We start from the raw sequence: 55979 nt of genomic DNA, 5'->3' as shown, positions 1-55979 counted from the left end.
CAGTGTGCCGTCGTCCAGGAATGTGCCTTCGGGGATGGCATTTTCGGGCCAAGCCACCATCCGGACATCTTCCGTGGTGATCTCTTCACCGTATTTGAGTGCGCGATCTGCGACATACACGTCTACGGTGGGAACAATCTTTGCACGGGCTGCGCGTTCGCGCGCCAGCTCGTTCTGGTATGCTCCGATATAGTTTTTGGCCATGTAAACAGCCCCACCTGCGAGTGCGACACCCACCAGAAGAACAAGCCCAAATACCATACGCATTTTATCACCTCATATAACTGTCAGGGCGTTTGGTGCCCTCGGTTTTTTTTTGTCCCTTTTATCAATGCCACGCAATTGTGGTTGAAATAGGGTAGGGCCGTGACGGTTGTGCGACGTCTCTTGTGTCCGCAGTTGATACGCAAACACGTGCAACACTGGGGCCTAACAGCCAAAAGATAGGGGGCCAAACGGCCAAAAAGCGCCAACGAACGAACGTGGCGCAATCAAAGCATTTTGTGTGGAGGCCTTAAGGTTTCCATTCGGCCAGAAACGCCACGATCTGAGCGGCAAGAGCCAGAACAGCGTCTATTAAAAACCCGGTCAGGAGCAGGCCGCCACCGGCAATCACAGCAGTCAAAACGAGCCAGTCAACGGTGATGGCACCGTCCTCGTCTTTCAAAAATGATTTAAAAAATTTTAACATTTTTTGACCCTCGCCGGTTCAAATACTTTTGTGTGGTGAGAAGCAAAAGGCCGCATCCAGCATCCTGGATGCGGCCTCGCACTCGTTCAAATTGGGCTAACCTTACAGGTTAGGGTCTTGCTTGCCCAAGAATGTGTCTGTGTCTGCTGTCAGCTCAGACGCGCCGCCTTCGATGGAAGAGTAAGCTGCAACGGCCAGGCCAACAACGGCGGCTGTCAAAACAACCCAGTCAACTGTTACGGCGCCGTTTTCGTCTTTACGGAAGTTTTTGATAAATTTCATCATGGTAGTGTCCCTCCAAAGGATCAGTGTGTTTTTTTCAGTTTCAACCTTGTCGTCCGTAGCGGCTCGTTCTCTCATTTGAACCTGTCCGACTTGGTATGAACATGTTTTGCACTTTGAATGGGGCATGAATTTGGCGGCAAATATGGCTTTTGCATTTTCTACCGAGGGACTTGGTGATTTTCTTGTAACTTGCTGATAAGTAATGGGAAAAATAATGAATTAAATTCCATTAATCGATTTACAGCTCGTTAACACCTTCAAATGTGGCGGTTTCGCCATGATCTTGTCCCGATTGGCTGGTTTTTGGGCCGATTTTCTGAGATACTTTGTCTAGAAATATAAAAAATCGGTGTCGAGCAGGCATGAAAAACTCAAAAATTGCCATTTCAGCGTTGGCCTTGGCCTGTGTTGCGTCGTTTTGCGTGGCGGATACCCCGAAACCCTTTCCCGAATTCTCTGCAAAACGTGTAAAACCACCAAAATCGGGTGCAAAGCGGATAACGATTCAAATCGATCCCGCGGCTCAAGCCCCCAAGGCCCCTGCAGCATCGGCGACGGTCACACCGTCTGGTGCGGTTTCTGTACCCACAGGGTCTTATGCATGGTTCTGGGACAAAGTATCACCAGATGCCGCAAAAACCGGCCCGGGGCGTCTGGACGTTGCAATGCGCACTTTGGCTGCAAATGGCACGGTGCCCAGTCCACGGTTGCAGCAGATGCAGACCATCGCGCAGGCGCGCGGCGTTGATATTTTGAAATCCACCATAGACACAGACGTGTCGCCTGCTTTGGTTCTTGCTGTCATGACGGTTGAATCAGCGGGTGACCCAGACGCCGAAAGCGGGGCAGGGGCGCAGGGTTTGATGCAATTGATGCCGGACACGGCCGCGCGGTTCGGGGTCACGGACAGCTTTCAACCCGGCGCCAATATTCTGGGTGGTGTAAAATACCTGAACTGGTTGATGCAGGAATTCGAACGGGACCCTATTCTTGTGCTTGCGGGATATAATGCGGGCGAAGGCAATGTACGCAAACACGGTGGTGTTCCGCCATTTGCGGAAACCCGCGATTACGTTCCCAAAGTGCTTGCAGCCTTTCAGGTGGCGCGGGGCTTGTGTTTGACGCCACCGGAACTGGTTACGGATGGATGCGTCTTTGCAGCACTAAACGCCAAGTAATCGGCAGCCATCAGATATTAGGACAGGCATTGATCCGACATGTCGCCACCTGCTGGCACATCTATCGTAACAAAGCTGCCCGCCGCGCCGCGTCCCAAATGCAAGGTGCCTTCCAAGCCTTCGATCAGACCGTTTACGATGCGACCACCAACATTCGCAGGATCTGGCCATGCCATGTCGGTGGGAATGCCAACACCATCATCAGAGATCGTCAGTCGCACCCCGCCACCCGACAGGCTGGACATGCGCACTTCGATCATACCTTGATCCAGGCGCTCAAATGCGTGTTGAAAGGCATTGGTCAGCAGCTCGGACACCACAAGACCCACCCGTGCTGCGGTTTCAATCGGCAGAACAAGAGATTCCAGCTGCATGTTCATGCGCACACCTGGCCGCCCTTGAACATGGGCGATGGCGACGATGAGGCGCGACAAAAAGTTTCCAAGCTGAATGCCATCACGGTTGGAATTGGCATCGGCCAGCTTCATTTCACCATACAGTACTTGCAACGTCTCAACACGGCGTGACAGGGCCGCGAAATCTTCAGGAACAGAGCTGTCTTGGGAGGATTGTTGCCGGATCATGTTGATGATCATCGACAGATCGGACCGAACGCGGTTCTGGATTTCCACCAGCCGATCGTCGGTTTCGTTGGCTGAGGACGACACGTCTTGTGGGCTTAGTTCTTTCTGGATGCCCATAAAAAACTGCACGCGTCCCTGTGCATCATGGATGGGGGCCACAACCAATCGGTTCGTAAAAGGTTCGCCGTTTGAGCGGTAATTGAGGATATCAACAGAAACGCTTGTGTTTGTTTCGATGCATTGTCGCAATTGGTCCACGTCGCTTTTGCGGGTGTTTTCACCCTGCAGAAAACGACAGTTCTGACCGATTATTGCGCTGCGCTTGTATCCGGTCATGGCGGTAAACGCCTGATTTACATACACAATCGGGTTATCATCTAGGTTGGGATTCGTGATGATCATAGCCACTTGCGCACCCGCAAAACTATGAAACAGCTCATCTTCGGTAAAGTGGGTTTCAATGGTGTCATGCATAGCGGTGTTTTCCCCGTGTCATTAAACCATGGAACGCGCGCAAGAAAAACGGATGGGCACAGCAAGCAACCTCAGCGCTAAACGCTTTGATTTCTAAAGCCTTGGATGCAAACCCATAGCCCGTTCTCATACTGTTTCCTTGGCTTCCATTACGCATTGGCTGATGCGTATAGTTCGTGATGTTTCTTTTGGGGGTAGGGCTGGCCACAACTTCCCCGGGTATTCTAACCAGCTAATATATGTATGCCGTTGCACACGAATTCTGTCAATTTACATGTCCAGAATTGTGTCACCTGGTTGAGAAACGAGGGGAAAAGGCCGTTTTTCTGCTAAAAACGGCGGATTTTCGCACATGGGCGCATGCGTTATAGTGCAAGCGCCCATGGCAGGATCAGATCAATCCTTTTTCGCGGCTGGCTTCTTTTTGGCGGCGGGCTTTTTCTTGGCAGCTGGCTTTTTGGCTGTGGTTTTCTTGGCGGCCGCTGCTTTTGTTGGCTTTTTCGCCGCTGTTTTCCGGCGTCCGGTGCCTTTTTTGGCAGCCTTTTCATCCAAAAGTTGCACAGCTTGATCCATGCTTAGGTCTTCGGGTTCGATTTCCTTGGGGATCGTGGCGTTGATCTTTTCCCACTTCACATAAGGCCCGTATTTACCGCTCATGATGGCGACGTTGCCGCCCTGATCGGGGTGTTCGCCCATTTCGCGGATCGGTTTTGCGGCCACGCCGCGCCCACCACGGGATGCTACTTTTTCGGCCAAAAGCTGGACGGCGCGGTTCATACCAACTGTCCAGACTTCGTCTATGCCTTCCAAGTTGGCGTTTGTGCCACCGCGTTCCGATGTGCTGGCAGCGTGTTTCAGATAGGGACCATAACGTCCGATATTGGCCCAAACCATCACGCCGTCTTCCGGATGCGGTCCGATTTCGCGGGGCAGTGACAGCAACATCAGCGCTTGGCTTAGGTCCACATCGGCAGGCGGCCAATCTTTTGGGATCGACTGACGGGGCGGTTTCTTATTGTCGTCCGTGACTTCGCCGCGCTGTACATAAGGCCCGAAGCGTCCTTTGAAAGCATAAATCTTGTCGCCGTCGTCGTCGCCCAGATGTTTGCCTTCAGGCGGGATGCCACCGGTGTCTTCAGCGCCGGGAGGGCCGAAGGCGCGGGTATATCGGCATTCCGGATAGTTGGAACAGCCAATGAAAGCACCGCCAGAGCGGGCGGTGCGCATGCTGAGGCGGCCTTTTTCACAGTTGGGGCACAAACGCGGATCGCCGCCCTCTTCGGTGACAGGAAACAAATGCGGTTCAAGCACTTCGTTGATCTTTTCGAGCACTTCGGTGATGCGCAATTCGCTGGTTTCGGCGATGGCCGCAGAAAAATCGCGCCAGAATGAGCCTAAAACGTCTTTGTAATTGCGATCGCCCGCGCTGACGTCATCCAGTTCTTCTTCCAACGACGCGGTAAAGTCATATCCCACATAGCGACGGAAGTAGTTTTCGAGGAAGGCAATCACCAAACGGCCTTTGTCCTCGGGGATCAGGCGGTTCTTTTCTTTGCGCACATAATCGCGGTCCTGAATCGTCGTCACAACGCTGGCGTAGGTCGATGGGCGACCGATGCCCAGTTCTTCCATCCGCTTGACCAGCGTCGCTTCGGTGTAGCGAGGCGGAGGCTGGGTAAAGTGTTGTTCCGGTGTGATCGACTTTTTATCGGCTTTGTCGTTCTGGTTAAGTTGCGGCAGGCGTTTGTCGTCGTCATCGACCACAACGTCATCACGGCCTTCCTCATAGACTTTCAGAAAACCGTCAAACAGCATAACCTGGCCTGTGGCACGCAGGCCGACTTGGCCGTCAGCGCTGCCGATTTCGACTGTGGTGCGTTCCAGACGGGCCGATTCCATCTGGCATGCCAATGTTCGCTTCCAGATCAGGTCATATAGTTTGCGCTGGTCTGCATCCATGATCTTCAAAGACGCCGCATCATTGGTCATATCCGTCGGGCGGATACATTCGTGGGCTTCTTGCGCGTTCTTGGCTTTGTTTTTGTACATGCGCGGCTGGGCAGGCACGTATTCACCGCCAAAGCGGTCCTTGATTGCGTCACGGGCCATCGTGACGGCCTCGGGGGCCATGTCGATGCCATCGGTCCGCATGTAGGTGATGTGGCCCGCTTCATACAGACGTTGGGCGCTGCTCATGCATTGGCGCGCGCCCATGCCGAACTTGCGGCTGGCTTCTTGTTGCAATGTCGATGTCATGAACGGGGCAGACGGGTTGCGCGTCGCGGGTTTGGCTTCGACGGATTGAATGGTCAGATCGCGGCTGGTGATTGCAGCTTCGGCCATTTCGGCCTGTTGCTGGTTTTCGATGTCGTATTTGTCCAGCTTTTTACCGGCAAGCGTCGTCAGGCGGGCTTCGTATTCTTGACCCGTGGGGGACGACAAGATCGCTTTGACCGACCAGTATTCACGGTTACGGAATGCCTCGATCTCCATTTCGCGTTCTGTGATGATGCGCAGGCACACCGATTGAACGCGGCCAGCGGACCGGCTGCCGGGCAGTTTGCGCCACAGAACGGGCGACAGCTTGAACCCCACAAGATAGTCAAGTGCACGACGGGCCAGATAGGCCTCAACCAAAGGCATGTCCACTTCGCGCGGATTTTGCATGGCTTCGGTGACAGCGGCCTTGGTGATTGCGTTGAACACCACGCGGCTGACAGGTGTGTCCTTCTTGATGGATTTGCGCTTTGTCAGCGCCTCTTGCAGGTGCCAGCTGATGGCTTCGCCTTCGCGGTCAGGGTCAGTTGCAAGGATCAGTTCGTTGTCGTCTTTCAGCGCATCGGCAATTGCTTTGACGTGTTTTTTGCTGTCGCTGCCGATCTCCCAAAGCATGTCGAATTCATTGTCTGTGTCGACAGATCCGTCTTTCGGGGGCAGGTCGCGCACATGCCCGTAAGAGGCTAAAACAGTATAGTTGTCACCCAAATACTTGTTGATTGTCTTGGCTTTAGCTGGCGATTCAACAACAACAACTGGCATGTATTAAGGCACCTTTTAGGCTAGATTTCAGGGCGTCTATGGCTGCGCAAGATGTGGGGTGCAAGCTTTTATTGTCAACCAAGCCGCGCGATGCTGATGATGTCGCAGGTGGATTTGCCCCGATTTGCCCCAAGAAATTGCTGTGATCCTACGCTTTGGTCAGAAGGCCACCTTGGCGTCGTTGGATTTGCCCGTCCAGTTCAAGCGACACCAAAACCGGCGTGATTTGAGACGCAGGGACTGCAATGTCGCGGATCAATTGGTCTTCGGCCATGGGGGCAGGGCCAAGGCGGTCCAGAATCTGCATATGCAAGGCGGATGTATCCCGCAGGCCGGGTTGTTTGGGCGGCGTTTCTTCGGCGGCAAGGGGCAATTCGGCTTGTCGTGAGGGCGATTGGCACAAAGGCGCCAATGCGGCCAGCACATCATCGGCCCCGCGCACCAATGTGGCCCCATCGCGGATCAGCATGTTGCAACCCGACGCGCGGGCGTCAAAAGGATGCCCCGGCACCGCCAGCACGTCGCGCCCTTGGTCCAAAGCGTCACGAGCCGTAATCAAACTGCCTGATTTTGCGGCGGCTTCCACCACGATCGTGGCCTGCGCCAGTCCCGAAATGATCCTGTTGCGCATTGGAAAATGCCGCGCCATCGGTTGTTGTCCCATCGGCATTTCGCTTACACGCAAGCCCTGTTGGGCGATGCCCAAGGCCAGTTCGGTGTTTTCGGCGGGATACATCACATCGACCCCACCCGCTTGCACGGCGACTGTGCCAGTCGGCAATGCGGCCAAATGCGCGGCTGCATCAACGCCGCGGGCAAGTCCTGACACCACAACATATCCGACTTCGCCCAGGTCGGCGGCCAGCTTTTTGGCCATGCGGGTGCCAAGCGACGACGCATTGCGTGCTCCGACCATTGCAATCATGGGCTTTTGCAAAATGGATACGTCGCCCAGCGTCCACAAAAAGGGGGGCGCGTCATCCAATTCGGCCAGTGAAGACGGGTAGGCGGGATGCCGATGATCCACCAGAACCGCGCCAAAATCGCGTGCCGCGCGCATTTCTGCGTGGATCACGCCTTCGGGGCATAGTTGATAGCCGGAAACGCCGGCGGCACGCGCTACCTCGGGCAGCGCGGCCAGCGCGTTTTGCGCAGTGCCGTGTTCAATCAGCAGGCGTTTGTATGTAGAGATGCCGACCCGGCGGGATCGCAACAGACGGAGACGATGAAACTGGTCAACTTCCGAGGTGGGTGGGAGTGGGGGGTGAGTGGAAGAAGGAGTAAATCCTTGGTCAGTCATCCGTAGCTCCGTCCGTTGCTGTACCTTGTATAGCGATAGGGTGGTTAACAGCAGGTGAACGAAATCCTCACTATTTATGGGGATACTGTCTTTTTTGTTGGTTCAATCTCTGATTGTTGCTTGGGTCATGAGCGGAAAACCTAAAACCACGTAAAACTAAAACCACACCCCAAAACAGATCAAATACATCGGTCAGCGCCATTGCGCAGGAAACGGGTCGCTTCGAAATCTTGGCAAGCCTATGCATCACCAAAAACTGCAGGAGCAATTTTGGTGACGACACTTCATCGCTTATCTGGGGCTGCCTATGGCACTCATTTTTCTGATCAAATCGCAAACGTTTCTGTCCCGCTTATCGCGGCTTTGGCGTTCGGGGCTTCATCACAAATGATCGGAGTTTTGGTTGCATGCCAATCCATGGCCCATCTGCTGGGATCAATTCCGTTTGGGATCCTGATCGACCAGAAAGATCTTCGTACGTTGGCGGCGCTGTCTGCAATGACGTCTTTTGCAGGCTTTGCCGGGGCGGTATTTGCCATTTTGTCCGGATCGGTTGTCTGGTTCGGGGTGGCGATAACTGTCGCGGGATTCGGCGTGGTTCTGTTCGGTTTGACGGCATTGTCGATATTGCCGCGTGCCGTTGGGGCAGGGAACCTTGCGCGTGCGAATGCCGCTGTCGAAATCCCGCGTGCCTTGTGTTCTTTTGCCGTACCCCTCGTCGTCGGGCTGGTCGTCAGCGAAGCGCCTGCTTGGGTGATGTTTGCCGCCGCGTGCTTTGGGTCGCTGTGCGCGTTCGGTTTGTCGATAACCTTGCCCCGGTTTGATGTCATTCCAAAGCAACAAGGTTCAGTTTTGTCGCAGATATTCGATGGGGGCCGTTATGCGTTGCGCCATCGGCTTTTGCTGCCGATTTCACTATGTGCAATTTTCTGGAATTTGGCTTTTGCAGCCCTTCTTGTCACATTGGTTCCGGTGATCCGTGACATCTACGGGTTCGCGCCGGGGGCATTCGGGTTTGCGTTATCGGCGTTGGGGCTGGCCGCGGTCTTTGGATCATGGCTGGCGGGGCGCATTCTGGACCGGATTGCCCCGTCTATTATTTTGCTTTTTGGGCCGGGAAGTTCAGTTCTTGCGGCCCTTGGTCTGACCATGATCGGGCCCGCGACGTCCGATATCTGGCTGTACGCTTGTTTTCTGTTGCTTGGGTTCGGGCCATCTATGTGGCTGATCGCCCAAAACTCTGTGCGCCAGAGTGTGACACCACCTGCGATGCTTGGGCGGGTCAATGCGGTCATTCAGACAGCGATTTATGGCGTTAGACCCCTTGGCGCACTTGCAGGGGGGATGGTCGCGGGCGGTTTCGGGGCCAAGGCAGGCCTGTTTGTGGTGGTTGCCGCTTTTGCCGCGTCTTTTCTGGTGTCGGTGTTCAGCGGCCTACGCAGTGTCAAAAGCTACAGATCACTTAAAGCGCATTAAAGCTTTACGTGCGCCACCCCAGCAATCGCCGCTCGAACACGCCAATCACGGCACTGATCAAAACCCCAAGCAAGGACAAGATCACAACCCCTGCAAACAACCGTTCAAGATCGTACAGCGATCCCGCCTCAAGGATATAGGCCCCGATGCCGTATTCAGCCCCAAGCATTTCGGCTGCAACCAACAGGATAATGGCAATCGCCAAGCTGATCCTGAGACCGGACAGAATGCCCGGCATGGCCCCGGGCAGAACGATCTTGCGCACAATCGACCACCAAGACAGCCCAAAGCTTTGGCCCATGCGGATCAAGGTGCGGTCTACATTATCAACCGCGCCATAGGTTGCGACCACGGTAGGGGTGAAGGTGCCAAAGGCGATCAAAGCGTATTTTGACCCTTCTCCAATGCCAAACCAGATCACAAACAGCGGCAAAAGTGCGATCTTGGGGATCGGAAAAATGGCCGCGACCAAAGGCACAAGACCTGAGCGCACATAAGAAAACAGACCGATCAGGATGCCGACACTGATGCCGACGCTGGCGCCGATCAACGCGCCGACAAACAGACGTGACAGGCTGGGGAACAGGTGCTTGAACAGCAAACCGCTGTCATAAAGTTGGTGAAATGTGTCCAGAACATCCGACGGGCGGGGCAAGGACAGCGACGAAATCCAGCCTGCGCGTGTGCCCCATTCCGTCAAAAGGATCAGCGCCACAAAGACCGCAACACCCACCCAACGGCGCGATTGCGGTGCGAAACCACCGCCCCGAAACGCAACTGATTTTCCGGCATTATCCATGCAGCAGCTCCTGATCGGCAGCGCGCGCTTCGTCGCGCATCAACTGCCAAAGTTGTTTTTGGGCGCGGTCTAGATCGGCATCGCCGAATTCACGCTGGGACAGGGGTTTGTCGATGTCCACGATTTCGCGGATTTGTCCCGGACGGCGTGACAGGACCACGACTTTGTGGCCTAGGCGCACGGCTTCGGCCAAATTGTGTGTGACATAGACGGCTGTAAACGGCTGGCGGGTCCAAAGTTCAACCAGATCGTCCATCAGCAGTTCGCGGGTCTGGCTGTCTAATGCCGACAGCGGTTCGTCCATCAGCATCACGGCCGGGTTCACTGCAAGTGCGCGGGCAATGGCCACGCGTTGCTTCATTCCGCCTGACAGTTGCTTGGGCAGCGCCCCTGCGAAATCCGTCAATTTGGTACGCGCCAAGACATCTGCGATAATTGTTTTGGCCGCAGCCCCTTTGATCCCGTGATCCTCAAGCACCAAAGAAATATTGCCCGCCACCGACCGCCACGGCAGCAGGGCGAAATCCTGAAAGATATAGGTCAATGGGTTCAGGCATCCCTGCGGTGCGTCCCCCACCTGCAGGACACGGCCCTTTTGGGGGCGCTCCAGCCCACCAATAAAGCGCAACAAGGTCGATTTTCCGCAACCGGACGGGCCAACGATACACACGATCTGACCGCTTGGAATGTCCAGCGAGATGTCTCGCATAACTTCGAAATCATCATAGAAATGGCCAATGCCGTCCAACCGAATGTCCATTTGGGACCCTTCACAAGTGAAACCGGGGCCCGCGTGATGCAGGCCCCAGTGGTGATATGGTGATCAAGCGCCAATCATGTCCACGTAGGACGGGTCAACCAGCTGTTCGATGGAAATATCCGCGTCCACCAGACCCTCGGACTGGAACCAAGCAAGCTGGTCCTTGATCGATGCGATGTTCAGCGCTGCGCCTTTGTTGATCCGCATCGTGCCATTGACGATGGACGGTGCAGCTTTTGCCCGTTCGCGGTCCGTGTAGACATATTTGTGGATCAGATCGATCATGGCATTCTGATCCGCCGTGCCATCGATCATCGCCGCGGCGTAATCATCAACACCCTTGGAAAAGCCCGCAAGGAAGCTTTCGGTCATGCCGCGTTCATCTGCGGCATTCTTGGCCGAGGTGAAAACGGTCGTGACCTGATAGTCTGGTATATAGTCCGAAACATTGCCAACCATATGCCATGCGCCCGCCTTGGCCAGTGGCTTGGCGATATGCGGAACGATGGACCATGCGTCCACTTGGCCGGACTTCATCGCGCCAATGATCGCGCCGACCTTTTGCAAGGGGGTAAAGCGCAGATCAATGCCTTCTGCGGCAGCCATCTTAGATCCCATGTAATGGAAGGATGACCCGGCTTGGGTCACCGCGTAGGCCTTGCCATCCAGATCTTTCAGCGATGTGATACCCGCCTGATAGGACGCATCGGAAATCAGGTATTTTTGCCCGTCGATGCCCGCCTCTTCGCTTAAAGCGCCGCCAATCACCTTAATGGCACCTTTTTCGGCCAAATTGATCAGACCGCCGGACACAGCCGTGACCGCATAATCCACATCCCCTGACGCAATGGCCACGGCCATGGGTTGGGCCGCTTGGAAAAATTCGAATTCAACATCCAGACCGGCTTCGGCGAAATAGCCGCGCTCGTAGCCTACAAAATTGCCGGAGTGGGATGTAAAGCGCAATGCACCCACTTTGATCTTTTTGTTCGCGGCCAAAGCAGGGGCCGCCAGCCCCGAAGCCGCAACTGTGCCGCCCATCAGGGCCAGTGCCTTTCGGCGATTGAATAGTGTCATGTTATCCTCCCAGATTGATCACTTGTTTTGCGTTTTGATTAATGTCGCAGCTCTGCCTCGACATCGTCTTGTAAAAGGCGCAGCGCATCCGTTTCATTGCGCGACAACACTGCATCCAGCAGCCCTTTTTGGCGCAGCCTGCGGGCCGTCCAGTCTAGTCGCCCTTCGCGCATTTGGGCCAACCGGAACCGCCGGCTTTGGTCAAAGAATTTACGGTGCAAATCAATAAGGCGCGGGCTGTCGCAGGCTTGTAACAGCGCATAGGAAAACGCACGGCAGGCTTCGTCCCATTCCAAGGCCACCAGATCATCGGGATCGGTTGCAGCCATGCTTTCGGCTTTTTGCAATGCGTGATGCGCTGCCATAACGCGCCCCTCCCAGGCCACGTCGCCCAAAGCGATGGCGCGGGCCAAAGCCACTTTTTCGACCTCGACCCGGACCAGTTGAATATCGCGTACATCGTCTTCGGTGGCTGAGGTGACACGAAAACCGCGTTGCGCCGTGGCTTCTACCAGACCCTCGGTCGATAAAATGCGCAGCGTTTCCCGCATGGAATGGTTTGATCCGCCATAGCGGGTGCGCAATTCGTTAATTTTTAGCTTTTGGTCCGGCAACAGCGTCCCAAATGCAATGTCGCGCCGCAAGGATGACGCCAGCAGATCAACGATGGTGCTGTCGTCGGATTTCTTGCTGGTGAAGATCATTTATGTACCGCAAATCTAAAAATGTTGGATATTTTTAGATTTGGTTACACACTTCTGTCAACCTTCGCGGTGCGGCCTGCGCTAAGACAGTTGGGGCTTAGGGTCAGGACCCTAAGCTGCTGACCCTCCGACCGTGAGCCCGCCAATCATCAAAGTAGGCTGGCCGACGCCCACTGGCACCCATTGCCCTGCTTTGCCGCAGTTGCCCATGCCGGGATCAAGCGCCATGTCGTTGCCGATCGCGCGGATATGTTTCAGGGCGGTGGCCCCATCCCCGATCAGCGTCGCGCCATTCACAGCCTCGCCCACAACGCCGTTCCGCACGCGGTAAGCTTCCGTGCAGCTGAAAACAAACTTGCCGTTGGTGATGTCAACCTGACCGCCACCAAAGCCAACGGCATAAATGCCGTCTTTCAGGTCTGCTACGATGTCACCGGGGGCCACATCACCCCCCAGCATGTAGGTGTTGGTCATGCGCGGCATCGGGGCATGGGCGTAGCTTTCGCGGCGCCCGTTTCCGGTGGCTTTGACACCCATCAGGCGGGCGTTTTGACGGTCTTGCATATAGCCGACCAATATTCCGTCCTCGATCAGTGTGTTCTTGGCGGAAGGCGTACCTTCATCGTCCACAGTGATTGATCCGCGACGGTCGGGAATCGTGCCGTCGTCCAAAACGGTGACGCCGGGGGCCGCGATCCGTTGACCCATCAGCCCTGCAAACGCAGAGGTGCCTTTGCGGTTGAAGTCCCCTTCAAGCCCGTGCCCGATGGCTTCGTGCAGCAGAATGCCCGGCCAGCCCGGGCCAAGCACCACGTCCATGATGCCTGCAGGGGCAGGGACCGCGTCCAAGTTCACAACAGCCACGCGCAACGCTTCGCGGATTTTGCCTTGCCAGTCGGTGGGGTCCAGCAAGCCGTCCAACCCCACACGACCACCGCCGCCCGCTGACCCGGATTCGCGGCGACCGTTTTGTTCCACGATGATCGACACATTCACGCGGGTCATCGGGCGCACGTCGCGCACCGATGTGCCTTCGGGGCGCAGAATCTCGACCTCTTGCAGGGAGGCGGCAATGCTGGCCGTGACCTGAACCACGCGCGAATCAAGATCGCGGGCGAAGGCATCCATGTCGCGCAGCGTGTCGAGTTTTACGGGGAACGCAGCACCCGCGATGGGGTCTTCATCGGTATAAAGCCGTTCATTCGTGGCCTGGGGTGCGTCTGCCCATGTGCCACCGCCAGCGCCCACAGCCAGACGCGCGGTTTCGGTTGCGCGTTTTAGTGCAGATTCGGAGATCTCCGTTGAATGGGCATAGCCTGCGACATCGCCGCGCACCGCACGCAGTCCGAAGCCTTCGGATGCGTCGTAGCTGGCGGTTTTCAAACGGCCATCGTCGAACACCATAGCTTCCGATCTGCGGCGTTCCAAAAACAGCTCTCCGTCGTCTGCGCCCGCTGTTGCACTGCGCAAATGGGTCAAGGCGGCGTCACGGTCCAGATCGGATTCGAACGGAGAAAAGGGGGCATCGGCCATAATTGTGTTCCTGTTTTTGGCGGCTTTCCTTCGCTTTATACAAAAAGCGTCCGTTTGCCGCGCCTCAAAAGACTTTATCTTGAGTTAAGAATATGATTGTAAGCGACGATAATACAACGGGAGGCGAAAGCGGTGCGCGCGATTGACCTTTCACCCGAACCCAAAGCGATCACAAGATCAGGACGACACATGAAAAACCTATTCTCATTCTCTGGCCTTTTTGCGGCCTTCGCGGCGGCACCTGCGTTTGCACAAGACGCTTTGGGCGATCTGGAAATCATCGGGGCACCGGTCGACGGCAAGATGGGCTTCCAGCCTGCTGCGACGGAACTGGCAGAAGACCTGCAATGGTTGGATGGCATGTTGTTGGTGGTTTGCACCGTCATCACGTTGTTCGTCACAGGTCTGCTGTTGTGGGCGGCGTATCGCTATAACCGCAAGCGCAACCCGGAAGCGGCCTCTTTCACGCACCACTCACCTGTCGAGGTTGCCTGGACCGTCATTCCTATTGTTATCTTGGTCTTTATCGGCGCGTTTTCCTTGCCGATCTTGTTCAAGCAGCAAGAGATTCCCGAAGCTGACATCACGATCAAGGTCACAGGTTACCAATGGTATTGGGGCTATGAATATGTCGATCACGATTTCGCATTCGACAGCTTCATTTTGGAACGCGAAGATCTGGAAGCGGCCGGTTATTCGCAGCGTGAATACCTGCTGGCCACTGATACATCCGTGGTTGTGCCCGTGGGGAAAACTGTCGTGATGCAAGTGACAGGCGCGGACGTGATCCACGCATGGACCATCCCGGCCTTCGGTGTGAAGCAAGACGCCGTTCCGGGCCGTCTGGCAGAGCTATGGTTCGCTGCCGACAAAGAAGGTATCTATTTTGGGCAATGTTCAGAGCTTTGCGGCAAAGACCACGCCTACATGCCGATCACCGTCAAAGTTGTCAGCCAAGAAGCGTATGATGCATGGCTGAAGGGCGCTATCGACGAATACGCAGAGGCGCCAGCTGCGATTCAGGTCGCATCCAACTAAGCGCTGGGCGGGGTATTAACCCTGCCTATTCGCATCGCATTCATTGAGGACAGCCAGCCCATGACTGACGTTAGCTATACCCCCCAATCCCAAGAGGCAGAGCCCTCTTTGCGTGACTACTACGAGCTGATGAAGCCTCGGGTCATGCAATTGGTGGTGTTCACGGCCGTAGTTGGCCTGCTTGCGGCGCCGGTTTCTGTGCATCCGGTCATCGGGTTTGCGTCGATCTTGTTCATCGCCATCGGGGCAGGGGCTTCGGGGTCGCTGAACATGTGGTGGGATGCAGACATTGATCAGGTGATGAAGCGCACCGCAAAGCGCCCCATTCCCGCAGGCAAGGTCCAGCCGGGCGAAGCGCTGAACCTTGGTGTGGCACTGTCCGGCCTTGCGGTTATGATGCTGGCACTGTCAGCCAATTTGCTTGCGGCCGGTCTTTTGGCTTTCACCATCTTTTTCTATGTGGTCGTTTATTCCATGTGGCTGAAACGCGCGACGCCGCAGAACATCGTTATCGGCGGCGCGGCTGGGGCCTTTCCGCCGGTGATCGGATGGGTTGTGGCAACCGGGGCTATGGCCGTTGAACCTTGGCTGATGTTTGCGTTGATCTTTATGTGGACGCCGCCACACTTCTGGGCATTGGCACTGTTCATGCGGTCCGACTACGATGATGCGGGCGTGCCGATGCTGACGGTGACGCACGGGCGTCCATCAACCCGCCGCCACATTCTGGCCTATACTGTTTTGCTGGCTGTTTTGGCTGTCGGCACCGGGTTTACGTCGATTGGCGGTCCGATCTATCTTTTGGCCGCCGTGATCTTGAATGCACTGTTCCTGAAAGGGGCCTATGATATTTGGCGTCGCGATGAAGTCATCGCTGACCAAGACGATTATGCGGTTGAAAAGAAATTCTTCAAACTTTCCCTACTTTATCTCTTCTTGCACTTCGGTGCTATTCTGGCCGAGGCGTTGTTGCGTCCTTGGGGTCTGGGAGGCTGGTAATGGCGATTAAAGCAGAACATGAAATCCACAGCCGCCGCAAAGGGCGCAATGTGGGCGTCGGCCTGATGCTGGCAGCCTTTGTGGTGTTGGTGCTTGCCTTGACGTTCACAAAAGTCACAAGCGGTGATTTTGAACTGCCGCGTGCGGAAGAGCTGCAATGATGCGGCTTGAAGGTCCTCAAAAAACTGTCGCTCAAACAGTGGCTTTGGTTGTTGTTATGGGCGGGCTGGCCTGGGCGTCGGTGCCGTTCTATGATTGGTTCTGCCGTGTGACCGGCTTTGGTGGCACCACGGGCGTGTCGGAAGTGGCATCCGAAGACGTCCTGGATCAGACTATAAAAGTCCGTTTCGACGCGTCGCTGGACGCGGATATGTCGTGGGACTTCAAGCCTGAAGTGCGCGAAATGGAGCTGCGGATTGGCGAAACGGGATTGGCTTTCTACGAGGCCTATAACCCGACTGACCGCCCCATCGCAGGGTCCGCCAGCTACAATGTCGCGCCGTATCAAGCGGGTTACTTTTTCAACAAAATCGACTGCTTTTGCTTTGAAGAGCAGGTTCTGGCCCCCGGTGAGCGCGTCATGATGCCCGTTACGTTCTATGTGGATCCGGAAATTGTTGATGACCGCGACGGAAAATACGTGCACACGATCACGCTGAGTTATACATTTTACGAAATCGATCTGCCCGAAGGCTTTGCAGCCGTTGAGACAGACAATGACACCAACCTGAACTAAGGGACGCTTCTAATGGCCCATGCAAAAAATCACGATTATCATATCCTCGCTCCCTCAACGTGGCCGCTGCTGGGCGCAGTTGGCGGTTTTGTCATGCTGTTTGGCGCGGTCGTCTGGATGTCGGGCGGTTTGACGATTTTCTTCAAATCCGTTGAACTGTCTGGCCCTTGGATGTTCCTGATGGGGCTGGCCGCTGTGCTTTACGTGATGTTTGGCTGGTGGGCAGAATGTGTTGCCGAAGCCAAAATTGGCGATCACACACCAGTGGTCCAGATCGGCCTGCGCTATGGTGTGATCCTGTTTATCATGTCCGAAGTCATGTTCTTTGCGGCATGGTTCTGGTCATTCTTCAAACACGCTATTTACCCAATGGAAGACTACGCCGGCACCGAATACGTCGCCCCGATCTTCTATCAAGTCGATGCGTTGCACTTGCCTTTGATCAACACGCTTGTGTTGCTGTTGTCGGGGTGTGCCGTGACGTGGGCGCACCACGCTTTGGTTCATGAAAACAACCGTAAAGACCTGATCACAGGCTTGTCGATTTCCATCGCTTTGGGCGTTTTGTTCACCGCGTTGCAAGCCTACGAATACGGCTATCTGTTGAAGCAGGGCTGGGAATTTGGCGGGGACGAATTCTTTTCTAACTTCTTTATGGCAACCGGCTTCCACGGCTTCCACGTGTTGATCGGGACGATCTTTTTGACGGTGTGTTTGGTTCGCGCCATCAAGGGACATTTCACCCCCGAGCGCCATATCGGTTTCGAAGCCGCCGCTTGGTACTGGCACTTCGTTGATGTGGTTTGGTTGTTCTTGTTCTTCGCCGTTTATCTCTGGGGCGTCTAAGCTCTTTGAACCGCGGTTGTTTGGCTTGCACTAAACCTCGAAATCCTTAAAACCCGTAAGGCGCGTGATACATTCACGCGCCTTTGCTGTTCGGAGCCACTGCACTGATGTCGCGTATCTTTTTCTTTGTGATTTTCGGCCTGGGCGGCGCTGGCATTTTGATCAGCCTTGGCACGTGGCAGGTCCAGAGACTGGCATGGAAACAGGGCCTTTTGGCTGAAATCGAAGCCCGCGCAACAGCGTCCCCCCGCGCCCTGACGCCAGAGTTGGTCGCGGATGCAGACAATCGCTATAGTCCCGTCAAAGCCAGTGGTGTGTTTTTGGAAGGCTATTTGCGGGTGCTGGCATCGCGCAAGACCATCGGGCCGGTGTACCGGATTATTCGCCCTTTCCAGTCAAACAGCATTGGTAAGATTTTGGTCGACACAGGGTGGCAACGCACGGCGGACGCCGTAGCGCCTGCGCCCATGCACCGGGTGCAGATCAAAGGCAATTTGGACCGCCCACAGGAAATCGACCAATTCACGCCGGACCCGGATGTGATTGACAATTTCTGGTTTGCCCGCGACGTAGATGCCATGGCGCAGATGCTTGGGGTGGACCCAGTGCTGATGGTGCTTTCAGAGGCGCCTCAGGTTGATCTGGGTGTAACACCATGGCCCGTAGAGACCGGAAATATCCCCAACAACCATCTGCAATACGCAATAACCTGGTTCTCGCTGGCTGCGATTTGGCTGGCGATGACCGCCTATTTCCTAACGCGCGGACCCCGCGCCAAAACAGAGTAAAGTTTCGTGAAATACATCTCGACCCGGGGCAAAGCCCCCGCGCTTAGCTTTGAAGATGCCATGTTGTCTGGCCTTGCCCGCGATGGCGGACTGTATGTGCCCGAAGCAATCCCGACGTTGGATCATGCCACGATCGCCGCAATGGAAGGGCAAAGCTACGAAGAGATCGCCTTTACGGTGATGCGGCCGTTTGTGGGTGACACCTTCAGTGACGATGATTTCAAGGCGATCATTGCCAAAGCTTATGCGGGGTTCGGCCACGACGCCCGTGCGCCTTTGGTGCAATTGGATCAGGGTCATTTCCTGCTAGAGCTGTTTCATGGCCCTACGCTTGCTTTCAAAGACTTTGCAATGCAGCTTATCGGCCAATTGTTCCAAACGGCCCTGTCACGGCGGAACGAACGTGTGACAATTGTGGGGGCCACGTCGGGGGACACAGGGTCCGCCGCCATCGAGGCCTTTCGGGGTTTGGACAATGTTGATGTCTTTATTTTGTACCCTCATGGCCGGATTTCCGAAGTGCAGCGCCGTCAAATGACGACACCCACAGAGGATAATGTGCATGCTTTGGCTATGGACGGGGATTTTGACGCGTGTCAGGCGCGCCTTAAAGATATGTTCAATGACTTCGATTTCCGCGATGGTGTGCGTCTTGCCGGGGTCAATTCGATCAATTGGGCGCGGGTGCTTGCGCAGGTGGTGTACTATTTCAGTTCTGCCGTTAGCCTTGGCGCACCCCACCGCAAAATCAGCTTTACCGTGCCAACAGGCAATTTTGGTGACATTTTCGCAGGCTACATCGCCAAACAGATGGGCTTGCCGATTGACCGTCTGGTTGTGGCCACCAATCAAAACGACATTCTGGATCGTTGTCTGAAAGGCCAAGGCTATCATAAGGGGGACACCGTGCCCTCGATAAGCCCGTCTATGGATATTCAGGTCAGCTCCAACTTTGAACGGGCATTGTTTGACGCCTATGATCGGGACGGTGCTGCGGTTGCGCAGCTGATGGATGAGCTGAAAGCTGGTGGTTTTGACGTCAGCCAAGGGGCAATGCAGGTTTTGCAAAGCCACTACGATTCTGGACGCGCCTCGGAAGAGGACACCCGTGCGACAATCAAGGCGGCCTTGGCATCTACAGGGGAATTGTTGTGCCCCCATTCGGCGATTGGTGTGAAAGTAGCTGAAGAACAGCGCGTTACAGGTACACCGATGATTACACTGGCCACAGCGCACCCTGCGAAATTCCCGGCAGCGGTCGAAGCGGCATCTGATGTACATCCCCCTCTTCCCCCACGCATGGATGACCTTTATGACAGGTCGGAACGCGTCACGCGGGTGCCCGACAACCTTGACGCATTGATGGATCATATTCGAAAGAACATCCGCCCATGAGCTTGCAAACGCACCGCCTGTCCAATGGCTTTCGCATCGTTACAGAACATATGCCGGGTCTGGCTTCGACAACTGTGGGGATCTGGGTGGGCGCAGGCGCACGCCATGAGATGCCACAGCAAAACGGTATCGCGCATTTTCTGGAACATATGGCCTTTAAGGGCACAGATCGCCGGTCCGCGTTGCAGATCGCAGAAGCCATCGAAGATGTGGGCGGCTATATCAACGCATACACCAGCCGCGAGGTCACGGCCTATTACGCCCGCGTTTTGGAAAACGACGTGCCTTTGGCGCTGGATGTTTTGGCGGATATTTTGCTGAACCCTGTGTTTGAAGACAGTGAGATTGAGGTCGAGCGCGGCGTGATCTTGCAAGAAATCGGTCAGGCATTGGACACGCCGGATGATGTGATCTTTGATTGGCTTCAGGAAGAAGCGTTCCCGGATCAACCGATGGGCCGCACGATATTAGGACCATCGGAACGCGTGTCATCATTCACGCGTCAGGATCTGTCGGATTTTGTTGGATCGCACTACGGTCCGGAACAGATGATTTTGTCGGCTGCAGGCGCTGTGGATCATGACGCGTTGGTCAAATTGGCCGAAAGTCTCTTTGGGCACCTCAAGCCAACCCCAAAGTTTAATGTGGCCCCTGCCAAATTCATCGGGGGCGAAACGCGTCAGGTCAAACCTTTGGAACAGGCGCATTTTGCGCTTGGTTTTGAAAGCCCGGGCTACCGTGCTGATGATATTTACGTGGCGCAAATCTATGCCAGTGCATTGGGTGGGGGCATGTCGTCGCGATTGTTTCAGGAAATCCGTGAAAAGCGCGGCTTGTGTTATACGATCTTTGCGCAGGCCGGGGCATATGCCGACACAGGCATGATGACGGTCTATGCTGGTACGTCGGGCGATGAGGTGGCGGATTTGGCCTCCATCACAATTGACGAAATGAAGCGCGCCGCCGAAGACATGTCACCCGCAGAGGTGGCGCGGGCGCGGGCGCAAATGAAAGCCGGTTTGTTGATGGGGCTGGAAAGTTCCTCTAACCGTGCAGAACGTCTCGCGCGACTTGTCCAGATTTGGGACCGTGTCCCGCCGTTGGAGGAAACTGTGTCGATGATTGATGCTGTGACCACGGGGGATGTGCGGGCATTTGCTGAAGCAATGGCCGCAACCGCAACGCCGGCGTTGGCCCTGTATGGGCCGGTCGAGGCGGCACCGACATTAAGCCGTCTACAGGAGCAACGGGCCGCCTGATGCTATTGGCCAAGCGCAAATTGCGGATTGAAACGGAGCGCATGACATTGCGCCCTCCTGTTCATTCCGACTTCCGCGCATGGAGTGCGTTGCGACAGCAAAGCCATGGTTTTCTAAGCCCGTGGGAACCGAGCTGGGCGAAGGATCATCTGACGCGCAAAGCGTTCACCAACCGTGTCTATTGGGCGCAAAGATCGGTGTCGGGGGGCACAGCGATGCCGCTGTTCCTGATCCGGCGCGAAGACGACCGGTTGCTGGGGGCCATCACCTTAGACAACATTCGCCGTGGTCCGTCGCAATCGGGCACCTTGGGGTATTGGACGGGGCAGGACTATGCCCGCAACGGGTACATGCGCGAAGCCATTTTAGCAGTGGTGCATCACGCCTTTGCCCGATTGGACCTAAGCCGTATTGAAGCGGCCTGTTTGCCCGAGAATGCCGCGTCTCGCAGGTTGCTGGAAAAATGTTCATTCAAATACGAGGGCGTCGCCCAGTCCTATTTGCAAATTGACGGGCGTTGGCGCACCCATGTTTTGTATGCGGCCTTGCGCAGTGACCGACGCGGAAAAACTGATGTGGGGTAGAGTATGCTGAATGCGTTAACGGACGACCATTGGGCAGAATTACAAAACCTGTTGCCTTCAGACAGATTTAAACCCGCAGATGCACGGTATCTGGAGGAGCCGCGGGGGCGCTATCATCTGCCCAGCGGGCTTGTGGCACAACCTAGAAACACCAATGAAGTCAGCGCTTTAGTTGCGTTTTGCAATGCACAAAAAATCGGGATCGTACCGTATGGCGGTGGCACAGGTCTGGTCGGTGGCCAAGTGATGGTGAACGGTCCTGTGCCATTGATTTTGTCGCTGGAAAAGATGAATGCCGTGCGCGCGGTCTACGCGGAAGAAAACGTATTGATTGCTGAAGCCGGTGTGATTTTGGCCGATGTTCAAGCGGCGGCGCAGGACGTGAACCGCTTGTTCCCGCTGTCATTGGCAGCCGAGGGCACCGCCCGTATCGGCGGCAACCTCGCCACCAATGCAGGCGGGACGGGGGTCTTAAGATATGGCAACATCAGGGATTTATGCCTAGGAGTGGAAGCCGTTTTGCCGAACGGCGAAATTTTGAACGGGCTCTCACGCTTGCGCAAAAACAACACGGGCTATGACTTGCGGCACTTGCTGATCGGATCGGAAGGTACCCTTGGGATTATCACTGCGGCAGCCCTGAAGCTATCGCCTCGTCCGGCCCGAACGGGCACAGCTATGTTGGTCGTGGACAATCCCAAAGCTGCGCTGTCGTTGTTGGCGCTGGCCCGTGACCAGATCGGGGAATCTGTTTCTGCGTTTGAGCTGATACACAAGCAAGGCATTGATTTTCTGGAAGAAACTTTGCCTGACGTGCGTCGGCCATTCACGGTCGCCCCACAATGGTCCGTTTTGATCGAAGTGGGCCTGCCCAAAGCCATGAGCCCGGCAAATGCCTTGGAAACACTGTTCGAGACAGCGTTGGAACGTGGTTTGGTCAGCGACGGCATTATCGCACAATCACAGGCACAATCTGATGCGTTCTGGTCGGTGCGCGAACATATTCCAGAAGCCAACAGACGCATAGGGTCGGTGTCGTCTCATGACATTTCGGTGCCTTTGGGTGCGCTTGCAGAGTTCATCGACACAGCAGGACACCGCATTGATAAAATCGGAGAGTTTCGCATCAATTGCTTTGGGCATGTGGGGGACGGCAATCTGCACTACAATGTGTTTCCGTTGCCCGGCGGCAACCGCGCCGACCACATGAATGAACGTGACGAAATCAAACGTGTGGTGCATGATCTGGTGCATGAACTTGGCGGTTCTGTCAGCGCAGAACACGGAGTAGGCCGCCTGAAAGTCGACGATCTGGAACGCTACGGCGATCCGGCCAAATTGGCCGCGATGCGGGCCATCAAAACCGCAATTGATCCTTTTGGTATCATGAACCCCGGTGCTGTTTTACGCACCTGAATGTGGGTTCTGACCCTAAGCGCCTTCAAACTCGCATAACACAGATACATCCATCCCCATGGCTTCCAGTTTTTTACGGCCCCCCAGCTCAGGCAGGTCAATCACAAAGGCACAAGACAGAATATCTGCACCCAATTGTTCCAAAAGCTGAATGCCAGCTGCCGCGGTGCCGCCTGTTGCCAGAAGATCGTCGACAACCAGAATTTTTTCACCCGGTTGCACGGCGTCGTCGTGAATTTCCATCACGGCTTCACCGTATTCCAAAGTATAAGCCTGCGAGATAACTTTGCCGGGCAATTTGCCAGCTTTGCGGATCGGCACAAAACCCACACTAAGCTGATGCGCGATTGCTCCGCCCAAGATAAACCCTCGTGCTTCCAGCCCAACCACTTTGTCAATCTGCTGGCCCACATACGGGTGCAACAGCTGATCAATCGCCAAACGGAATCCGCGTGGATCGGCGAATAAAGTAGTTACATCCCGAAACATGATCCCTTCGTGGGGAAAGTCGGGGATGGTGCGGATGTAATCCTGAACAGTTTTCATGCAGCTCTCCTGAGCGTGGCGGTAAGAAGGCCCATCGCGACCAATGTCGCCCCGCCTGCGCGTGTAAGCCAAGTGATGATATGTGGTTGCCCAACCATATGCCGCATCTTGTCGGCCAGAAGCGCATAGGCCAAGGCGTTGGCGGCTGCAAGACCCACAAAGGTTGCCACCAATATGGCAAACTGCGGCAACAAAGGCGCCTCGGGCGTGACGAATTGCGGAACGAACGCGATAAAAAATGCGATGGACTTGGGGTTAAGTGCAGTTACGGCTGCTGTGTGACCAAAGACGCTTTTGGCTGTGACCTCGGCCTGCGGAACACCCAATCCGGCGGATGGCGCAGAGCGCATCAATTTTATCCCAAGCCAGATCAGATAGGCCGCACCGACCCATTTCAACACAGTGAACGCGGTGGCCGACGCCAATACCAGGGCCCCAAGTCCTGCCAATGAAGCGCTCATTGCGATCAGATCCCCAAGGGCCACGCCGGCAGCGGAGGCCACGGCAACTGAGCGTCCCTTGCTTAGCGCGTAGCTCAGCACAAGCAAAACAGTGGGGCCTGGGATCAAAAGCAGCGCCATGGAGGCCGCGCAAAAGGTCAACCAAAGGTCAAATGTCATAAAACCCGTCCCGCCACAGCATCCAGTTTGGCCATCAGCGCAGGATCACGGGCATCGGGCCCTGTCAGAATGGCGTATTCCAACGCCTTGTCGCAGCCATGCGGGCAATCTTCGCGGGTGGCCCCCAACAAATCAGGCAACCGTTTCACCATGTCGCGGCCTTTGTCGGCGTTGCCCATCAAAGTCTGGATGATCTGGGTCACATCAACTTCGCCGTGGTCCGGGTGCCAACTGTCGTAATCTGTGATCATGGCCACTGACGCATAGCAAAGCTCTGCTTCGCGGGCCAGTTTCGCCTCTGGCATATTGGTCATTCCAATGACATCCGCGCCCCAGACCTCGCGATACATTTTGCTTTCTGCAAGCGTCGAGAACTGTGGCCCTTCCATCGCCAGATAGGTGCCACCGTCGTGTACTGTGATCCCTGCATCGATCGCGGCTGCAAGGCAGGCGGCTGACAGGCGCGGGCAGGTGGGGTGCGCCACACTGACATGGGCCACACATCCGGTTCCGAAAAAGGATTTTTCCCGCGCAAAGGTGCGATCAATGAATTGATCCACAATAACAAAATCACCGGGGGCCATCTGTTCACGAAAGCTGCCGCAGGCGGAGACTGAAATTACATCTGTGACGCCGATCCGCTTCAGGGCATCGATGTTGGCGCGGTAGGGCACGGTTGTCGGACTGTGTATGTGCCCGCGCCCGTGACGGGGTAAAAACGCCATATCGACGCCGTTTAACACACCCGTCAGAATTTGATCAGAAGGTGCACCCCATGGGGTATCAACGGCAGCCCATTCGGCATTTTCCAATCCGTCGATATCATAGATACCCGAGCCGCCGATCACAGCGATTTTGGTTTTTGTCATGGGGTGTCTCCTGAAACCTGATTTGGCACGAGTGTATGGATTGAAACCGGATTGAAAAGCGTATTAGTCGCGGCGGATCAACCCTGTGATGGCTGCGGCCCCCAAAGCGGACACGATCCACCCTGCAACGGCCAAAACCCACCGCAACCAGTAAAGTTGTTGGCCCCACCATCCGCGGTTTGTCGAAGGGGCCCATGCGTCAGTTTGGCCGAAGTTGATGATTGGAATAACCACATCGAAACCATAGGCATAACGGTTGAATGTTTCCCAATCCTGCCCGGCCGCTTCCTTGGCAGACCAGCTGTCAGCAGGGTTGTGGGCGTCTAAGTGCGCAGCCCACCCTTGTGAATTTAAGATCACAGGCGAATTGGGTGTCATACTGCCTTCATCCCATGCGAAGTGGGCAGGGGCGATGGCAGCCAGGATCAGGAAGGCCAGCGCCCAAAGGCTTTTGAAGGGGCGATGACCGTACCCGATCAAATGCTTCAAGGCTTTGTCAGCAAACACATAGTGCAAAGGGGCCCAAACCCCCATCTTGCGACGTTCATCTTCACGCAGCAGTTCTTCGCGTTTTTCCAGAACCTTGCGGGCGGTGGTGTCATGCCCCATGTCGTGCAGCACCTTGGCCAATTGCGTGTAGGGCTGCGGGCGGAAAGTGCCTTTGTGTTTGCTGCCTTTGGCCAACCACGCCAGAAATTCGTCTGCGCCGGTTTTTGACGCGCTGATCCGATCGTAAACCATACCGTCAATTTTCAAGTCACCCTGACCGGGCCAGTTTTCGAAATCTGTCGAAATGCTTTGAAACTTGGCAGATAGAAACTGGATCGCGCCACCTGTGACCGTGACGTTCTTCCAGATCATCATATCATGCACCGTCAGGCTTTGCCCCTGCAATGCAGTGCCTTCCTCCGACCCAAAAGTGCTGTCACGAAAATTGATCTGACCGCCGATGACGCCACTCATTAGATACAGTGTTGCATTGGCTTGCAGGCCATGCAGGATCATGTGTCCCTCTACGTGGATGTTTTGCCCAGTGATGGCGTTTTTGGATGTGACGTTCAGGATGGCTTTGCGCAAAGACAATTGCCCACCGACCGTCGCACCGTTCATTTCAATGCTGCGGGTGTGGCGGGTGCTGCGCATCAGCACGCTTCCGGTGATCGCCATCCCTTGCGCGTCAAGGCCGTTCAAATGTGACCCGTCAAAATTGATCAGTTCCGACCGCAGTCCTACAGCTTTGATTTTTTGTTCAAAAACAGAGTTCTGGATGTCAATCGCACCTGGCGCTTTGCAATAGTTCAGATCCAGTTCCCCGGTGATTACTGCGCCTTTCAGAACCACGCCTGCCTCATGAAAGGCGCAAGCATCGCAACCGCCAATGATCAAAAACCTCAAGACTTCGGCCCGGATTTCCCGCGCGTGCTGCGGCATATTTATGTCCGGCAAGCTGCCGCCCTCCAAGGCACATTCGGATCCGGTTTCGCAGGCCTGCAAAAGCGCTTGTTCAGCGGGGGTTAACCCAAGATCTTCCAGCGCGGAAAGGGTGCGAATATGCGCCATAGATGGCTCCTTGGAAATACTTTGCGCGATGCTATCAAAATCGACCGGATTGGGAATACACCACCTGTCTAAATGGGGTATTTACCTGCGCTTGGTATCGCTGCGCGGTGTGTGAGGGTTCACAAGGGCTGTAAAACCCGTTAGGGCCAGCAAAACAACGGAAAACCCCTTGCACTGACAGGATTAGGCATGCGCGCGACTTTGGCTGCATTTACGAAGAACATGGACGTCACCGATTTGCGGTGGAACGCAGGGGAAGGGTTTACGCCCAGTCGACTGCGGATTGAGCTGCTGTCGGGGCTAACTGTGGCTTTGGCACTCGTTCCCGAAGCTGTGGCATTTGCTTTTGTCGCGGGTGTGCATCCGTTGGTGGGGCTTTATGCGGCCTTTTTGGTGGGGCTGATCACGGCCTTGTTTGGTGGCAGGCCAGGCATGATTTCCGGAGCGACTGGCGCCTTGGCTGTTGTTATGGTGGCTTTGGTCGCGCAGCACGGTGTGGAATATCTGTTTGCCACTGTCGTTTTGATGGGGCTTTTGCAGATTTTCGCGGGGATCATGCAGTGGGGCAAGTTCATTCGGCTTGTGCCCCATCCCGTGATGTTGGGGTTCGTCAATGGCTTGGCGATTGTGATCTTCCTGGCGCAATTGGGGCAGTTCAAAGTGCCTGGAACTATGGAAAACACGGGCCACGGCATGGGTGGCGGCGAATGGTTGTCTGGCGGGCCTTTGTATCTGATGTTGGCTTTGGTTGTGTGCACCATGGCCATCATTTGGGTGATGCCACGCATAACAAAGCTAATCCCCGCCCCGTTGGCCGGCATCGGCATTGTCGCGGCTATTGTTATTTTCACAGGCATGGATGTGCCACGTGTTGGCGACCTGACACCGGACGGGATTTCAGGTACGTTTCCGCCGTTTCACAATCCGTTTGGGGACGGCTTGGGGCTCTATGGGACAGCGCTTGCGCCGTTCACGCTTGAGACGCTGTATATCATTCTGCCTTATGCTGTGATCCTTGCGGCTATTGGACTGATTGAATCGCTTTTGACCCTCAATTTGGTCGGTGACATGACAAATTCGCGTGGTGGTGCATCGCAAGAATGTATTGCTCAAGGTGTTGCAAACACCGTGACAGGCTTTTTTGGCGGTATGGGGGGCTGTGCAATGATCGGCCAGTCCATGATTAACGTGAAATCAGGTGGCCGCACGCGTGTTGCAGGCATTGCGGCGGCTGTGTTCTTGTTGCTGTTCATTCTGGTGGGATCGTCTGTCATCGAACTTATCCCGCTGGCGGCCTTGGTCGGGGTGATGTTCATGGTGGTGATCGGCACCTTTGCTTGGAATTCTTTGACAATTTTGCGCAAAGTCCCTTTGACGGATGCATTTGTTATCCTGCTGGTTACTGTTGTCACTGTTTACAAAGACTTGGCTGTAGCTGTTGTTGTCGGTGTGATTGTGAGTGCTTTGGCCTACGCGTGGAACAATGCGCGCCGCATCCACGCCAAATCATACACCACGCCCGAAGGTGCAAAAGTGTATCAGATCCAGGGACCGTTGTTTTTTGGTTCATCCGATGGATTTGTTGAAATGTTTGACATTGCAGGTGACCCCAAAGAAATCATCGTGGATTTTGCAGACAGTCGCGTCGTGGACCAATCTGCCTTGCAAGCGATCGAAGCAGTTGCAGGTAAATACGAGGCAGCCGGTAAACGCATTCAATTGCGCCACCTGAGCCGCGATTGCCATCAGTTGTTGACCAAAGCAGGGCATTTGATGATCGACAGTGATGATGATCCTGACTACGAAATCGCCGTAAACTATCAAGTACGTACTGGTATTTTAGGCGGGCACTGACTGAGGCGTAAAAGGCACAAGTGACATTTCGCTTAGGATGCTGAACAGCCCTTTTTTCAGGATGGAAAAGCAAAAAGAACCGCCCTATGTTGATTTAGGGGGCGGTTCTTTTTTGGCGCCTGATTGATTTTGCACTTTGAGAGAAACGTATGATCGACCTAGAGGCCATCAAAGCGCAGCGCGGTAACAAACCTGTGCCGCCCGGGACCTACGAAGAAAGCCTTGCGGCTATGGAGCAGGCGCTGGAAGAAGACGCGCCACCGTCGCCCGAGCACATAAAGATCAACAACAGGTTGGTGGCTTGGGAAGCTTACTTGGGCATTGCCAAGGTGAAATCTTTCCCGACCCAGCTGCACGTGGGCTTGAACGATGTCTGCAACGCACGCTGCGCATTTTGCCAATATGCGCCGGAACGATCAACGGCCAACATGATCAAAGCAGACGATCTGCGCCGTGCCAAATGGTTGAAGTATGTGCGTTCTTTCTTCCCCAACGCCGGGCTAAGTGAACCTTTGATTCATCCCGAAATCGAAGAGATTTTTGAAATTGTTCGGGACAACGCGCCTCACATCAACATGCATTTGACGACCAATGTGTCTTTGGTGTCTGACCGCCTGCTGCCGGTTTTGGTATCAAATTTGAATTTGATGATCATTTCCTTGAACGCTGCACGAAAAGAGACATACGAATTCCTGATGCCACCGTTAAAGTGGGACCGGATTTTGCGCAATCTTGAACGTATTCAGGAAGAAAAAGCGCGACAAGGTCGGGCACACCCCGAATTGCAGGCGGGTTATGTTCTGAACAAACACAATTTGGACGAATTGCCTGAACTGCCGGCTTTGTTGAAAAGTATCGGATTTACGGGCTGTCGTATCATTGAATTGAAAGTACCCGAACCCATCAAAAGCCGAGAGCTCTTAACCAAAGATGATGTGGCGTCCCACGACAAGGCGCACGCGTTGAAAAAATTTGAAGAATTTGAATCGGAATGCCGCATTCACAACATCCGGTTGACCCAGCCACTTCCGGCATTTTGAAAGAGGGTACAGCATGTCTTCAGACGAAAAACAGCCCGAAGTTGCAACAGATACGGCCGCTTCTGAAGCCGAAGATACGCCGCGGCCAACGGTCAAAGATCGAAATCAGGAAAAATATCTGAAGTACCGCCATTCAGGGGAAATTTCCAAAGAATTTGGCCGCCAGATTGCGCGTGGCGAAGATCCGCGGTGCACATATCCATGGAACCGTTTGGATATCGTGTTGCGGGACAACCGAACGAAGGTTTGTTCTGATTTTCCGATCCGTCTGCCGCGATTTGATTGGCCCACAACGGAAGACTTTCACAAAGAAGACCAGATGTGGAACCATCCATTTATGCAACGCATGCGTGGCGGAATGGGCACCACGGACGCAGTGCCCTTTTGTGATATTTGTGTGCGATCGAACAAACGCGCTGTGAACAATTACGATTGGCGGCGTAAAGCGCAGACCGAAACACGCAAGCTGTACCACTCGATTGAAGGCAAACTGCGAGAAGACGTTTTTCGCGGCGATCTGAACGAGATCGGTGAAGGTTTGAGTGAGATGCGGTTTTTAAAACCGAACGGAAGAACCGTGCGCCTTTTCAAAGACAAAACTATGTTTTACCGGCGCCGGGTCAGCAAACACAGGTTTTTCCAAATTGGTCGCGTCTTGCAAATTGGATTGCGCAATGCGCTGGTGTCGCCGTTTTTGGCTGAAGCTAATCCACATTTTGAAGCGGCGGACTTTTCCCGTGTCAAAGGCGACTTCATGACATCGGTGGTGTCCCGTTTCGGAATAGAAGCGAAAGCGACACAGCTGGACCCATTAAAACCACTGCCATTTGCCGATGACAGTTTTGACGGCGTCTGGCTGGATGGCCAAACACTGTTTCGCATGGACCGCGACGCCTTGTTTCATGAACTAAAGCGCGTATTGGCCGCTGACGGTGTGGTCCATGTACAAGAAGCCTACGGCGCCGGAATGCTTTTGCGTATGATCCTTGATGATCCCAATGCCAACAACGGACGCTTTGAGGTTGAAGAAATTCTTGCGCAATCCGGTCACACCGACCTTGCCGCAGGTCCGCGTCCGGAGGGTGCGATCGGTGCGGCACATGCGGGGCTGTTTTCAGGCGAAATGGATGATGATCTGATGGGGCTACGCGCGGCGTTGGATGCGTCGGTGGCCCGCACAACAGTACTGAACGGTATCAAACACCAAGGTGTGGGGGGGCTGTTTACAGAAAAAGAACTGCGGCGCGTATTGCGCAAACACGATCTGACGTTGGACACTGTGATGCCGCCGCAGTTTACCCAGTTTAAACCGTTACCGGCCCATCAGGATGCTATGGCCCGCCTGTCCGGTGACAACGCGCTGATGGCTGCATTGGGCGCCGTCGCCACAGACCCAAATCAGCCCCTGACGGACATCGGGAACTATGACGGCACTGTAATTTTCAATGCGTTTGTGAATGTGACAAGCCGCAAAGGTACCACCAATTAATCCGGACGAAGCGGGCACCAACAACTGCCGAAAATGGCCAGTTTAGGGCCATTGAACTGGCAGCGTATTGTCGCCCTGTTGGTCTGCAACCGCTGTGCGGTAGTGTTTCATTGCGTGATCTGGCCCGAACACTGACGATTTGGGGGCGCAGCGGTGTACTTTGCCCATATGCTTGAAGCTTGTGGGCAGATCACACACGGTGTCGTCGTTGCGGTTGATGCACAAACAAAAGCCATCGTTTTTGATCCGTCCCCGGCTGCGTCGGGTGCGCGGCGCTGCAAAGCCGATGCCCGGCACCGCCCAGCTTTTGGACAGGATCTGCGTGGCCGCTGCGCCAAGCGAATGACCGATGATGTAAATCGGCTTTTCGTCATGGTGTTCGATCCAGTCGTAAATGACTTTGGCATGTGCCAGAAACCCTTGGTGCCAGACTGTTCCGCTGGCACCTTTTTGCGTTGTTTCGTCGCTCATCCGGTAGCGTTTGCCACCAATGTTCATGATCCGCAGATTGAAACGCAGGTAATCCATTAGGGAATTTGACCCTGGAATAAGTAAAATCCCATTGGTCATCAGATGCGCTTGTACGTCGTCTTTGTCCAAGCTGCGTTTAATTTTTGTCGTCAGGCTTGTGTGTCGTTTGCCAGAATATGATGCTTCTGCCAAATTCACGGCGTCGGAAATTTTATAGCGGTGCATTGTGAGGTCCTTTGTAAAGGTCTTGCAATAATGCCGCTATTCAGGAGGTGTTTTGGGCTTGCGTCAAGCTTTGTTGCGTGTCTAGCGTCGGGGGGCGCTGCCCCCGTCCATTCGGACTCCCCCGGGATATTTTAAGCGAAAAGAAGATCGGGTTCAGGGAATGTACGTTTCAGGCCCAATCACCCAATCCAAAATTGCATCAGCCACGGCCTCGGGATTTTGATGCAAAACCCAATGGTCCGCATTTGCGATGATTGTGCGCGTCAATTGCGGTGCAAACTCTTCCAACCCTTGTGTTGTTTCTGGCAACAGTGCTGTGTCGTTTTCGCCCCAGATCAGCAAATGTGGGCAGTGCACCATCAGTTTCTCACGCGGCAACTGAGGCAGGTTTTCCAGAGGTTGCCCGGGATTTGCGACCTTTAATGGAGAGGCTTTGTACCAGTTGATCATTCCGCGTAAACGTCCGGGTCGTTGCCATTCCGTCAGGTATGCGGCCCGGGTGTCGCCTTGCAGCCAGCCCATATCCATATTTGCAGAAAACAAAGACAAAAGTTTCGCGCAATCATCTGCCCCCAATACCTCTTCGGCTTGGTCAGAGCGCAGGAAATTGATGTATTGGGACGCTTCGGATTGTGCGCCGCCGGCAGCCATCGCCGTTTGAAAGGGAACGGGGTGCACCCCATTTGCAATGATCAACCGTTGCACCAGATCCGGTCGGAACATAGCCAACCCATAGGCCACAGCGGCCCCCCAGTCGTGCCCCATCACCGCAATCGGGCCGTGGCCGATCACATCGCTTTCGATCAGCGCCACCATGTCCCCGACCAATTTCGATGTGGTATAGGCCCCGACCTCTGCCGGAGCCCAGCTTTGCCCGTACCCGCGTTGGTCCGGGACAATACAATGGTACATCCCTGCCAATTTGGGCGCGAGGTCGGCGTAGCCTCCCGAATATTCCGGAAAGCCATGCAGCATGAGCAATTTCGGCAGGTGGGCTTGCCCCCATGTTTGCACATGGAATTCTTCCCCATTGAGTTGCACGAAATGGCTGGTGCCTTTCATATTATTCGCCCTTTGCTTTGCTTTCAAAGGTCAGGCCAGCCGCAGTGCGCGGCGCAAACCCTTTCCAATAGCTATGATCTGCCGTTTCTTTTCCTGCATCATCAACAGCCACAACTCCGTCGCCTGCTTTGGTCACCAAATCGAAATAGGCCGCTTTTTCGGTGTCCCTTTTGATGTGCATATCCATAAAGGCTGTGGCAAAGTGTTGCGTGATGTTGTTCATCCGCGTGTTGTCCCACACGGCATCGGCATAGTGTTCATACGGTCCGCTGTCGCCTTCGGCAGCCAGAGCATAGGCTGCGGCTGGTGCGGGCATCGGGGCGGCTGCGTTGTGGTTTGCGTGTTCGAATGTCAGCAAATGGCGGTCGGTGCCTGTCGCTTCCTCAAAAATTGTGCGCATGGCAGCATAGACCGACACGTCATCAACACCCCCTGCAACCAACAACAACGGCTTGCGGAAACCAGACATGCCTTGTGCATCCCAAAAGCCCGCATTTTTGCCCCATGGCCCGATGGCGATCATGGCTTTGACGCGGTCGTCCACCAATGCTTCGTGGGTCTCGGAACCGGCAAGGTGCCGTTCCAGCAGCCCGTTTGGCGTGCCCCATACATATTCCGTTGAGGCTTGTGTTACACCTGCGCCGCCATAAATCAATGCGCCGTAACCGCCCATCGAATAACCGATGACACCCGTGGTTGATGCGTCGGTGATGGCGCCCAATGGGCCGTCCAATGCTTCCATCTGGTCTATGACAAAGCGTTGGTCCAGGGGACGGTTCAAAAGCGTTGATCCGAAGGCCGCTTGATCGGAGTAGGTGCTGTCTGCGTGATCAATCGAGGCCACCACATAGCCTTTGGACGCAAGGTTTTCGCCAAGGTGGCTCATCAGGTAGCGGTTTCCGGGGTAGCCGTGCGAAATGATGATCAGCGGATAGGTTTCGCCGCTGGCCGGGGCCGCGTCACGGGCAGCTTGGCCCGTCAGTGGCACTTCCGTTTTCCCGTCGCGCAGGATCGCGGTGTAGCTTCCACCGGCTTCGGTGCCTGCTGCGGCTGGATACCATACCTCTACGGTCAGGGCGCGGTCGTAGGTCGGGGCGTTGTCTTCTGTGGTGTTTACAATGTCGATTTGGCCCGGGTTCACAAACTCAAGCGTTTGTACGCCGATCACACGTGCGCCATATGCGGCAAGTTCCGGTGCGTCTGGGCGCACTACGTCGATTGGGTTGGCGTTGGCGGTTGTGGCGGTAAAGGTGGCAAGTGACATGCAGGTTCCGACGGCAAGTGAAATGGCAGTTTTCATTAATTGTTTCTCCGGTATGCAGGGGCAGGGCGCCCGTTAGGCCCCTGTTGCGTGCGAGGGGGCAAATAGCAACAAAACACAAGGTTACAGGTCTGAGTGTGACATGTGGCGGTTTTAATTCAAGCAGTGACCTTGCGTTTCCTAGGGTCACGACACGGACATCACAGGTTTTGCGCCTGTAGGCCCAGCGTCGGTAGCCGCTGCAATTTTTGCTGCGGGCCACGCAATCTATGCTAGAGATGTGGCATTTGATTAAAGTGATTGGAGCGACCCCGTGCGCAAGCATTTGGTTTTAAGCGTGCATGGCATTGGTGAACAGGTGCCTGGTGCGACAGTGGATGCGCTAACAGGAGCAGCGCGTGAGCAGATGGACCTGCATGGTCCGGTGACCAACACAACAGTTATGTTGGCAGACAAAGAACATGAAGATGACGGGCAACTTGATTTGTACCCCTGCCATATGCGCCGCATCCAACAGAACGACGATACCGAACTGGTGTTTGCAGAAGCCCATTGGGCGGATCTGTCGCGTGCCCCGTCGGGCGTTCTGGCGACGCTGTTGGATTTGATGCGCCTTGTCCTTGGTTTGGGGTACCTCGCGTTGGAAAATGTGGAAAACAATGGCATTCCGCGCGGCGCAGCTGTGCGTTGGATGGTGCCTTGGTTTGTTTGGGTGTTTTATGCGGTCATTGCGCCGATAAACTTGTTTTTGTTCATTTGTGCCGCAGCTTTGGCGGTTGATCCTATGGTGTATGATCTGAATGTCGCGCCGTGGCGTGGGCCTGCTTATCTGGCCTCATTGGGCGTGGGGTTGGCCATTCTGGGGCGCGTGATTGCGGCCCATTCCGAAAGCTTTCTGGCCCGTAGTTTTGCGCGGTCCTTTGGATGGTTTGCTGTGTTTACGGCCCTGTTTGGTACGGTTTTTCTGGTGGCTCCTGACTGGATCGAAGGCCTTTTTGCGGGGGGGTCGGGATGCGCTGATCCGTTGATCAGTTTGTTGGGGGATATGCCCGCGCTAAGTTGCTACGTCAGCAGCGTGACTTTGTTCCTGAAGTCGGTTTGGGTGTTTGCAGTCGGGCTTTTGATCGCGCTTGTTGTCGTATCTGTTCGGGGTGCTTTACGGGACTTCGGGCAGAAGCGGTCCATCTACCTTGCGATTTGTGCGGCCATGCTGCTGCTGTGGATGACGTTTTCCGTGGGGTTCTGGTGGGTGTTCAAGCAGGTGGCGACGTCGATAGCGCGATCCGAGAACATTGTGGAAAAGGCCGCATTGATCCGGTTTTTGGATGTGCATTTTGCGGATTTAACGCAAACTTTAGTCTATTCGGTATTGGCGATGTTGGTGTTGGGGTTTGTGGCGGTCATTGTGGTTGTGCGCCGTAGCCAGTTTAAACATGTATTGGCGATGGACCCGGACGCCCCGTCTCAGCAGGACCGATGGTACGGGCGGCTGATTTTGAATCCGAGCCTGAATATGGGATTGTTTTCGGGCATTTTGATATTGGCCTTCGGGGTCTTTTATGCGGTGGCAGAGTTCGTTTTGCCTTTTGTGTCTCAGCATTTGCGGCATCAATCGGTCCCGTTTGACTGTGAAACGCTTGTGCACTTTGGTCTGCGTGTCTCTTGTATTGTCGACACAGGCTTGAAGGCTTATGGGCACGGTGCAATCGCGGTTGTCGCGCTTTTGGGGCTTTTGATCGTCAATTTTTCAAATGTGGTGGCCATGGTTCTGGGCGTGGCGCGGGATGTGATTATCTACGTGACGCGCTCCGAATGGGCGAACCCGACCGATCCCGGCAATCCCAGCCGGTATGTCTACCGCGACCGGATTGAACGTCGTTTTACCAACACGGTTGAGAAATTGCTTGATCAAGAAGGCCCAGAGGTGGCCCGCATCACAGTTGTGTCTCATTCGCAAGGCACCGTTGTGGCGCGGCGCGGTCTTCAAGCGATGTCTCATCTGGACTTGCCGCAGACCACGTTGATCACGATGGGATCGCCGCTTAGCCACATCTACGGGCAATATTTCTATGAAGATTACCAGTTCCACGGTCCGCGGCCAAAATGGTTAAAGCACTGGCACAATATTTACCGTGCAGATGACTTTGTGGGCACCACAGTGCAAGGCCATGGCACCGCCGCCACCAACACCCGCGTGCGCCCCAAGGGGCACACGGGCTACTGGGTGGATCGCAATGTCTGGGACGTTTTTGAACAGCGTGGGGTATTTAAAGGGCTTTAGCCCATGCCAAAGCGTCCTCCAATCGGTCGTTGCCCCAGAACAGTTCACCGTCTTCGGTTGTGAAGCTTGGGGAGCCATATAGGCCCAATTCTTGTGCGGATTGCGTTGTTGCACGTAGCGTGTCTTTGACGGTCTGGTCCGTTTGCGCCTGTGTGATCAAAGCCTCGGCATCAAGGTTCAATGTTTGCAAAACCGGTGTCACATCTTCGGGTGTCGCAATGCTGAAGCCTTGGGCAAACTGGCGAGAATACATCGCTTTTGTGAAGGCGGGGCCCCAAAGTTCGTTGGCCCCCAAAGTGGCAAGGCGGGCCCCCAGCATGGTGTTTTGTGGAAACGGATCGGGGTGCTTGATGTCTGGCAACCCATTTTTGATCGCCTGTCGTTCCATGTCGCGCCACATGTTCGCGCCCTTGGCTGGAAACAGGTTGAATGGTGATGTTGTCCAGCCTTGCGCCCCGAAAATCGGCCCCAGCAAAAAGGGGCGCCATGTCACTGTCACGTCAAACTCGTCAGCCAGAGTTTCGATGCGCATGGCCGAAAGGTAAGAGTATGTTGATGCCAGTTCGTACCAGAATGTCAGCTTTGGCATGTGCCCTCCAAGTGGTGTTTGTGTTGACCGCTGCGATTTGGGATGGACTTTGCCCTTGGCGCAGATATCCCTGTGCATATGCACACTAAGACAATGACATATCCCGGCCACGTCAAGGCCGTAACAGTTTTGGGCTTGCCTTTAATTGGCGGGCATCTGGCGCAGATGGCAATTGGTGTTACCGATACGGTTATGTTGGGGTGGTATTCGGTCGACGCCTTGGCTGCCGGTGTTTTAGGATCCACTTTTTTCTTTACGTTGTTTTTGTTTGGTGCTGGATTCGCTTGGGCCGTGATGCCGATGGTTGCCAGCCAAGAGGCCGAAGGCGATGAGGTCGCATTGCGCCGGACCACGCGCATGGGCTTGTGGTTGTCTGTTGCGTATTCGCTTTTGGTTTTGCCATTGATGTTCTGGTCGCGCCCGGTGCTGGATTTGCTGGGGCAGGATCCCGGGGTCGCCGAGGACGCAGCGCGGTACTTGCGCATTGCGGGCTTTGGCATTGTGCCAGCTTTGCTGGTTATGACCATCAAAAGCTACCTTGCTGCGCTGGAACGAACGAATGTGGTATTGGTGATCACGATTGCCTCTGCCTTTGCCAATGCAATCGTCAATTGGGCGTTGATTTTTGGCAATTGGGGGGCGCCTGAAATGGGCGTGGTGGGGGCTGCTGTTGCATCGGTGGTGACCCAGATTGTGGCGTTGATCGGGATCATAATCTACGCGGTCTGGGTGTTTCCGCATCACCAGATGTTTGTGCGTTTGTGGCGGGCTGATTGGGATATGCTTGGGCGTGTCTTTAAGTTGGGCCTTCCGATCGGATTGACCTCGCTGAGTGAAACGGGCCTGTTCGCGGGATCTACATTGATGATGGGGTGGTTGGGAACCGTCCCCTTGGCCGCGCATGGGATCGCCATGCAACTGGTCGCGCTGACGTTTATGATGCACCTTGGTTTAAGCAATGTGGCCACAATCCGCGCCAGCAATGCCTTTGGCCGCCGGGATTGGAAACATATGGCGCGTGGCGGGCATGTGGTGACGGTGATGTCACTGGTGTTTGCATTGCTGACAATCGCGGTTTTCGTTGGCATGCCGATGCCGTTTATCAATGCATTTATGCAAGAAAACGAACCTGCCCGCGCAGAAATCATGGCCATTGGCGTTGGCCTGTTGGCGATGGCTGCCCTATTCCAGATGATGGATGGTATTCAGGTGATTGCGTTGGGGTTGCTACGTGGCATTCAGGATACGGCAGTTCCGATGGTGATTGCGGCCTTCAGCTATTGGGCGGTGGGCATCCCGTGTTCTTATCTGTTGGGTTTTGTTTTCGGATACGAAGGTGTCGGCGTTTGGTCTGGCTTGGTTGTCGGGCTTGCGGTTGCAGCGTTGCTTTTGATGCTGCGGTTCTGGGCCGTGTCGTACAGGCGTTTGAAATCGGCAACGCCAAAACGGGTGTCGTAGTCCGGTTTCAGTGACGCATCCCTAGCAGTACAGATTGTGGTACTTTCGGGTTTTGCAAGCTCGGAACACCGGCGCCGGGCAAGGTGAAGCGGATCATACTGCCGACGCCGTCCAACGCATGGGGTGCAGAAATAAAACCGCGCCCCGCGCTTCTATCATGCGGCGGATCCCGAGTAAGCCATATCCGCTGTCAGTACGCAGTCCGCCCCCGTCCAAGAACCCGTCCAAGAACCCGCCCAAGAAGGCCATCGCGGGGTCTTTGAACCCTTTTCCGTTATCTTGCACGATGATCTCGATCGTATCGTCTTTGGCCTTGGCGCGGATGCGCATCTGAACGTGGTCGCGACCACAATGTTTGAACGCATTGTCGATCAGGTTGCGCAACGCGATCAGCAGGGTGGCCCGATCAGCTAAAATCCATGTCTCATCGCATTGGAAATCGTTGTGGTCGAACGGGTCAAGCATCACAAACACATCTCGGCAAATGGTATTGAGCGAAAACGTTTCGGGGGCCCGCACAGTTGTCGTCGTTTGTGCATGAGACAATAAATCTGTGATCAGTTCGGTCGTTTTTCCGGCCACCTGTTCCAGACTGGCGATCAGTTCAAGCTTGCCATCTCCAAGGTCTTCGAAGTTTTCGCGCAACATATCCGCAAGCATGGTGACATGGCGCATCTGGGGGCCGCAGATCATGGGCTGCCAACGCCACAAAGTCGTCCAGTTCATGTGTGAGGGTGTCGGTGTTGGCTTGTGCTTCGTCGGAAGGTGTCTGGGCCGTAACGTCCTGTGAAACACCTACGATTTGAACGATCCGACCTTGCGCATTACGAAGTGTGCGTAAATAGGTCTGCGCGCTGCGCAACGCGGACCCCAAAGGCCGCGTCAAGATGTAGGCCTAGGGGACGCCATGTTGCAAACACGAGATATGGTGTTCAAACGCGACTTTCCCAAACCGTCCCGGAAAAACTGTCTTTGCAGTTTCCCCGACGGTCAGGTGGCGTGGGCGTTTCACACCATTTACCCAAGCCTCATTCACGCCGGTATAGATCGGCAAACCGTCTTGATCAGGTTCCAGCAAAAACGCCGGTTGCCCGATGGTTTCCAACAGTTCTGGTGTCATTTTTTGTAAAAAGCGTGCCGGGTTGTTGCGTCCTGCCGCTTTTTTTCCACAAAGAGTTTAACGAGACGCTAAACCACGTCACATTGTCGCGAAACCGTATCAACCACTGTACCAGATGGCCAATTGAACAGCCTTAGTCACTCATCAGGCGGTCCGCTTTTTTGCGCACAAGGGTGCTGCGCAAGTCGTGCATGGCCAATAGTAACGCGTCGGTCACGTCTTCCAATTGCGCATCAGATGCTTTTGATTGCACCCACTGGGTCGTCAGATTCATATAGTCTACTGCGCGGTGAATGTCGTCGATGTCGCGGTGCGCAAGGACTGCGGCCCGTTGCTCCATCCAGGCTTTGATCTCGGCAAGGTCGGTATCACTGAGGCTGCGGTCACCTTGGGGCTTGATTTCGCCGTTTCGAATGTTGATCACAGCGACCTGATCCATCTCGATACGCCGTTGCCGGTTTTCGGTGTCTACGCGGAACACCATCGCGCCATTTTCACGCACGCGAAAATAATACTCAGGCAATTCTCCTGCCATATTCGTTATCCTTAGTCTGTCATGGACGCGCAAAAGGTCTGTATGCGCGTGCAGGCCTCTTTGAGGGCTTCGTCAGAGGTAGCGTAGCTGACGCGGAAGTTTGGCGATAGTCCGAATGCAGCGCCGAAGACGACCGCTACTCCGGTTTCCTCCAGCAGCGCGTTGGCGAAGATCTCGTCGTTTTCGATTTTTGTTCCACCGGCTGATGTCTTGCCGATCACGCCTGAGATGGACGGATAAACATAAAATGCGCCTTCCGGCACAGGGCAGCTGATACCTTCGGCCGCGTTCAACATGTCCACAACCAGATTGCGACGGCGCACAAAAATTTCGTTGTTGTCGGCAATAAAGTCATGTTGCCCGTTCAAGGCTTCAACTGCGGCCCATTGGCTGATGGTGCAGGGGTTCGATGTGGATTGTGATTGCACCTTACGCATCGCCGCGATCAGTTCCACGGGCCCCGCGGCGTAGCCGATCCGCCAACCTGTCATCGCATAGGCTTTGGACACACCGTTGGTGGTCAGGGTGCGGTCATACAGGCGCGGTTCAACTTCGGCGGGGGTGCAGAATTTGAACCCGTCATAGGCAAGGAATTCATACATATCATCCGACATCACCCACACATGCGGGTGGCGCATCAACACGTCTGTCAGTTCCTTCAGCTCGTCCCACGTGTACCCGGCGCCTGTTGGGTTGGAGGGCGAGTTGAAGATGAACCATTTGGTGTTGGGTGTGATTGCAGCCTCAAGTTGCTCTGCTGTCAGCTTGTAGTTTGTTTGCACGCTGGCTTGCGCGACCACAGGTGTGCCACCGGCCAACAGCACCATGTCGGGGTAGCTGACCCAATAGGGGGCAGGGATCACCACCTCGTCGCCTTCGTTCAGGGTTGCCATCAGCGCGTTGTAAAGGATTTGCTTGCCGCCAGAAGACACGCTGACCTGATTGGGTTCATAGGTCAGCTTGTTGTCGCGTTTGAATTTGGCGCACACGGCTTCTTTTAGTTCTTTGATGCCATCAACAGCGGTGTATTTGGTTTTGCCCATGGCAATGGCGACCACGGCAGCGTCTTTGATATGTTGCGGTGTATCAAAGTCCGGCTCACCCGCGCCAAGGCCAATGACATCGTGCCCAGCTGCCTTCAATTCCTGCGCTTTGTTCGTCACGGCGATGGTCGGGGACGGTTTGACGCGGTCAAGAGTGTCGGAGAGCAGTTTCATTTCGGCCTCAATTTGGTTAGAGCTGGTCGCAGAACTGTCATAGGGGGGGCTTGCCCTCCGATCAACCGCAGAAGGCGAAGCATATCATGGACGACACAGAAAATTGGTACGGACAAGACGCGGCAACTTTTGGGGACAGGGTCGCAGCTGCGCGTGAACAGGCCGGCATGGCGCAAAAAGATTTGGCACGGCGCTTGGGCATTCGTCTTGATACATTGCGCAAATGGGAAAACGATTTGTCCGAACCGCGTGCCAACCGTTTGTCGATGATGGCGGGGTTGTTGAACGTATCCATGATGTGGCTCATCAATGGTGAGGGCGTCGGAATGGATGCACCCGCCGATGCCGACGCCCGTGATGATACGACACGCGCGATCTTGCTGGAGCTGCGCGATATGCGCGCTGATTTGCTGGCCCGTGCGGAACAAGTTGCGCGGCTTGAAAAACGGTTGCGTACAGTTTTGGACACAAACTCGAATGGCTGAGTTGTATGAACATCGTCTGAAACGTTTGCGTATGCGGTCGATGCGTCGGGGCATCAAAGAGATGGACATCATTCTGTCTGCATTTGCCGATGACCATCTGGCAGAAATGTCCGACGCGGAGCTTTTGCAATACGATTCGTTGCTCAATGAAAATGACCAGGACTTGTATCAATGGGTGACGGGCCAACATAGCCCACCGGATGAATTGGCTGATCTGGTTACACGTATAGCGGTCCAATTTCAGGATAAAAATGCTTGAACACCCGCTTTTTAACTCATTATTGTGAAATTTGATCCAGTTTTGTTCCAAAGAGCAGACTGAGTCGGAGAAACATAATGAGCGTCCAAGATCCAATGATGGCGGCCCACGTTAAGGGCTTTATGGGGGGCTACCTCGAAGCCCTCTCTTTGGTTGAACGCCTGCACCGGTTGTTGCTTGATGTCATCAAAGACGAATTCGAACGTGTCGGTGTGTTGGAAATCAACGCGGTTCAGGCGCTGCTGTTGTTCAACATCGGTGACAATGAAGTAACCGCTGGCGAGCTTAAAAGCCGGGGCTACTATCAAGGCAGCAACGTCAGCTACAACCTGAAGAAACTGGTGGAAATGGGCTATATGCACCATCAGCGGTGCGAAATTGATCGGCGATCTGTGCGCGTGCGGCTGACCGAAAAAGGCCGCAACATTCGGGATGTGGTGACGGATTTGTTTGAACGTCACGCTGAAGGCCTACAATCGCGCGGCGTGATTGGCCGGGATGGTATCGACAACATTACCAATTCCTTGAAACGGGTGGAACGGTATTGGACAGATCAGATCCGCTATATCTACTAGACAAAAGCCATCGTGACGACACGGACTTTCTGCGCTGTTCCAATGGGGTCAGCGCAGGTCTCGTTTTTGGGTCCCCGCGTCCAGATCGTGTTCGGACATCATCAGCGTCTGTAGTTCGCGTTCCAGCTTGCGTTGCATGGCTTGGGCGTATTCATCAAAGCCTAAAGCCGTTTCCACAAAAGAATCCGGACCCAAAACCACTTCTGCATGGAAATAGGCAGATAGGCCGGCAATGTCGGCCTGTCGGTTATCGCCCGACTGGGGCGCATCTGCGCCAATGACCAAAGCGTTTATTGTGATGTCATCATGTAACAACACGGGTTTTACGTCTCTGGGTCGCGCCCCGAGATTGGATTTTCCATCTCCAGAAATATCCAAAGTATGTGTCCAGCACTCAGGCTGCATCGAAAGATGGCGGGCGCCCAGTATCATGGCATCGCCCAAAGCAGTGCCGGGACTGGTGGCGCGGCGGGCGGTCTGTTGCAGGATTTCGGTGATGTCTTCCAGATCGGCGACAGACATGATCGGGGTCCAAGGCAGTATCAGGGCCTGATCAGCCGGACCGCTCCATTCATAAATCAGCAAACTGACGTGGGATCCGGGCGTGTCCAAAAGTGCTGCTTGCACCGTTGGCGCATTCAGTGCCGCGGCAACACCGTCCAGTTGCAAACGGTATTCCCGCGCGTCCACAGACCCCGAAACATCCAGCCCCAATGCCAATGCCTGACGGCAGTGTGCTTGTGCCAAACTACCGATGGTTTGTGTGGCCAAAACCGCAAAAGCGACCGCATAAAGGGAAGAAGGCAGATGAGAACACCAATGCATATTCTTATCCCGGGCCAGGCAGCGGCAAAGCACCCAGAATGGGCAAAGACAGCTCACGCACCAGTTTGCGCTGCATCGCGCGGGCGTAATCGTCAAACCCTTGTGCCACAACAATAAATGCGCCCGGGCCGTGCATGACCTGGCCTTCATAAAAAGCGATCAGGCCGGTTTCAGCTTCAAAGTCGGCCCCGTTTACGACCAACCCGTTAACGGTAACATCGTCAAAAGGGAATTCTCGGTAGGCCGCTTGGGGGCCAAAGCCTTCGTTATTTTGGCCGTCGCCCGCCATGTCTAGCGTCTTGGTGTCACATTGCGGGGCGCGGGCCAACATTTTCGCCCCGAACCCAAGCGCGTGTCCCATGGCTGTCGGGAAATCGTTGTGGCTGCGTTTGCTATCAGCGACGGTTTCTGCAGCCGCCAGCAAATCGGAGGGCGTGTCGATTATGACCCAGTCCAGCAATACTTCCTGATTGTAGCGCCCTGACCACTCATAGATGCCCAAAGCCACCGGAACATCAGACGCAAAAAACGCATTTTGCACCTCGGGGGCAATCAACGCTGACACAATACCACCCCGTTGCAATTGATCTTCCGCAGCATCAACCGAACTGGACACATCAACCGCCAAAAGCAACGCAAGGCGGCATGCGAAAGCGGGCAAGGGCAGGGAAGACAGAGCAAAGGCAAGAAGGGCAGATTTCATCCGAGATGATCCGATGCTGGTCGCGCACTGAGCACCGTGGGGGACAATTCGCGCAACAATTTGTCGGTCATGGCGCGGGTGTAATCCTCGAACCCGTCGGCAACTTCGACAAATGCACCTGGTCCGTGTTTGACATGAGCTTCGTAGTAGGCGGTGACGCCCAGATCCATGCCCAGGTCCATAACCCGGACCACAAGACCGTTCACAGTGATTTCGTCATAGGCCGGATCGGCGTAGGCCTGCTTGGGCGGATACCCTGTGTTGCTTTTGCCGTCTCCGGCCACGTCCAATGTCTGAAACAAACAGTTAGGGGCTTTTGCAAACATCTCGGCCCCGAACGTCAAGGCGTGGCCCATGGCAGTCGGAAAATCGATTTGGCCGCGTTTGCTGTGTGCGATGGTGCGCGCCGCGTGTGAAAGATCGGCGGGGGTCTTCAAAATGGTCCAGTCCAACATGACCTGCTGGTGATGGCGCCCGGACCATTCGAAAGCGGCTAGGGCCACGGTTTGATCGGTGACGAAAACGGCACGTTTCACGTTTGCGGCATTTAAGGCGTTTGACAGTCCTTTACGCTGAAGCGCGTCTTCGGTTGCATTGACGGAATTGGACACATCCACCGCAAGCAGCAAGGCCAAGCGGCAGTCTGCCTGAGCGGAGGTGACGCAAGCCACCGCCGCTAAGGCCACGCATGCAGCGTAGGGCTTCACCAGTGCCCTGTATTTTCCATGCTGACCCAAGGTTCGGCAGGCTCAAGGTTGTCGCCGGCTTGCAGCAGCTCAATCGAGATATTGTCGGGGCTGCGTACGAACGCCATGTGCCCATCGCGGGGCGGACGGTTGATGGTTACGCCATTGTCCATAAGGTGTTGGCATGTTTCATAAATGTTATCAACGCGGTACGCCAGATGGCCAAAATGACGGCCGTCTGACGGCAATCCTTCATCACCATCCCAGTTGTATGTCAGCTCAACGGGGCAGTCTTCGTCGCCTTCAGCTGCCATGAAGATCAAGGAAAACCGTCCGCCTTCGCTGTCGTACCGGCGGGTTTCTTTCATTCCCAGCAATTCAAAAAACGCGATGGATTTTTCCAGATCGGCCACGCGGACCATTGTGTGCAGATATTTCAGCGGCATGTGTTTGTCCTGTATTGGAATGACTTCGCCCTCCAACCTAGCATGTCCGCGGCGCGATGCCAGCGGCTCTCAGAATTTTGACTGGATGCCCAGCGTCACGGACAATTCGCGTGTTTCAAAACGACTGATGTTGGAGGTCTTGCCGCCCGCCCGAACCCGCAAAGACGGTGCGAACCCCGCCACGTCATAATCTGTGAACACCATTGTGACATTTCCGTACAAAGACGTGTCTTGTCGCCCGCCCGCGACAGGCATTGGCAGGCCATAGGTGCTATAGTCCGTCTGCCCCAGTGACACGCCAGCGCTTAGCGTCATAGGGCCAATTTGTTTGCCAAAGTCGTATTCAAAAGTCACCACGCTGGACAGGTAGGACGCATTTGTTGCGTCGCTGCGCACATCCTGCAAGTTCACGCCATAACTCAGCTTGTTGCCGTTCTTTAGCTTCTGATGCACCTTTGCCGAGACCCGCGCAATTGTGCTATCGCGCCGATTGTCGGTGGTAGACCAGCGTTGTTCGATGCTGGCATTCAGGTTCAGGCGACTTCTATCTGTTAGCTTGTAACTGGGGGCAAAGCCTGCCCGCGCAAAAGTGTATTGCGCGTTGTCCGCAGCCCAGGTTTTGCCGACATTTCCACTAACCGTCGCGAATGCGCCTGGTGTCTTTAGTGCAAAGCTGTGGGACAGGCCAATATCGGTATAGGTGCTGCCCAGCTCTGCATTGCTGACATTGGGCGCCGCTGCGCGCGCAGAAGACGACAGTGCGACCCGACGCGTGAAGATCCGCGCATTTAGAACAGTGCGTGTTTTCTTGGTTTGTCGCAGGCGGTACTGGACGCTTAGGTCTGCGGTGCCAACGATACCGGACAAAGCACGACTGCCTGCGCCGATGCTGCCACCTGTCGGCTCACCATTGATGATATGGGACACGGCGTCAGAGCCGTTGTTGACGTTGTCCGACGGTGTCACCGAAAAATTGAACCGCAAGGTCAAAGGGTTGGCTTTTCGCACCTGTGCATAGTTGCGGCCCAGTAATTTGGTGTGCTTTTCATCAGGGGCGTGAAACGCGGCCCTGCGCAACCACAATTGGGCAGCGTTGTATCGTTTTTGCTGGTAAGCCAGTTCGCCAGCCTTGCGTGCGGCGTTAAAGGACGCAGACGGTGTGTCGCTGTATTTATAAGTTAGCCGTGCAGCATGCCGGGCCAGGTCCGGATTTCTCAGCCGCGTGTGTGCAGCTGTCAGCACCGAATAGGCGTAGGCATCTTCGGGATCCGCCTGCAAAAGGCCCATAGCCAGTCTTCGGGCCAATTCGAAATCACCGCCGCGAATGGCTTGTGCGGCGACACTGCGTGCCTGATTGAGGGTCAGCGTTTCGGTCGGTTGTGGGCTGCCCGGTGTCGCACAGGCAATAAGGGCGGCCACGCATAATGCGCGACGCCTCTTTTGCATGACCTTGGACCGCGGTGCGCCCATCAGTTCTTATGGCTGCGCGTTCAGGCAAATCGGATCGGTATCACCGGCCTGGCACAGGTCCAGCACGAAGACACCGTATTCGATTTCATTGTCCAATTGATCAACAAAATCAGTCAACGACGTGCCTCCGACCATGCTCTCGCCATTGGGTCCGCCGATCACGCCAGCAAAGGTGCCATTGGTGTCGATTTCACCATCGTCGTCATCGGTCACACCCGCGAAAGACCCGTCGTCTTCCAAGGTCCCTTCCACCAAAAAGATGTCTGGCAAAGCTGCAAATTGCACATCATCCGGTGCATCGCCGGGCACAGGACTGACCACGCCACTTTGGAAAACGGCGGTGCGGTTGTAGATTTCGCCCTCAACGGACATGTCGTTCAGGTCGACGTTCACAAAAATCAAACCGCGCACATAGGCCGCTTGATTAGGGGTGTTGACGTCGGGATCAAGCGCAGGGTTGATGGGCAAAAGATCGGTGACGGGGCCGGGTCCGTTCAACCCGGCAGCATATGTGCCATGATAGGTCACATCGAAGCGGCCTTCGGGGGCGACGGGCGCTGTGTAGGTGCCGGTGCGTTCGTAAAACGTGCCACCAAAGAAATCTCCGAATTGTCCGCCTGTCAGAACAACACCCGCTTGAACACCTTCGCGGCTGGCCACAAATGCCGTCGCGTGGCGGCCAAGTGGGTCGTTTTGGGCCGTGAACGTCGTGTAGCCGTTGATATAGGCGGTGTAGGATTGACCAGTTGACGTGGTTAATACCTGCTGGCCTTCAGACACGAAGTTGTAGGTGTTGACCAAAGGCACGCCGTCTTGGGTCAAACCTGAAACGGTCAAAGTCCTGTTGGCGGCGTCATAGTTCAGACTGTCCAGATCGTTTGCGATGGCCGCAGGCACTTCGATGCCGCCGTTGCCGGTCGTGCCGCCGCCTGTTGTGGATGTAAATGGGTTTGAGCTGCCGCCACACGCGGCCAGCACCGCTAACGCGGCTATACCTGTATAAATGCGGGTCATTTGCCCAACCTTTTTGTTTTTTACTGCTGCCTTTGATGAAAAGAATCTCTAATTTGACGCTGTAAGTCAACGTAGATGCAGGGTCGGGGCATTTCTGTATTTCAACCGTGACGAAAAAACGTCCACGATATAGAGGTACATCTTCGCCAGACCGCTATATAAGGTGAGAAGCAATGAGATTCTGTGGCCCGTCCCAAAGCGCCATGGTTCAACAAGGAAACAGACATGCAGCAATACCACGACGCTTTGCGCCATATTCTTGAACAGGGCGAAGCGTCCTCTGATCGTACGGGCACGGGCACAATTTCGTGTTTCGGCATGCAAATGCGTTACCCGTTGGCTGATGGTTTTCCGTTGATCACAACCAAGAAAGTGCACCTCAAATCCATCATCCACGAGCTTTTGTGGTTTCTGGCGGGGGACACCAACATCGGCTACCTCAAGGAAAACGGGGTGCGGATCTGGGATGAATGGGCGGATGAAAACGGTGATTTGGGGCCTGTTTATGGTAAACAGTGGCGCGCCTTTGCAGCGGAACGCGGCAGCGTGGATCAGGTGGCTGAACTGGTCGAGAACATCAAGAACACCCCCGACAGCCGCCGTTTGCTGGTGTCGGCATGGAACCCCGGCGAGATCGCACAGATGGCGTTGCCGCCCTGTCACACCATGTGGCAAGTGCGTGTTGCGGGCGGCAAAATGCATCTACAGCTGTATCAACGCTCTGCCGATATGTTCCTGGGCGTGCCATTCAACATCGCGTCCTACGCGCTGCTGTTGCAGATGCTGGCCCATGTGACGGGTTATGAGGCGGGGGATTTTGTCCACACGCTGGGCGACGCGCATATCTATTCCAACCATATGGAGCAGGTCGAATTGCAGCTGTCCCGCACCCCCAAACCCCTGCCACAAATGAGGATTTTGCGGGATGTGGCGTCTATTTTCGACTTCAAATACGAGGATTTTGCTTTGGAAAACTACAACCCCGATCCCCTGATCCGCGCACCGGTGGCAGTATGATTACCCTGATCGCAGCCCGCGCCAAAGGCAGCGCCATCGGCAAAGACGGCGACATGCCGTGGCATTTGCCCGAAGACTTGAAGTACTTCATGCGTGAAACCATGGGCGGGGCCGTGATTATGGGGCGGCGCACATGGGACAGCCTGCCGGTGAAGCCGTTGAAAAACCGTCTGAATATCGTTGTGACATCCCAAGGCTGCGCGGCGGAACATTGCGTGGGGTCCGTGGACGAGGCAATCGAACTGGCGCACTCCATGGGCTACCACCGCATCTACGGTATGGGCGGCGCTGGCATCTACGGAGCAATGCTGCCCATGGCGGACCGCTTGTGCCTGACAGAGGTTGATCTGGAGGTCGACGGGGCGGACACGTTCTTTCCGTCGTTTGATGGGGCAGAATGGCGTTGCGTGGTCATGACCCCCTTGCGGGATGAAGCGCCAAGGTGTGTTGTGGGGGAGTGGGTTCGGGGAGAGACGGGAGGTAAGTATATCGGATGAACCTAGGATTTAGGATTTATCAAGAATATAGCAGGGAAGACATCAACAAAGCTGGAAAGCTCTTAGGTGATGTGATCCCAGCCGAATCTGATACGGAGATCGCTGCAGAAGCGTTTAGGATTGCCTACAATTGGCGTGACGCCCATTTGTTGCCCATGACTGCGGTTCGATATGAGTTGATAGGGCTGCTCAAGCGATCACGTGCGAAAGCAGTTACTGCTGCTCGGCCAAAACGTATGGCGTCGATCCGTAGAAAACTCTCCACTCGTCATCGTTCGACACTAAAGCTTTCACAGATCCAAGATCTTGCGGGTTGCAGAGCAATTTGTAAGACTGAGGAAGATCTAAGTAAAATCTTGCTGGCCTATAATTCAGGTCAATCAAAACACGCATTTAAACATATAGATTACGTAACATCACCTCGCCTCAGTGGCTATAGGGGTCATCACCTAGTTGTTAAATTCAACGATGAGAGATTTCCTGAATTCAAAGATTTCAAAGTTGAAGTGCAGGTGCGCTCTCGTTTGCAGCATGCATGGGCAACTGCTGTGGAAGCGGTTGGATTGTTGACCAATGAAAACTTGAAAGCCGGAGAAGGCAATACTGATTGGTTGAAGTTGTTTCAACTAATGGGTTCTCAGATTGCGGATTTAGAAGGGTTTCCTATCGTTCCAGGTACATCTGTGAGTGCTGTGGTTCGGGAGCGACAACTGAAAAGGCTTGATGAAAAACTAAATGCCGTGAGTATGCTTCGTGTTGCGCATGACGGATTAAAGAAAGCTGAGGAGTATGTAGGCGATAGTACAAGAGAATATTATGTTTTGCGGTACAACAGCGAGAACAATACAGTCTCTGTAGGCGGTGTGCCAACAATCGCAAAAGGTCTTGAGTTGGAGCACAATTCCGAAACTTCAGAAGGCAAAGTTACTTCTGTCTTTGTTCAAGTCGATAAGGTTCAGAATCTGAAAGCTGCCTACCCCAACTACTTCATGGATGTTTCTGATTTCACAGATTTGCTGGAGAATGCGACAGGGAAAGCTGGCGCTCCACCTGTTGAAAGTGAAAGTGTCAAAATTGATTGGTTCTCTGAATTTCAAGCTAAACGTAAGCGAGACAAAGGATAGAAATAGCTTCAATGCTCACCCTCTCCGCCCTTCCTCCCGACTTCCACGACAACCCGTTCCGCTACTACGACGAACTTCTCGCCCATGCGCTGGTTCATCCGCAGCCGGATAGCTCTTATATCCTGTCCAGACACGCCGATCTGGAGCGGGTGTATAAGGACACCACCGCCTTTATCTCCGACAAGCGCGCGGCCTTTGCACCGAAGTTTGGGCTGGGCACGCCGCTCTATGAACATCACACCACCTCCCTTGTCTTCAACGATCCGCCCCTGCACAGCCGTGTGCGCCGCATCATGGCCTCGGCCGTTGCGCCACGCGCGATACAGCGGATGGAGGTGGGTTTGATCGAGACTGTGGATGCTTTGTTGGACGCGATGCCCCAAAACCCCGACTTGATCGAGGATTTTGCCAGCACCATTCCCATTCAAATCATTGGCAATTTGCTGGACATCCCCATGGGTGAACGCGGGCCGTTACGCGATTGGTCGCTGGCCATTTTAGGTGCGTTGGAACCTGTGCTGTCGGATGCGCAACTGCAGCGCGGGCAAGATGCTGTTCGTGATTTCAAGCTGTACCTTCAAGACCTGATTGCACGGCGCACGGCGCATCCGGGGGATGTGGACACCGATGTGCTGACCCGTTTGATCCAGGGGGACACGCAAGGACAGCTTAGCGAAATAGAGTTGATCCAAAACTGCATTTTCATCCTGAATGCGGGGCATGAAACGACCACCAACCTGATCGGGAACGGGTTGGCTTTGCTGCATGATCACCCCGATCAAAGGGCGGCGTTGCGTGAACGCCCTGATCTGATCGCAAGTGCGGTGGAAGAAGTGTTGCGCGTGGCCTCCCCCAACCAGTTTGGCAACCGCGAGACGGCGGAGCAGGTTGAAATCGGTGGCGTCGTGATTGCCAAAGGCACCAACCTGCATTTGTGCATCGGCGCTGCAAATCGTGATCGGGATGTTTTTGATGATCCGGACCGCTTTGATATTTCGCGAAAACCCAATCGTCATTTGGCGTTTGCGGGTGGACCGCATGTGTGTGTCGGCCTGACCCTGGCACGTATGGAGGGGCGGATTGCGCTTGGTCGGTTTTTGGCGCGGTTTCCCGACTACGAAATTGCAGGGCGCACCCAAGGCGGTCGCGTTCGTTTTCGGGGATACAGTGCGCTGCAGGCGCGCCTCAACAGCTGAGTTTTACATGCGGCGGCCTTTGCGCAGCTGCACCACAAGCTCTGCGTTTTCCGTTTCCCAGAGTTTGAAACGCTTGTATCCGGCCATCCGGTCGGCGGTGCCAGTGTCTGCAAAGTGGGATTTGACGGCCGCGTAATGACCGGTGCAGCTTGCTATTTCATCGGCCGTTAACATGCGCTGGGCCGCAGTGTTATCGCAGGCGTAATACAGGGAAAGCAGGCGTAAAAGTTCGATCATGGGATTGTCCTTTCGCCTTCAAACTAGGCACAATCATCTCTAAATATGGTTAATGATGCGCCCGCGCCCCCTAATTGCGGGGTCTTTGACGGCGTCAGCGTCACAAAAGGGGTAGACGCGGCCCCATGCAATCAGGCAATATTAACCAAAATAAAATGTAACACGTTTGATAAAACGAGGGATGATATGCGTATCAAAACAGCACTTTTGACAGGTTTGGGCCTGATGGTTATGGGCGCGGCCCCTGCGTTTGCGGATGCAAAAATCTATCCATACCACGCCAAAGCCAACTATTGCCCTGCAGGCCTTCAGCCCATCACTATTTCCGGTGTTATCTGCTGCGGTACGCCCAACCAGTCCATGTCCTACCAGCATGTGATGATGAACGCCGCCAAGCGTCATAAGCCAAAGCGCCACGTACGCCGTGCGAAATCCGTATATGATTGCCCGATTGGCACCAAAGGCTGTTCCTGAACCACGCCTTTGCAGCATCTTTTGAAGCTGATTTGAATTTGCAGTGAAAGCGTCCGGCCCCGTAGGCTTGGCGCTTTCATTCATTTTGGGCCAATAAGACGCGCCTGAAGACCCACGCCCGAGCCCCGTAATTTCCGTCTGTTCTTTTGCCCTGCGCAATAGTAATGACACGGGCGAAGTTTCAAGAAAGGTTCGGTCCGCTGATGTCCCAAGAAATCACCACAGAAGCCCAGTTGCGTGCAGCATGGTATGAATTCTGGAGCGCACGTTCGCATGAAGTCGTCAAATCGGCGAGCCTGATCCCAACGCACCCAACCGCGCCAATGTTCGTGAATTCGGGCATGATGCAATTTGTGCAGTATTTTCTGGACGAAGAACCGGTGCCGTTCAAAACCAAACGCGCGACATCTGTTCAGAAATGTGTACGTGCCGGTGGCAAACACAACGATCTGGACGCCGTTGGCAAGTCCCTGCGCCACCTCAGCTTTTTCGAGATGATGGGCAATTTCAGCTTCGGTGACTACTTCAAGGAAAACGCCATCAAATGGGCGTGGGAATTTGTCAGCGACGTGTTGAAGATCGACACAAGCAAAGTTTGGGTCACTGTCCACGTCAGCGATGATGAAGCGGAACAAATCTGGCTGAACGACATTGGCGTGCCTGCGGACCGCATCCAAAGACTGGACAAAGACAATTTTTGGGAAATGGGCGAAACAGGCCCATGCGGCCCCTCAACCGAGCTGTTTTACGACTTTGGCCCCGACTTTGGCCCCGAAGGTGGCCCTGCGAACCCCGACGCAGAACACCGCTTTATCGAGTTTTGGAACGTCGTGTTCATGGAGTCTTTCCGCGATTCCTCGGGCACGTTGACGCCTTTGCCAAACCAGCATGTCGACACGGGCGCCGGTCTTGAACGCCTTGTTGGCGTTTTGCGCGGCAGCCCGTCGCTGTATTCCTGTGACACGCTTGAAGCTTTGGTAAATGAAGCTGCAAAAGTATCGGGCAAGACCGTGGGGGCGCACCCCAAAGACGATCAAGCCATGCGCGTGATTGCGGATCACGTCCGGTCTGCGACCTTCTTGATTTCCGATGGCATCATCCCCAGCAACGAAGGGCGCGGATACGTGTTGCGCCGCATCATTCGCCGTGCGGTACGGTTCGCCTATCTGCTTGGGATCATGGATGAAATGATGCCGCACATGGCAGATCTGGCCATTGACACACATAAGAATTACTACCCTGAACTGGACGAGCAACGCGACTTGATCCGCAAGACACTGGCCAGCGAAGAAGCGAAGTTCCGCAGCGCGTTGGAAACGGGTTTAAGCATCTTGGGGTCCGAGTTGAAGGGCCTGAAGGGTGACGCGATGTTGTCTGGTGAAACGGCCTTTGTGTTGCATGACACCCATGGGTTTCCGCTGGAAATCACAGCCGAGATCGCGGAAGACGCAGGCCATGATGTGGATGTCGATACATTCCGCAAGCTGATGACCGAACAGCGCGAACGCGCCCGTGCCAGCCGCAAAAAGGGCAACGTCAGCGATCAGGCCATCGACTATAAGGCGATCATGGACGTCCATGGCGCGACCGAATTTGTGGGGCGCGATACGTATGAGACGACGGCGAAAATCACGGGCTTGGTGGCATCGGACAAAGGCACCGAAGTTGTTTTGGACCGCAGCCCGTTTTACGCCGAAGGTGGCGGCCAGATTGGCGATACCGGCGTTCTGACCCTTGGCAGCGGTCAGGATTTGGCAGTGTTGGACACACGTCCGGCCATGCCGGGTTTGCATGCACATATGGTTGCGGCTGGCGCTGATGCAGATGGGTTGCAGATCGGTGATGCAGTCACGGCCAAAATCGACGCCGAGCGTCGGGGCGCCATCCAGCGGAACCACACATCTGTGCACTTGATTCATTGGGCTTTGCGCAAAGTGCTTGGCACCCACGTCAAGCAGCAGGGGTCTTATGTTGGCGCGGATCGTTTGCGTTTCGATTTCAACCACTTCAATCCGCTTAGCGACGATGAGTTGCGCGAGATCGAGGACCTGATCAACGCCCAGGTTTTGTCAAACGCCCCGTGCCAGCATCTGGAAATGGGCCGTGATGAAGCAATCGAAAAGGGGGCTTTGGCCTTCTTTGGCGAAAAATATGGCGACACAGTGCGCGTCATGTTCGCAGGGCCAGAGTCCATCGAATTGTGCGGCGGCACCCATGTCAGCAGCTTGGGGCAGATCGGCCTGATCACCATCCTAAGTGAAAGTTCTATCGGGTCCAATTTGCGCCGCATCGAAGCCGTGACCGGCGCAGGCGTGCTGAACGAATACCGTCGCCTGAAAGACGACGTGGCCGCAGCAACTGCAATCGCGGGTGTGCCGGTTGGCCAATTGCAGGACGGGTTGACCCGCCGCATGACGGAATTGTCCGATCTGCAGGCCGAGAAAAAGGCGCTGTCTTTGCGGTTGGAAAACACAATGGCGGACGGGCTGGTTGCACAAGCCGTAAGCGGCAAGCTGGTTCTGCGTGTCGAAGGTGTTGAGGCCGATGGCCTGAAACGCTTGGCTGAGACTTTGCAAGCCAAAGGCGATCTGGACGCTGTCGTGATTGGTACCGTTACATCGGCCGGACGCCCATCTGTTGTGGCCGTGTCCAAAGAGGGTTTTGATCAAACTGCAAGTGATATGCTTGATCCGATTTCCGCAGTGATGGGCGGCGGTCACGGCAAACAACCGCGTGTTGCTGTTGCGGGGGGCAAAGATGCGTCAAAGATCGATGCCGCATTGGACGCTGCCAAGGCGCATCTGGGTCTTTGATCCCAACCGAACCGTATTTTGCCTACGCGGTATAAAATCCCTACCTGAATTTGCCCAAGCGCCCAGTGTTTTTCACTGGGCGTTTTACATTTTGAAGGTGCCTTAAGTCGGACTGAAAGCCAAAAAAGTCAGGTCGGGCGTTACTGTACCTTTGAAAACCCATGCTTTGAAAGATACGGAAAAGATGGGGGATCGTCTGAAAAGCAAATAAGCTACCAAGTGTTCAAACTTGGTGGCTTATTATGGCTCCGGCGGTAGGGATCGAACCTATGACAAATTGATTAACAGCTCCGTCAGTGCCGTTTCGCTGGACTTCGCCGACACTCGCTCACCGACCATAAATACATGAATCTAAACATTTATTATTGACGTGCCCTACGCTCATGACTCATCACTGACGCTGTAGTCTGCTGCACAAAGCCTCCTCAGAGCTTCCGCAGTTTTCGGCAGAAGTGATCAGGAGAGAACAAGTGAAACTTACAAAGCGATCTGTTGAAAGCCTCTCCATTCGGGCCAAAGACTACTTTGTCTGGGACAGCGAAATAGCTGGATTTGGAGTGCGCGTTTTTGTATCTGGGCGCAAATCGTACTTGGTCCAATACCGTGCCTCTGGAAGATCACGTCGCAAGACCATTGGCCGTCATGGTGTCTTGACGGCCGATGATCCGAACCGGATGAAGGAAGTGCACAAGGAAACGCATATCGCGTTTTTGCTGCGCAACATATTGGGGACAACAGTATCATATGGAAGCAGGCAAAACACTCCGTAGGAATTCGAAGGCATATTTGCAATCTGGGTGTCGCGGTGCTTGGAGCTTAGCGCCGTCCGTCCAGGCGACAGTTTTGGACAGGACGCGATCTGTCTGACGTCAGCGCTTGTGGGTCCAAATAGGGTCAATTGCTAAGAGAGTGTTTGTTGCTCATCGTAGCCACTGAGGAGTGGATGATGAGAAAGACAACGAAGAGCCCTGGCGAGAAGATCGTCAAAGACATCAAGCGC

57 protein-coding genes (1 of these 57 running past the window's edge) are annotated in these 55979 nt (G+C 54.8%); 27 read left to right on the top strand and 30 right to left on the bottom strand.

The genetic code is table 11. The features are described 5' to 3' along the window. The 3 genes from cpaB to ABJL60_RS11300 form a co-directional block, all read right to left on the bottom strand. Positions 1-267, bottom strand: partial view of a Flp pilus assembly protein CpaB gene (cpaB, locus tag ABJL60_RS11310; RefSeq protein WP_348289462.1) — the beginning only. The gene continues 591 nt to the left of window position 1, outside the view; only the first 267 of its 858 coding nucleotides appear in the window; its start codon is at positions 265-267; its stop codon lies off the left edge, out of view. A gap of 247 nt (positions 268-514) precedes the next feature. Further along, positions 515-691 (bottom strand): hypothetical protein, encoded by a 177-nt coding sequence (locus ABJL60_RS11305; protein ID WP_348289460.1) that lies wholly within the window; start codon positions 689-691, stop codon positions 515-517. 102 nt (positions 692-793) lie between these two features. Then, positions 794-976: a hypothetical protein gene (locus tag ABJL60_RS11300; RefSeq protein WP_108827745.1), complete on the bottom strand. Its 183-nt coding sequence runs from the start codon at positions 974-976 to the stop codon at positions 794-796. A 362-nt stretch (positions 977-1338) separates the two neighbouring features. Between ABJL60_RS11300 and ABJL60_RS11295 the strand changes: the two genes are divergently transcribed. Next, the gene (locus tag ABJL60_RS11295) at positions 1339-2154 is read left to right on the top strand and encodes a lytic transglycosylase domain-containing protein (RefSeq protein WP_348375456.1); all 816 of its coding nucleotides are present in this window, start codon (positions 1339-1341) and stop codon (positions 2152-2154) included. A gap of 17 nt (positions 2155-2171) precedes the next feature. On the opposite strand, the gene ABJL60_RS11290 is transcribed toward ABJL60_RS11295, so the two are convergent. The 3 genes from ABJL60_RS11290 to dprA all read right to left on the bottom strand — a co-directional run bounded on the left by ABJL60_RS11290 (position 2172) and on the right by dprA (position 7551). Then, on the bottom strand, positions 2172-3212 hold the full coding sequence (locus tag ABJL60_RS11290) for a PAS domain-containing protein (RefSeq protein ID WP_348375454.1): 1041 nt from the start codon (positions 3210-3212) through the stop codon (positions 2172-2174). 396 nt (positions 3213-3608) lie between these two features. Beyond that, positions 3609-6251 carry a type I DNA topoisomerase gene (topA, locus tag ABJL60_RS11285; protein ID WP_348375452.1) on the bottom strand — a complete coding sequence of 881 codons (2643 nt, stop codon included), beginning with the start codon at positions 6249-6251 and terminating at the stop codon, positions 3609-3611. A 148-nt stretch (positions 6252-6399) separates the two neighbouring features. Next, positions 6400-7551, bottom strand: a complete 1152-nt coding sequence (gene dprA / locus ABJL60_RS11280; protein ID WP_348289452.1) for a DNA-processing protein DprA — start codon at positions 7549-7551, stop codon at positions 6400-6402. 273 nt (positions 7552-7824) lie between these two features. Here dprA and ABJL60_RS11275 point away from each other — a divergent pair, with 273 nt between their 5' ends. Then, positions 7825-9027 (top strand): MFS transporter, encoded by a 1203-nt coding sequence (locus ABJL60_RS11275; protein WP_348375450.1) that lies wholly within the window; start codon positions 7825-7827, stop codon positions 9025-9027. A gap of 4 nt (positions 9028-9031) precedes the next feature. On the opposite strand, the gene ABJL60_RS11270 is transcribed toward ABJL60_RS11275, so the two are convergent. The 5 genes from ABJL60_RS11270 to tldD form a co-directional block, all read right to left on the bottom strand. Next, a complete protein-coding gene (locus ABJL60_RS11270; RefSeq protein WP_348375448.1) occupies positions 9032-9826 on the bottom strand; it encodes an ABC transporter permease in 795 nt (264 codons plus the stop codon). Then, the gene (locus ABJL60_RS11265) at positions 9819-10586 is read right to left on the bottom strand and encodes an ABC transporter ATP-binding protein (RefSeq protein WP_348289447.1); all 768 of its coding nucleotides are present in this window, start codon (positions 10584-10586) and stop codon (positions 9819-9821) included. The genes ABJL60_RS11270 and ABJL60_RS11265 overlap by 8 nt, the downstream gene beginning before the upstream one ends. Positions 10587-10649: 63 nt before the next feature. Then, the gene (locus ABJL60_RS11260) at positions 10650-11663 is read right to left on the bottom strand and encodes an ABC transporter substrate-binding protein (protein ID WP_348375446.1); all 1014 of its coding nucleotides are present in this window, start codon (positions 11661-11663) and stop codon (positions 10650-10652) included. Between the two features lie 38 nt (positions 11664-11701). Beyond that, positions 11702-12367 (bottom strand): GntR family transcriptional regulator, encoded by a 666-nt coding sequence (locus ABJL60_RS11255; RefSeq protein WP_348375444.1) that lies wholly within the window; start codon positions 12365-12367, stop codon positions 11702-11704. Positions 12368-12478: 111 nt separating this feature from the next. After that, positions 12479-13900, bottom strand: coding sequence for a metalloprotease TldD (gene tldD, locus ABJL60_RS11250; protein ID WP_348289443.1), 1422 nt, complete (start codon positions 13898-13900; stop codon positions 12479-12481). A gap of 189 nt (positions 13901-14089) precedes the next feature. Between tldD and coxB the strand changes: the two genes are divergently transcribed. The 10 genes from coxB to ABJL60_RS11200 all read left to right on the top strand — a co-directional run bounded on the left by coxB (position 14090) and on the right by ABJL60_RS11200 (position 22961). Continuing rightward, positions 14090-14938 carry a cytochrome c oxidase subunit II gene (coxB, locus tag ABJL60_RS11245; RefSeq protein ID WP_348289441.1) on the top strand — a complete coding sequence of 283 codons (849 nt, stop codon included), beginning with the start codon at positions 14090-14092 and terminating at the stop codon, positions 14936-14938. A gap of 60 nt (positions 14939-14998) precedes the next feature. After that, positions 14999-15937: a heme o synthase gene (cyoE, locus tag ABJL60_RS11240; RefSeq protein ID WP_348375442.1), complete on the top strand. Its 939-nt coding sequence runs from the start codon at positions 14999-15001 to the stop codon at positions 15935-15937. Next, entirely contained in the window at positions 15937-16098 is a 162-nt protein-coding gene (locus ABJL60_RS11235; RefSeq protein ID WP_108827758.1) for a cytochrome C oxidase assembly protein, read from the top strand. The genes cyoE and ABJL60_RS11235 overlap by 1 nt, the downstream gene beginning before the upstream one ends. Continuing rightward, a complete protein-coding gene (locus ABJL60_RS11230; protein WP_108830039.1) occupies positions 16098-16673 on the top strand; it encodes a cytochrome c oxidase assembly protein in 576 nt (191 codons plus the stop codon). Before ABJL60_RS11235 ends, ABJL60_RS11230 begins: the two co-directional genes overlap by 1 nt. 12 nt (positions 16674-16685) lie before the next feature. Then, positions 16686-17519: a cytochrome c oxidase subunit 3 gene (locus tag ABJL60_RS11225; protein ID WP_348289437.1), complete on the top strand. Its 834-nt coding sequence runs from the start codon at positions 16686-16688 to the stop codon at positions 17517-17519. Positions 17520-17626: 107 nt separating this feature from the next. Next, positions 17627-18307, top strand: a complete 681-nt coding sequence (locus ABJL60_RS11220; protein ID WP_348375441.1) for an SURF1 family protein — start codon at positions 17627-17629, stop codon at positions 18305-18307. A gap of 6 nt (positions 18308-18313) precedes the next feature. Then, a complete protein-coding gene (gene thrC, locus ABJL60_RS11215) occupies positions 18314-19702 on the top strand; it encodes a threonine synthase (protein WP_348289433.1) in 1389 nt (462 codons plus the stop codon). Continuing rightward, complete coding sequence (locus ABJL60_RS11210; RefSeq protein WP_348375439.1) at positions 19699-20961, top strand: pitrilysin family protein; 1263 nt, start codon at positions 19699-19701, stop codon at positions 20959-20961. Before thrC ends, ABJL60_RS11210 begins: the two co-directional genes overlap by 4 nt. Beyond that, positions 20961-21545 carry a GNAT family protein gene (locus ABJL60_RS11205; protein ID WP_348289429.1) on the top strand — a complete coding sequence of 195 codons (585 nt, stop codon included), beginning with the start codon at positions 20961-20963 and terminating at the stop codon, positions 21543-21545. The genes ABJL60_RS11210 and ABJL60_RS11205 overlap by 1 nt, the downstream gene beginning before the upstream one ends. Positions 21546-21548: 3 nt before the next feature. Further along, positions 21549-22961 (top strand): FAD-binding oxidoreductase, encoded by a 1413-nt coding sequence (locus tag ABJL60_RS11200; protein ID WP_348375437.1) that lies wholly within the window; start codon positions 21549-21551, stop codon positions 22959-22961. A 15-nt stretch (positions 22962-22976) separates the two neighbouring features. On the opposite strand, the gene ABJL60_RS11195 is transcribed toward ABJL60_RS11200, so the two are convergent. From ABJL60_RS11195 to ABJL60_RS11180, 4 genes are all read right to left on the bottom strand, one after another. Continuing rightward, positions 22977-23507: an adenine phosphoribosyltransferase gene (locus ABJL60_RS11195; RefSeq protein WP_348375435.1), complete on the bottom strand. Its 531-nt coding sequence runs from the start codon at positions 23505-23507 to the stop codon at positions 22977-22979. Next, positions 23504-24127 carry a LysE family translocator gene (locus tag ABJL60_RS11190; RefSeq protein ID WP_348375433.1) on the bottom strand — a complete coding sequence of 208 codons (624 nt, stop codon included), beginning with the start codon at positions 24125-24127 and terminating at the stop codon, positions 23504-23506. The genes ABJL60_RS11195 and ABJL60_RS11190 overlap by 4 nt, the downstream gene beginning before the upstream one ends. Then, on the bottom strand, positions 24124-24996 hold the full coding sequence (locus ABJL60_RS11185; protein WP_348289422.1) for an S-methyl-5'-thioadenosine phosphorylase: 873 nt from the start codon (positions 24994-24996) through the stop codon (positions 24124-24126). The genes ABJL60_RS11190 and ABJL60_RS11185 overlap by 4 nt, the downstream gene beginning before the upstream one ends. Before the next feature lie 63 nt (positions 24997-25059). Then, complete coding sequence (locus ABJL60_RS11180) at positions 25060-26556, bottom strand: hypothetical protein (RefSeq protein ID WP_348375431.1); 1497 nt, start codon at positions 26554-26556, stop codon at positions 25060-25062. Between the two features lie 189 nt (positions 26557-26745). On the opposite strand from ABJL60_RS11180, the gene ABJL60_RS11175 reads away from it, so the two are divergent. The 3 genes from ABJL60_RS11175 (at position 26746) to ABJL60_RS11165 (ending at position 30939) form a co-directional block, all read left to right on the top strand. Further along, entirely contained in the window at positions 26746-28410 is a 1665-nt protein-coding gene (locus ABJL60_RS11175; protein WP_348289418.1) for a SulP family inorganic anion transporter, read from the top strand. A 149-nt stretch (positions 28411-28559) separates the two neighbouring features. Further along, a complete protein-coding gene (locus tag ABJL60_RS11170; RefSeq protein ID WP_108827770.1) occupies positions 28560-29450 on the top strand; it encodes a radical SAM protein in 891 nt (296 codons plus the stop codon). Positions 29451-29463: 13 nt separating this feature from the next. Then, positions 29464-30939, top strand: a complete 1476-nt coding sequence (locus ABJL60_RS11165; protein WP_348375429.1) for a methyltransferase domain-containing protein — start codon at positions 29464-29466, stop codon at positions 30937-30939. Between the two features lie 42 nt (positions 30940-30981). Here the strand turns inward: ABJL60_RS11165 and ABJL60_RS11160 are convergent, their stop codons facing one another. The 3 genes from ABJL60_RS11160 to ABJL60_RS11150 form a co-directional block, all read right to left on the bottom strand. After that, entirely contained in the window at positions 30982-31635 is a 654-nt protein-coding gene (locus ABJL60_RS11160) for a hypothetical protein (RefSeq protein WP_108827772.1), read from the bottom strand. A gap of 153 nt (positions 31636-31788) precedes the next feature. Beyond that, entirely contained in the window at positions 31789-32697 is a 909-nt protein-coding gene (locus ABJL60_RS11155; RefSeq protein WP_348375427.1) for an alpha/beta hydrolase, read from the bottom strand. A gap of 1 nt (position 32698) precedes the next feature. Beyond that, the gene (locus tag ABJL60_RS11150) at positions 32699-33961 is read right to left on the bottom strand and encodes an alpha/beta fold hydrolase (RefSeq protein ID WP_348375425.1); all 1263 of its coding nucleotides are present in this window, start codon (positions 33959-33961) and stop codon (positions 32699-32701) included. Between the two features lie 310 nt (positions 33962-34271). Here ABJL60_RS11150 and ABJL60_RS11145 point away from each other — a divergent pair, with 310 nt between their 5' ends. After that, the gene (locus tag ABJL60_RS11145) at positions 34272-36239 is read left to right on the top strand and encodes a hypothetical protein (protein WP_348375423.1); all 1968 of its coding nucleotides are present in this window, start codon (positions 34272-34274) and stop codon (positions 36237-36239) included. Here the strand turns inward: ABJL60_RS11145 and ABJL60_RS11140 are convergent. Next, positions 36226-36828 (bottom strand): 2-hydroxychromene-2-carboxylate isomerase, encoded by a 603-nt coding sequence (locus ABJL60_RS11140; RefSeq protein WP_348375421.1) that lies wholly within the window; start codon positions 36826-36828, stop codon positions 36226-36228. The genes ABJL60_RS11145 and ABJL60_RS11140 overlap by 14 nt on opposite strands. A 93-nt stretch (positions 36829-36921) precedes the next feature. Here ABJL60_RS11140 and ABJL60_RS11135 point away from each other — a divergent pair, with 93 nt between their 5' ends. Beyond that, positions 36922-38286 (top strand): MATE family efflux transporter, encoded by a 1365-nt coding sequence (locus ABJL60_RS11135; RefSeq protein ID WP_348289405.1) that lies wholly within the window; start codon positions 36922-36924, stop codon positions 38284-38286. Between the two features lie 93 nt (positions 38287-38379). Here the strand turns inward: ABJL60_RS11135 and ABJL60_RS11130 are convergent, their stop codons facing one another. The 4 genes from ABJL60_RS11130 to ABJL60_RS11115 form a co-directional block, all read right to left on the bottom strand. Further along, positions 38380-39012, bottom strand: coding sequence for an ATP-binding protein (locus tag ABJL60_RS11130; RefSeq protein ID WP_348375419.1), 633 nt, complete (start codon positions 39010-39012; stop codon positions 38380-38382). 169 nt (positions 39013-39181) lie between these two features. Continuing rightward, a complete protein-coding gene (locus tag ABJL60_RS11125) occupies positions 39182-39406 on the bottom strand; it encodes a hypothetical protein (RefSeq protein WP_348375417.1) in 225 nt (74 codons plus the stop codon). A 133-nt stretch (positions 39407-39539) separates the two neighbouring features. Then, positions 39540-39941, bottom strand: coding sequence for a hypothetical protein (locus tag ABJL60_RS11120; protein WP_348289398.1), 402 nt, complete (start codon positions 39939-39941; stop codon positions 39540-39542). A gap of 11 nt (positions 39942-39952) precedes the next feature. Further along, entirely contained in the window at positions 39953-41158 is a 1206-nt protein-coding gene (locus ABJL60_RS11115; protein ID WP_348375415.1) for a pyridoxal phosphate-dependent aminotransferase, read from the bottom strand. An 86-nt stretch (positions 41159-41244) separates the two neighbouring features. Between ABJL60_RS11115 and ABJL60_RS11110 the strand changes: the two genes are divergently transcribed. From ABJL60_RS11110 to ABJL60_RS11100, 3 genes are all read left to right on the top strand, one after another. Next, on the top strand, positions 41245-41643 hold the full coding sequence (locus tag ABJL60_RS11110) for a helix-turn-helix transcriptional regulator (RefSeq protein ID WP_348289394.1): 399 nt from the start codon (positions 41245-41247) through the stop codon (positions 41641-41643). Beyond that, complete coding sequence (locus tag ABJL60_RS11105; protein ID WP_348375413.1) at positions 41636-41902, top strand: succinate dehydrogenase assembly factor 2; 267 nt, start codon at positions 41636-41638, stop codon at positions 41900-41902. Before ABJL60_RS11110 ends, ABJL60_RS11105 begins: the two co-directional genes overlap by 8 nt. Before the next feature lie 77 nt (positions 41903-41979). Beyond that, the gene (locus tag ABJL60_RS11100) at positions 41980-42477 is read left to right on the top strand and encodes a winged helix DNA-binding protein (protein WP_348289391.1); all 498 of its coding nucleotides are present in this window, start codon (positions 41980-41982) and stop codon (positions 42475-42477) included. Between the two features lie 48 nt (positions 42478-42525). On the opposite strand, the gene ABJL60_RS11095 is transcribed toward ABJL60_RS11100, so the two are convergent. The 6 genes from ABJL60_RS11095 to ABJL60_RS11070 form a co-directional block, all read right to left on the bottom strand. Next, complete coding sequence (locus tag ABJL60_RS11095; protein WP_348289389.1) at positions 42526-43302, bottom strand: DUF1194 domain-containing protein; 777 nt, start codon at positions 43300-43302, stop codon at positions 42526-42528. 4 nt (positions 43303-43306) lie between these two features. Then, positions 43307-44005: a DUF1194 domain-containing protein gene (locus ABJL60_RS11090; protein ID WP_348375411.1), complete on the bottom strand. Its 699-nt coding sequence runs from the start codon at positions 44003-44005 to the stop codon at positions 43307-43309. Then, on the bottom strand, positions 44002-44712 hold the full coding sequence (locus ABJL60_RS11085) for a DUF1194 domain-containing protein (protein ID WP_348375409.1): 711 nt from the start codon (positions 44710-44712) through the stop codon (positions 44002-44004). The genes ABJL60_RS11090 and ABJL60_RS11085 overlap by 4 nt, the downstream gene beginning before the upstream one ends. Further along, positions 44709-45137, bottom strand: coding sequence for a VOC family protein (locus ABJL60_RS11080; RefSeq protein WP_348289384.1), 429 nt, complete (start codon positions 45135-45137; stop codon positions 44709-44711). Before ABJL60_RS11080 ends, ABJL60_RS11085 begins: the two co-directional genes overlap by 4 nt. 69 nt (positions 45138-45206) lie before the next feature. Next, positions 45207-46556: a surface lipoprotein assembly modifier gene (locus ABJL60_RS11075; protein ID WP_348375407.1), complete on the bottom strand. Its 1350-nt coding sequence runs from the start codon at positions 46554-46556 to the stop codon at positions 45207-45209. A 57-nt stretch (positions 46557-46613) separates the two neighbouring features. Beyond that, the gene (locus ABJL60_RS11070) at positions 46614-47621 is read right to left on the bottom strand and encodes a hypothetical protein (protein WP_348289380.1); all 1008 of its coding nucleotides are present in this window, start codon (positions 47619-47621) and stop codon (positions 46614-46616) included. A gap of 225 nt (positions 47622-47846) precedes the next feature. On the opposite strand from ABJL60_RS11070, the gene ABJL60_RS11065 reads away from it, so the two are divergent. Genes ABJL60_RS11065 through ABJL60_RS11050 form a run of 4 tightly spaced genes read left to right on the top strand, consistent with a single transcriptional unit; the run spans position 47847 to position 51455 of the window. Then, positions 47847-48638, top strand: a complete 792-nt coding sequence (locus ABJL60_RS11065; RefSeq protein WP_348375587.1) for a thymidylate synthase — start codon at positions 47847-47849, stop codon at positions 48636-48638. Next, the gene (locus tag ABJL60_RS11060; RefSeq protein ID WP_348375405.1) at positions 48635-49135 is read left to right on the top strand and encodes a dihydrofolate reductase; all 501 of its coding nucleotides are present in this window, start codon (positions 48635-48637) and stop codon (positions 49133-49135) included. The genes ABJL60_RS11065 and ABJL60_RS11060 overlap by 4 nt, the downstream gene beginning before the upstream one ends. Then, entirely contained in the window at positions 49132-50259 is a 1128-nt protein-coding gene (locus ABJL60_RS11055) for a RelA/SpoT domain-containing protein (RefSeq protein ID WP_348375403.1), read from the top strand. The genes ABJL60_RS11060 and ABJL60_RS11055 overlap by 4 nt, the downstream gene beginning before the upstream one ends. Positions 50260-50270: 11 nt before the next feature. After that, entirely contained in the window at positions 50271-51455 is a 1185-nt protein-coding gene (locus ABJL60_RS11050; RefSeq protein WP_348375401.1) for a cytochrome P450, read from the top strand. A gap of 3 nt (positions 51456-51458) precedes the next feature. Here the strand turns inward: ABJL60_RS11050 and ABJL60_RS11045 are convergent, their stop codons facing one another. After that, entirely contained in the window at positions 51459-51692 is a 234-nt protein-coding gene (locus ABJL60_RS11045) for a hypothetical protein (protein ID WP_348375399.1), read from the bottom strand. Between the two features lie 186 nt (positions 51693-51878). On the opposite strand from ABJL60_RS11045, the gene ABJL60_RS11040 reads away from it, so the two are divergent. The 3 genes from ABJL60_RS11040 to ABJL60_RS11030 all read left to right on the top strand — a co-directional run bounded on the left by ABJL60_RS11040 (position 51879) and on the right by ABJL60_RS11030 (position 55749). Continuing rightward, positions 51879-52166, top strand: coding sequence for a hypothetical protein (locus tag ABJL60_RS11040; RefSeq protein ID WP_348375397.1), 288 nt, complete (start codon positions 51879-51881; stop codon positions 52164-52166). 203 nt (positions 52167-52369) lie between these two features. Then, entirely contained in the window at positions 52370-54979 is a 2610-nt protein-coding gene (alaS, locus tag ABJL60_RS11035) for an alanine--tRNA ligase (RefSeq protein ID WP_348375395.1), read from the top strand. A 470-nt stretch (positions 54980-55449) separates the two neighbouring features. Continuing rightward, positions 55450-55749 carry an Arm DNA-binding domain-containing protein gene (locus tag ABJL60_RS11030; protein WP_348375393.1) on the top strand — a complete coding sequence of 100 codons (300 nt, stop codon included), beginning with the start codon at positions 55450-55452 and terminating at the stop codon, positions 55747-55749. The last annotated feature ends 230 nt before the right edge of the window (positions 55750-55979 follow it).

Source organism: Ascidiaceihabitans sp. (genome assembly GCF_039986515.1).
In the GTDB taxonomy this organism is placed as follows: domain Bacteria; phylum Pseudomonadota; class Alphaproteobacteria; order Rhodobacterales; family Rhodobacteraceae; genus Ascidiaceihabitans.
This window is presented reverse-complemented; position numbering and strand designations above follow the sequence as displayed.

Excerpts from the sequence above, each read along its gene's own strand:
- ABJL60_RS11305 (WP_348289460.1), bottom strand. The coding sequence starts at position 691 with ATGTTAAAATTTTTTAAATCATTTTTGAAAGACGAGGACGGTGCCATC.
- ABJL60_RS11300 (WP_108827745.1), bottom strand. The coding sequence starts at position 976 with ATGATGAAATTTATCAAAAACTTCCGTAAAGACGAAAACGGCGCCGTA.
- ABJL60_RS11295 (WP_348375456.1), top strand. The coding sequence starts at position 1,339 with ATGAAAAACTCAAAAATTGCCATTTCAGCGTTGGCCTTGGCCTGTGTT.
- ABJL60_RS11290 (WP_348375454.1), bottom strand. The coding sequence starts at position 3,212 with ATGCATGACACCATTGAAACCCACTTTACCGAAGATGAGCTGTTTCAT.
- topA (WP_348375452.1), bottom strand. The coding sequence starts at position 6,251 with ATGCCAGTTGTTGTTGTTGAATCGCCAGCTAAAGCCAAGACAATCAAC.
- dprA (WP_348289452.1), bottom strand. The coding sequence starts at position 7,551 with ATGACTGACCAAGGATTTACTCCTTCTTCCACTCACCCCCCACTCCCA.
- ABJL60_RS11270 (WP_348375448.1), bottom strand. The coding sequence starts at position 9,826 with ATGGATAATGCCGGAAAATCAGTTGCGTTTCGGGGCGGTGGTTTCGCA.
- ABJL60_RS11265 (WP_348289447.1), bottom strand. The coding sequence starts at position 10,586 with ATGGACATTCGGTTGGACGGCATTGGCCATTTCTATGATGATTTCGAA.
- ABJL60_RS11260 (WP_348375446.1), bottom strand. The coding sequence starts at position 11,663 with ATGACACTATTCAATCGCCGAAAGGCACTGGCCCTGATGGGCGGCACA.
- ABJL60_RS11255 (WP_348375444.1), bottom strand. The coding sequence starts at position 12,367 with ATGATCTTCACCAGCAAGAAATCCGACGACAGCACCATCGTTGATCTG.
- tldD (WP_348289443.1), bottom strand. The coding sequence starts at position 13,900 with ATGGCCGATGCCCCCTTTTCTCCGTTCGAATCCGATCTGGACCGTGAC.
- coxB (WP_348289441.1), top strand. The coding sequence starts at position 14,090 with ATGAAAAACCTATTCTCATTCTCTGGCCTTTTTGCGGCCTTCGCGGCG.
- cyoE (WP_348375442.1), top strand. The coding sequence starts at position 14,999 with ATGACTGACGTTAGCTATACCCCCCAATCCCAAGAGGCAGAGCCCTCT.
- ABJL60_RS11235 (WP_108827758.1), top strand. The coding sequence starts at position 15,937 with ATGGCGATTAAAGCAGAACATGAAATCCACAGCCGCCGCAAAGGGCGC.
- ABJL60_RS11230 (WP_108830039.1), top strand. The coding sequence starts at position 16,098 with ATGCGGCTTGAAGGTCCTCAAAAAACTGTCGCTCAAACAGTGGCTTTG.
- ABJL60_RS11225 (WP_348289437.1), top strand. The coding sequence starts at position 16,686 with ATGGCCCATGCAAAAAATCACGATTATCATATCCTCGCTCCCTCAACG.
- ABJL60_RS11220 (WP_348375441.1), top strand. The coding sequence starts at position 17,627 with ATGTCGCGTATCTTTTTCTTTGTGATTTTCGGCCTGGGCGGCGCTGGC.
- ABJL60_RS11210 (WP_348375439.1), top strand. The coding sequence starts at position 19,699 with ATGAGCTTGCAAACGCACCGCCTGTCCAATGGCTTTCGCATCGTTACA.
- ABJL60_RS11205 (WP_348289429.1), top strand. The coding sequence starts at position 20,961 with ATGCTATTGGCCAAGCGCAAATTGCGGATTGAAACGGAGCGCATGACA.
- ABJL60_RS11200 (WP_348375437.1), top strand. The coding sequence starts at position 21,549 with ATGCTGAATGCGTTAACGGACGACCATTGGGCAGAATTACAAAACCTG.
- ABJL60_RS11195 (WP_348375435.1), bottom strand. The coding sequence starts at position 23,507 with ATGAAAACTGTTCAGGATTACATCCGCACCATCCCCGACTTTCCCCAC.
- ABJL60_RS11190 (WP_348375433.1), bottom strand. The coding sequence starts at position 24,127 with ATGACATTTGACCTTTGGTTGACCTTTTGCGCGGCCTCCATGGCGCTG.
- ABJL60_RS11185 (WP_348289422.1), bottom strand. The coding sequence starts at position 24,996 with ATGACAAAAACCAAAATCGCTGTGATCGGCGGCTCGGGTATCTATGAT.
- ABJL60_RS11180 (WP_348375431.1), bottom strand. The coding sequence starts at position 26,556 with ATGGCGCATATTCGCACCCTTTCCGCGCTGGAAGATCTTGGGTTAACC.
- ABJL60_RS11175 (WP_348289418.1), top strand. The coding sequence starts at position 26,746 with ATGCGCGCGACTTTGGCTGCATTTACGAAGAACATGGACGTCACCGAT.
- ABJL60_RS11170 (WP_108827770.1), top strand. The coding sequence starts at position 28,560 with ATGATCGACCTAGAGGCCATCAAAGCGCAGCGCGGTAACAAACCTGTG.
- ABJL60_RS11165 (WP_348375429.1), top strand. The coding sequence starts at position 29,464 with ATGTCTTCAGACGAAAAACAGCCCGAAGTTGCAACAGATACGGCCGCT.
- ABJL60_RS11160 (WP_108827772.1), bottom strand. The coding sequence starts at position 31,635 with ATGCACCGCTATAAAATTTCCGACGCCGTGAATTTGGCAGAAGCATCA.
- ABJL60_RS11155 (WP_348375427.1), bottom strand. The coding sequence starts at position 32,697 with ATGAAAGGCACCAGCCATTTCGTGCAACTCAATGGGGAAGAATTCCAT.
- ABJL60_RS11150 (WP_348375425.1), bottom strand. The coding sequence starts at position 33,961 with ATGTCACTTGCCACCTTTACCGCCACAACCGCCAACGCCAACCCAATC.
- ABJL60_RS11140 (WP_348375421.1), bottom strand. The coding sequence starts at position 36,828 with ATGCCAAAGCTGACATTCTGGTACGAACTGGCATCAACATACTCTTAC.
- ABJL60_RS11135 (WP_348289405.1), top strand. The coding sequence starts at position 36,922 with ATGACATATCCCGGCCACGTCAAGGCCGTAACAGTTTTGGGCTTGCCT.
- ABJL60_RS11130 (WP_348375419.1), bottom strand. The coding sequence starts at position 39,012 with ATGAACTGGACGACTTTGTGGCGTTGGCAGCCCATGATCTGCGGCCCC.
- ABJL60_RS11125 (WP_348375417.1), bottom strand. The coding sequence starts at position 39,406 with ATGACACCAGAACTGTTGGAAACCATCGGGCAACCGGCGTTTTTGCTG.
- ABJL60_RS11120 (WP_348289398.1), bottom strand. The coding sequence starts at position 39,941 with ATGGCAGGAGAATTGCCTGAGTATTATTTTCGCGTGCGTGAAAATGGC.
- ABJL60_RS11115 (WP_348375415.1), bottom strand. The coding sequence starts at position 41,158 with ATGAAACTGCTCTCCGACACTCTTGACCGCGTCAAACCGTCCCCGACC.
- ABJL60_RS11110 (WP_348289394.1), top strand. The coding sequence starts at position 41,245 with ATGGACGACACAGAAAATTGGTACGGACAAGACGCGGCAACTTTTGGG.
- ABJL60_RS11105 (WP_348375413.1), top strand. The coding sequence starts at position 41,636 with ATGGCTGAGTTGTATGAACATCGTCTGAAACGTTTGCGTATGCGGTCG.
- ABJL60_RS11100 (WP_348289391.1), top strand. The coding sequence starts at position 41,980 with ATGAGCGTCCAAGATCCAATGATGGCGGCCCACGTTAAGGGCTTTATG.
- ABJL60_RS11095 (WP_348289389.1), bottom strand. The coding sequence starts at position 43,302 with ATGCATTGGTGTTCTCATCTGCCTTCTTCCCTTTATGCGGTCGCTTTT.
- ABJL60_RS11090 (WP_348375411.1), bottom strand. The coding sequence starts at position 44,005 with ATGAAATCTGCCCTTCTTGCCTTTGCTCTGTCTTCCCTGCCCTTGCCC.
- ABJL60_RS11080 (WP_348289384.1), bottom strand. The coding sequence starts at position 45,137 with ATGCCGCTGAAATATCTGCACACAATGGTCCGCGTGGCCGATCTGGAA.
- ABJL60_RS11070 (WP_348289380.1), bottom strand. The coding sequence starts at position 47,621 with ATGACCCGCATTTATACAGGTATAGCCGCGTTAGCGGTGCTGGCCGCG.
- ABJL60_RS11065 (WP_348375587.1), top strand. The coding sequence starts at position 47,847 with ATGCAGCAATACCACGACGCTTTGCGCCATATTCTTGAACAGGGCGAA.
- ABJL60_RS11060 (WP_348375405.1), top strand. The coding sequence starts at position 48,635 with ATGATTACCCTGATCGCAGCCCGCGCCAAAGGCAGCGCCATCGGCAAA.
- ABJL60_RS11055 (WP_348375403.1), top strand. The coding sequence starts at position 49,132 with ATGAACCTAGGATTTAGGATTTATCAAGAATATAGCAGGGAAGACATC.
- ABJL60_RS11050 (WP_348375401.1), top strand. The coding sequence starts at position 50,271 with ATGCTCACCCTCTCCGCCCTTCCTCCCGACTTCCACGACAACCCGTTC.
- ABJL60_RS11045 (WP_348375399.1), bottom strand. The coding sequence starts at position 51,692 with ATGATCGAACTTTTACGCCTGCTTTCCCTGTATTACGCCTGCGATAAC.
- ABJL60_RS11040 (WP_348375397.1), top strand. The coding sequence starts at position 51,879 with ATGCGTATCAAAACAGCACTTTTGACAGGTTTGGGCCTGATGGTTATG.
- alaS (WP_348375395.1), top strand. The coding sequence starts at position 52,370 with ATGTCCCAAGAAATCACCACAGAAGCCCAGTTGCGTGCAGCATGGTAT.